The 56,969-nt window shown below is 69.4% G+C and carries 51 protein-coding genes (1 of these 51 running past the window's edge); 15 read left to right on the forward strand and 36 right to left on the reverse strand.

Annotation, left to right across the window (positions count from 1 at the left end; all coding sequences use genetic code 11):
* Positions 1-342: 342 nt before the first annotated feature.
* Positions 343-1,095, reverse strand: a complete 753-nt coding sequence (ubiG, locus tag CCR97_RS11185; protein ID WP_111357118.1) for a bifunctional 2-polyprenyl-6-hydroxyphenol methylase/3-demethylubiquinol 3-O-methyltransferase UbiG — start codon at positions 1,093-1,095, stop codon at positions 343-345.
* A gap of 268 nt (positions 1,096-1,363) precedes the next feature.
* Here ubiG and CCR97_RS11190 point away from each other — a divergent pair, with 268 nt between their 5' ends.
* The 6 genes from CCR97_RS11190 (at position 1,364) to CCR97_RS11215 (ending at position 8,479) form a co-directional block, all read left to right on the forward strand.
* Positions 1,364-2,614 (forward strand): aspartate kinase, encoded by a 1,251-nt coding sequence (locus CCR97_RS11190; protein ID WP_111357117.1) that lies wholly within the window; start codon positions 1,364-1,366, stop codon positions 2,612-2,614.
* Positions 2,615-2,880: 266 nt separating this feature from the next.
* The gene (ptsP, locus tag CCR97_RS11195; RefSeq protein ID WP_111357114.1) at positions 2,881-5,148 is read left to right on the forward strand and encodes a phosphoenolpyruvate--protein phosphotransferase; all 2,268 of its coding nucleotides are present in this window, start codon (positions 2,881-2,883) and stop codon (positions 5,146-5,148) included.
* A 10-nt stretch (positions 5,149-5,158) separates the two neighbouring features.
* Positions 5,159-6,238 (forward strand): peptide chain release factor 1, encoded by a 1,080-nt coding sequence (prfA, locus tag CCR97_RS11200; protein WP_111357112.1) that lies wholly within the window; start codon positions 5,159-5,161, stop codon positions 6,236-6,238.
* Between the two features lie 28 nt (positions 6,239-6,266).
* Positions 6,267-6,452, forward strand: a complete 186-nt coding sequence (locus CCR97_RS11205; RefSeq protein WP_146618737.1) for a hypothetical protein — start codon at positions 6,267-6,269, stop codon at positions 6,450-6,452.
* Positions 6,440-7,327 (forward strand): peptide chain release factor N(5)-glutamine methyltransferase, encoded by an 888-nt coding sequence (gene prmC, locus CCR97_RS11210; RefSeq protein WP_111357108.1) that lies wholly within the window; start codon positions 6,440-6,442, stop codon positions 7,325-7,327. Before CCR97_RS11205 ends, prmC begins: the two co-directional genes overlap by 13 nt.
* 468 nt (positions 7,328-7,795) lie before the next feature.
* Positions 7,796-8,479 (forward strand): DUF4167 domain-containing protein, encoded by a 684-nt coding sequence (locus tag CCR97_RS11215; protein ID WP_111357106.1) that lies wholly within the window; start codon positions 7,796-7,798, stop codon positions 8,477-8,479.
* 134 nt (positions 8,480-8,613) lie between these two features.
* Here the strand turns inward: CCR97_RS11215 and glgX are convergent, their stop codons facing one another.
* Positions 8,614-10,809: a glycogen debranching protein GlgX gene (gene glgX / locus CCR97_RS11220; RefSeq protein WP_111357105.1), complete on the reverse strand. Its 2,196-nt coding sequence runs from the start codon at positions 10,807-10,809 to the stop codon at positions 8,614-8,616.
* 322 nt (positions 10,810-11,131) lie between these two features.
* On the opposite strand from glgX, the gene CCR97_RS11225 reads away from it, so the two are divergent.
* Positions 11,132-13,156 (forward strand): AI-2E family transporter, encoded by a 2,025-nt coding sequence (locus CCR97_RS11225; RefSeq protein ID WP_111357103.1) that lies wholly within the window; start codon positions 11,132-11,134, stop codon positions 13,154-13,156.
* A gap of 3 nt (positions 13,157-13,159) precedes the next feature.
* Here the strand turns inward: CCR97_RS11225 and CCR97_RS11230 are convergent, their stop codons facing one another.
* The 9 genes from CCR97_RS11230 to CCR97_RS11270 all read right to left on the reverse strand — a co-directional run bounded on the left by CCR97_RS11230 (position 13,160) and on the right by CCR97_RS11270 (position 23,934).
* Entirely contained in the window at positions 13,160-14,728 is a 1,569-nt protein-coding gene (locus tag CCR97_RS11230) for a TRAP transporter large permease (RefSeq protein ID WP_111357101.1), read from the reverse strand.
* A 2-nt stretch (positions 14,729-14,730) separates the two neighbouring features.
* Positions 14,731-15,324 (reverse strand): TRAP transporter small permease subunit, encoded by a 594-nt coding sequence (locus tag CCR97_RS11235; protein WP_111357099.1) that lies wholly within the window; start codon positions 15,322-15,324, stop codon positions 14,731-14,733.
* Between the two features lie 68 nt (positions 15,325-15,392).
* Complete coding sequence (locus CCR97_RS11240; protein ID WP_201159499.1) at positions 15,393-17,399, reverse strand: amidohydrolase; 2,007 nt, start codon at positions 17,397-17,399, stop codon at positions 15,393-15,395.
* Between the two features lie 235 nt (positions 17,400-17,634).
* Positions 17,635-18,516 (reverse strand): polysaccharide deacetylase family protein, encoded by an 882-nt coding sequence (locus CCR97_RS11245; RefSeq protein ID WP_111359505.1) that lies wholly within the window; start codon positions 18,514-18,516, stop codon positions 17,635-17,637.
* Positions 18,517-18,666: 150 nt separating this feature from the next.
* Positions 18,667-19,635, reverse strand: coding sequence for an L-histidine N(alpha)-methyltransferase (egtD, locus tag CCR97_RS11250; RefSeq protein WP_111359506.1), 969 nt, complete (start codon positions 19,633-19,635; stop codon positions 18,667-18,669).
* A gap of 44 nt (positions 19,636-19,679) precedes the next feature.
* Positions 19,680-20,969 carry an ergothioneine biosynthesis protein EgtB gene (gene egtB, locus CCR97_RS11255; RefSeq protein WP_201159500.1) on the reverse strand — a complete coding sequence of 430 codons (1,290 nt, stop codon included), beginning with the start codon at positions 20,967-20,969 and terminating at the stop codon, positions 19,680-19,682.
* A gap of 215 nt (positions 20,970-21,184) precedes the next feature.
* Positions 21,185-21,949: an ABC transporter ATP-binding protein gene (locus CCR97_RS11260; protein WP_111360671.1), complete on the reverse strand. Its 765-nt coding sequence runs from the start codon at positions 21,947-21,949 to the stop codon at positions 21,185-21,187.
* Positions 21,937-22,686: an ABC transporter permease subunit gene (locus tag CCR97_RS11265; RefSeq protein ID WP_201159501.1), complete on the reverse strand. Its 750-nt coding sequence runs from the start codon at positions 22,684-22,686 to the stop codon at positions 21,937-21,939. The genes CCR97_RS11260 and CCR97_RS11265 overlap by 13 nt, the downstream gene beginning before the upstream one ends.
* Positions 22,687-22,845: 159 nt before the next feature.
* Positions 22,846-23,934, reverse strand: a complete 1,089-nt coding sequence (locus CCR97_RS11270) for an ABC transporter substrate-binding protein (RefSeq protein WP_201159502.1) — start codon at positions 23,932-23,934, stop codon at positions 22,846-22,848.
* Positions 23,935-24,229: 295 nt separating this feature from the next.
* Here CCR97_RS11270 and metZ point away from each other — a divergent pair, with 295 nt between their 5' ends.
* Positions 24,230-25,450, forward strand: a complete 1,221-nt coding sequence (gene metZ, locus CCR97_RS11275; RefSeq protein WP_111360506.1) for an O-succinylhomoserine sulfhydrylase — start codon at positions 24,230-24,232, stop codon at positions 25,448-25,450.
* Between the two features lie 254 nt (positions 25,451-25,704).
* On the opposite strand, the gene CCR97_RS11280 is transcribed toward metZ, so the two are convergent.
* The 7 genes from CCR97_RS11280 to CCR97_RS11310 form a co-directional block, all read right to left on the reverse strand.
* Entirely contained in the window at positions 25,705-26,709 is a 1,005-nt protein-coding gene (locus tag CCR97_RS11280) for a CobW family GTP-binding protein (protein ID WP_111358303.1), read from the reverse strand.
* A gap of 163 nt (positions 26,710-26,872) precedes the next feature.
* Positions 26,873-29,155 (reverse strand): xanthine dehydrogenase family protein molybdopterin-binding subunit, encoded by a 2,283-nt coding sequence (locus CCR97_RS11285; RefSeq protein ID WP_111358302.1) that lies wholly within the window; start codon positions 29,153-29,155, stop codon positions 26,873-26,875.
* Between the two features lie 128 nt (positions 29,156-29,283).
* Positions 29,284-30,297, reverse strand: a complete 1,014-nt coding sequence (locus CCR97_RS11290) for an ABC transporter substrate-binding protein (RefSeq protein WP_111358300.1) — start codon at positions 30,295-30,297, stop codon at positions 29,284-29,286.
* 155 nt (positions 30,298-30,452) lie between these two features.
* On the reverse strand, positions 30,453-30,968 hold the full coding sequence (locus CCR97_RS11295; protein ID WP_111358304.1) for a (2Fe-2S)-binding protein: 516 nt from the start codon (positions 30,966-30,968) through the stop codon (positions 30,453-30,455).
* The gene (locus CCR97_RS11300) at positions 30,968-31,843 is read right to left on the reverse strand and encodes an FAD binding domain-containing protein (protein ID WP_111358299.1); all 876 of its coding nucleotides are present in this window, start codon (positions 31,841-31,843) and stop codon (positions 30,968-30,970) included. Before CCR97_RS11300 ends, CCR97_RS11295 begins: the two co-directional genes overlap by 1 nt.
* 67 nt (positions 31,844-31,910) lie before the next feature.
* The gene (locus CCR97_RS11305; RefSeq protein WP_111358298.1) at positions 31,911-32,846 is read right to left on the reverse strand and encodes an amidohydrolase family protein; all 936 of its coding nucleotides are present in this window, start codon (positions 32,844-32,846) and stop codon (positions 31,911-31,913) included.
* Positions 32,847-32,866: 20 nt separating this feature from the next.
* Complete coding sequence (locus CCR97_RS11310; protein WP_111358297.1) at positions 32,867-33,790, reverse strand: amidohydrolase family protein; 924 nt, start codon at positions 33,788-33,790, stop codon at positions 32,867-32,869.
* Positions 33,791-34,844: 1,054 nt separating this feature from the next.
* On the opposite strand from CCR97_RS11310, the gene CCR97_RS11315 reads away from it, so the two are divergent.
* Positions 34,845-35,129: a hypothetical protein gene (locus tag CCR97_RS11315; protein WP_111358296.1), complete on the forward strand. Its 285-nt coding sequence runs from the start codon at positions 34,845-34,847 to the stop codon at positions 35,127-35,129.
* Positions 35,130-35,301: 172 nt separating this feature from the next.
* Here the strand turns inward: CCR97_RS11315 and CCR97_RS11320 are convergent, their stop codons facing one another.
* Positions 35,302-36,972: an NAD-dependent malic enzyme gene (locus CCR97_RS11320; protein ID WP_111357600.1), complete on the reverse strand. Its 1,671-nt coding sequence runs from the start codon at positions 36,970-36,972 to the stop codon at positions 35,302-35,304.
* 372 nt (positions 36,973-37,344) lie between these two features.
* Here CCR97_RS11320 and CCR97_RS11325 point away from each other — a divergent pair, with 372 nt between their 5' ends.
* Positions 37,345-37,518: a hypothetical protein gene (locus tag CCR97_RS11325; protein WP_170145859.1), complete on the forward strand. Its 174-nt coding sequence runs from the start codon at positions 37,345-37,347 to the stop codon at positions 37,516-37,518.
* Here CCR97_RS11325 and CCR97_RS11330 read toward each other — a convergent pair whose 3' ends face one another.
* Positions 37,519-38,868, reverse strand: a complete 1,350-nt coding sequence (locus tag CCR97_RS11330) for a UbiD family decarboxylase (protein WP_170145860.1) — start codon at positions 38,866-38,868, stop codon at positions 37,519-37,521.
* A gap of 334 nt (positions 38,869-39,202) precedes the next feature.
* Here CCR97_RS11330 and CCR97_RS11335 point away from each other — a divergent pair, with 334 nt between their 5' ends.
* The 4 genes from CCR97_RS11335 to CCR97_RS11350 all read left to right on the forward strand — a co-directional run bounded on the left by CCR97_RS11335 (position 39,203) and on the right by CCR97_RS11350 (position 41,303).
* Positions 39,203-39,406, forward strand: coding sequence for an LIM domain-containing protein (locus CCR97_RS11335; protein WP_111357602.1), 204 nt, complete (start codon positions 39,203-39,205; stop codon positions 39,404-39,406).
* A 286-nt stretch (positions 39,407-39,692) separates the two neighbouring features.
* Positions 39,693-39,941 (forward strand): hypothetical protein, encoded by a 249-nt coding sequence (locus CCR97_RS11340; RefSeq protein WP_244670390.1) that lies wholly within the window; start codon positions 39,693-39,695, stop codon positions 39,939-39,941.
* 79 nt (positions 39,942-40,020) lie between these two features.
* Positions 40,021-40,500 (forward strand): low molecular weight protein-tyrosine-phosphatase, encoded by a 480-nt coding sequence (locus CCR97_RS11345; protein WP_111357603.1) that lies wholly within the window; start codon positions 40,021-40,023, stop codon positions 40,498-40,500.
* Positions 40,497-41,303: a fructosamine kinase family protein gene (locus CCR97_RS11350; protein ID WP_111357604.1), complete on the forward strand. Its 807-nt coding sequence runs from the start codon at positions 40,497-40,499 to the stop codon at positions 41,301-41,303. Before CCR97_RS11345 ends, CCR97_RS11350 begins: the two co-directional genes overlap by 4 nt.
* A gap of 18 nt (positions 41,304-41,321) precedes the next feature.
* Here CCR97_RS11350 and CCR97_RS11355 read toward each other — a convergent pair whose 3' ends face one another.
* From CCR97_RS11355 to mdcB, 16 genes are all read right to left on the reverse strand, one after another.
* Positions 41,322-42,650, reverse strand: coding sequence for an adenosylmethionine--8-amino-7-oxononanoate transaminase (locus CCR97_RS11355; RefSeq protein WP_111357605.1), 1,329 nt, complete (start codon positions 42,648-42,650; stop codon positions 41,322-41,324).
* 14 nt (positions 42,651-42,664) lie between these two features.
* On the reverse strand, positions 42,665-43,648 hold the full coding sequence (locus CCR97_RS11360; RefSeq protein WP_111357606.1) for an AEC family transporter: 984 nt from the start codon (positions 43,646-43,648) through the stop codon (positions 42,665-42,667).
* A 42-nt stretch (positions 43,649-43,690) separates the two neighbouring features.
* A complete protein-coding gene (locus CCR97_RS11365) occupies positions 43,691-44,689 on the reverse strand; it encodes a Bug family tripartite tricarboxylate transporter substrate binding protein (RefSeq protein ID WP_201159503.1) in 999 nt (332 codons plus the stop codon).
* A 31-nt stretch (positions 44,690-44,720) separates the two neighbouring features.
* On the reverse strand, positions 44,721-45,821 hold the full coding sequence (gene bioB / locus CCR97_RS11370) for a biotin synthase BioB (protein WP_111357607.1): 1,101 nt from the start codon (positions 45,819-45,821) through the stop codon (positions 44,721-44,723).
* A gap of 139 nt (positions 45,822-45,960) precedes the next feature.
* Complete coding sequence (gene madM / locus CCR97_RS11375) at positions 45,961-46,734, reverse strand: malonate transporter subunit MadM (protein ID WP_111357608.1); 774 nt, start codon at positions 46,732-46,734, stop codon at positions 45,961-45,963.
* A gap of 10 nt (positions 46,735-46,744) precedes the next feature.
* Positions 46,745-47,158, reverse strand: a complete 414-nt coding sequence (gene madL, locus CCR97_RS11380) for a malonate transporter subunit MadL (RefSeq protein WP_111357609.1) — start codon at positions 47,156-47,158, stop codon at positions 46,745-46,747.
* Positions 47,159-47,221: 63 nt separating this feature from the next.
* The gene (locus CCR97_RS11385; RefSeq protein ID WP_111357610.1) at positions 47,222-47,431 is read right to left on the reverse strand and encodes a biotin/lipoyl-containing protein; all 210 of its coding nucleotides are present in this window, start codon (positions 47,429-47,431) and stop codon (positions 47,222-47,224) included.
* 3 nt (positions 47,432-47,434) lie between these two features.
* Positions 47,435-48,181, reverse strand: coding sequence for a malonate decarboxylase holo-[acyl-carrier-protein] synthase (gene mdcG, locus CCR97_RS11390; protein ID WP_111357611.1), 747 nt, complete (start codon positions 48,179-48,181; stop codon positions 47,435-47,437).
* Between the two features lie 7 nt (positions 48,182-48,188).
* On the reverse strand, positions 48,189-49,286 hold the full coding sequence (locus CCR97_RS11395) for an acyl carrier protein (protein WP_201159504.1): 1,098 nt from the start codon (positions 49,284-49,286) through the stop codon (positions 48,189-48,191).
* A gap of 25 nt (positions 49,287-49,311) precedes the next feature.
* Positions 49,312-50,193, reverse strand: a complete 882-nt coding sequence (gene mdcE, locus CCR97_RS11400) for a biotin-independent malonate decarboxylase subunit gamma (protein ID WP_111358242.1) — start codon at positions 50,191-50,193, stop codon at positions 49,312-49,314.
* Between the two features lie 34 nt (positions 50,194-50,227).
* Positions 50,228-51,184, reverse strand: a complete 957-nt coding sequence (locus CCR97_RS11405; RefSeq protein ID WP_111358243.1) for a biotin-independent malonate decarboxylase subunit beta — start codon at positions 51,182-51,184, stop codon at positions 50,228-50,230.
* Positions 51,185-51,202: 18 nt separating this feature from the next.
* Complete coding sequence (gene mdcC / locus CCR97_RS11410) at positions 51,203-51,517, reverse strand: malonate decarboxylase acyl carrier protein (protein ID WP_111358244.1); 315 nt, start codon at positions 51,515-51,517, stop codon at positions 51,203-51,205.
* 16 nt (positions 51,518-51,533) lie between these two features.
* Positions 51,534-53,198: a malonate decarboxylase subunit alpha gene (gene mdcA / locus CCR97_RS11415; RefSeq protein ID WP_111358245.1), complete on the reverse strand. Its 1,665-nt coding sequence runs from the start codon at positions 53,196-53,198 to the stop codon at positions 51,534-51,536.
* A 23-nt stretch (positions 53,199-53,221) separates the two neighbouring features.
* On the reverse strand, positions 53,222-54,055 hold the full coding sequence (locus CCR97_RS11420) for a biotin--[acetyl-CoA-carboxylase] ligase (RefSeq protein ID WP_111358246.1): 834 nt from the start codon (positions 54,053-54,055) through the stop codon (positions 53,222-53,224).
* Between the two features lie 28 nt (positions 54,056-54,083).
* Positions 54,084-55,298 carry a Na+-transporting malonate decarboxylase, carboxybiotin decarboxylase subunit gene (gene madB, locus CCR97_RS11425; RefSeq protein WP_111358247.1) on the reverse strand — a complete coding sequence of 405 codons (1,215 nt, stop codon included), beginning with the start codon at positions 55,296-55,298 and terminating at the stop codon, positions 54,084-54,086.
* 168 nt (positions 55,299-55,466) lie between these two features.
* Complete coding sequence (mdcB, locus tag CCR97_RS11430) at positions 55,467-56,438, reverse strand: triphosphoribosyl-dephospho-CoA synthase MdcB (protein WP_111358248.1); 972 nt, start codon at positions 56,436-56,438, stop codon at positions 55,467-55,469.
* A 504-nt stretch (positions 56,439-56,942) separates the two neighbouring features.
* On the opposite strand from mdcB, the gene CCR97_RS11435 reads away from it, so the two are divergent.
* Positions 56,943-56,969: the 5' portion of a HutP family protein gene (locus CCR97_RS11435; RefSeq protein ID WP_111358249.1), read on the forward strand. Its footprint extends 390 nt past the window's final position; only the first 27 of its 417 coding nucleotides appear in the window; its start codon is at positions 56,943-56,945; the stop codon falls past the right edge of the window.

The following is a 56,969-nucleotide window of genomic DNA, read 5'->3' on the forward strand; positions in this document are numbered from 1 at the left end:
GTCACAGCCCCGACCCCGAACCCCGGCAAGACAACGCCACCCGATGAACCGACCGGGTGCCAAAGCCCACACCAAAGTGAGGAACTCAGGGGATGCGCCATCGCGCCGAGGCGGCGGCGGCCCGTGATGACGCTTATATGCCCGCCCTCGGATCAGGAGTCAACACCCTCGGGGCGAATTCGTTCGTTTTTGTCCAAGCCGTTGACAATACGAAGTCTTTCGTCCGGATCGCGGTCGGATCCGGGCCCGGGCCGGGAGCTCGGGCGATTTTTTTTGGCTAGACCGGCCTCTGGCCCGGCCGAGCCGGCCGGCGCCTCCGGCGGGCCTTGAAGGGCCCGCGGATCAGGCCGGTTTCTCGGCCGAAATCATGTAGTTGACGTCCATGTCCCGGGTCAGCTGCCAGCGATCGGCGAGAACGTTGTACATCACCCCGCTCTCGCCGGAGACCGACAGGCCGGCGGCCTGCATGGCAGCCTCCAGCTCCTGCGGGGTGACGAACTTGTCCCACTGGTGGGTGCCGACCGGCAGCCACCGCAGCACGTATTCGGCCCCGACGATCGCCAGCGCCCAGCTCTTCAGGGTGCGATTGAGGGTCGCCGCGACCATCAGGCCGCCGGGCTTCACCATGCCGGCGCAGACCGAGACGAACAACGGCACGTCGGTGACGTGCTCGACGACCTCCATGGCCAGCACGATGTCGAAGGTCTCGCCGGCGGCGGCGAGCGATTCGGCCGTGGTGTTGCGATAGTCGATCGAAAGCCCGCTCTGCGCCGCGTGCAGCTTCGCCACCTCGATGTTGGTGGTTGCCGGGTCGGCCCCGACGACCGAAGCGCCGAGCCGGGCGAGCGGCTCGGAGAGAATCCCGCCGCCGCAGCCGATGTCGAGGATGCGCAGGTCGGCGAGGCAGTCGATCCGGAGCGGATCGCGGCCGAATCGCGCGCAGGCCGCCTCCTTCACCCAGCCGACCCGGACCGGATTGAACTTGTGCAGCGTGGCCATCTTGCCGCGCGGGTCCCACCAGGTGCGGGCGATCGCCTCGAATCGGGCGACCTCGGCCGCGTCGACCGTGGTGGATCTGTCCAGATCGATGCTCATTCGGAATTCCGTCTGCCTGTGTTCGGTCCGCCCATGGTCGTGGCGACCGGGGCGGGGGTGACGGCGCCTGCTCGGGCGGCGCCTGTTCGAAAAAAATCCGGCTCGACGCAGCCCATTCGCCGGGGGGCTGCCCTGCGGTCGCCCCGTTGCCATCGCGGGGCACCGCCGTTATGTATACGCGCCTTTTTCGCGCCGGGATCAGGGCGATGCAAGCCTCGCGCAGCGAGCCACCCGGCGCCGTGCGATTTCGAAGGACGACCCACCCGTCATGGCGCGCCTCGTGATGAAGTTCGGCGGCAGCTCCGTCGCCGATATCGACCGCATCCAGAATGTCGCCCGGCACGTCAAGCGCGAGGTCGACGCCGGCCACGAGGTCGCCGTCGTGGTCTCCGCCATGGCCGGGGCGACCAACCAGCTCGTCAAGTTCTGCCGCGACATCGCGGTGCTGCACGACCAGGCCGAATACGACGCCGTGGTCGCCTCGGGCGAGCAGGTGACCTCGGGGCTCCTCGCCATCGCCCTGCAGACGCTCGGGATTCCGGCGCGCTCCTGGCAGGGCTGGCAAATTCCGCTGGAGACCTCGGACCAGCACGGCTCGGCCCGCATCGCCGCCATCGACGGCGCCCCGCTGATCGCCGGCTTCGCCAAGGGCCAGGTCGCCGTGATCGCCGGCTTCCAGGGCATCCATCGCGAGACCGGCCGGATCACCACGCTCGGGCGCGGCGGCTCCGACACCTCGGCCGTGGCGCTCGCCGCCGCCGTCAAGGCCGACCGGTGCGACATCTACACCGACGTCGACGGCGTCTACACGACCGACCCGCGGGTGGTGCCCAAGGCCCGCCGCCTCGACAAGATCGCCTTCGAGGAGATGCTGGAGATGGCCTCGCTCGGGGCCAAGGTCATGCAGGTGCGCTCGATCGAGCTCGGCATGACCCACAATGTCCGCATCTTCGTGCGGTCGAGCTTCGACAAGCCGGAGGACATCGATCCGCACCGGCCCCCTCCCGGAACCCTGATTTGCGACGAGTCCGAGATCATGGAACACGAGGTCGTCACCGGCATCGCCTTCTCCAGGGACGAGGCGCAGATTTCGGTGCGCAGCGTCGAGGACAAGCCCGGCGTCGCCGCCGCCATCTTCGGCCCGCTGTCCGATGCCAACATCAACGTCGACATGATCGTCCAGAACGTGTCGGCCGACGGCAAGACCACGGACCTCACCTTCACGGTCACGGCCGCCGACTTCGAGCGGGCCAAGGACACGATCGAGAAGGCGCGCGCCGCCATCGGCTTCGCCCGGCTCGACACGGCGACCGACGTGTCGAAGGTTTCGGTCATCGGCATCGGCATGCGCAGCCATGCCGGCGTCGCCGCCTCGGCGTTCCGGGCGCTCGCCGACCGCGGCGTGAACATCCGGGCCATCACCACGTCCGAGATCAAGTTCTCGCTGCTGATCGACTCGGCCTTCACCGAGCTCGCGGTGCGCACCCTCCACACGCTCTACGGCCTCGACAAGGCCTGAGCCCGCGGCGCCGGCCCGGCCGGAGCCCGCCGGCCAGGCCCGGCGGGCCGGGACACCGCTCGGAAATCCCGTCCCGGCAAGGCGTTGCACAACGGGCGCGCGGCCCGGGGCCGACACGCGCTTTCGCTTGCAGCGGCCGCGGCGCATTCGCTATGACCGTTGCCGGAATCGACCTTCCGGCCCGCCCCGGCGCGATTCCCGACCCGGACCCGGACGTTCCTCGTCCGGCCGGCCCTTGTGACGCGACCCTTTAAGGACCTCACGCGATGCGCGGTGCGCTGGGCGGTCCACGCGTGCTGTTACGGCGCCTCCGCGAGGTCATGGCGGAGCCGGTCAGCGCGCAGGAACGCCTCGACAAGATCGTCGTGCTGATCGCCGCGAACATGGTCGCGGAGGTGTGCTCCGTCTATGTCCTGCGCGTCGACGGCACGCTCGAGCTGTACGCCACCGAGGGCCTGAACCGGCAGGCCGTCCACCTCACCGTGATGCGCTCGGACGAAGGCCTGGTCGGCCTGGTCGCCACCGAGGCGAGCCCGATCAATCTCAACGACGCGCAGGCCCACCCGGCCTTCTCGTACCGGCCGGAGACCGGCGAGGAGATCTACCGCTCGTTCCTGGGCGTGCCGATTCTCCGCGCCGGCAACACGCTGGGCGTCCTGGTCGTCCAGAACCGTGCGCGCAGAACCTATTCCGAGGAAGAGGTCGAGGCGCTCCAGACCACCGCCATGGTGCTGGCCGAGATGATCGCCTCGGGCGAGCTCACCTCGCTGGCCCAGCCCGGCGCCGAGCCGGCGGTGCGCCGTCCCGTCCACGTGTCGGGCGCGGCCCTGACCGACGCGATCGCGCTCGGCCATGTGGTGCTGCACGAGCCGCGCGTCGTCATCACCAACTTCATCGCCGACGACGTCCAGAAGGAGCTGCGCCGGCTCGGCGTCGCCATCGAGACGCTGCGGGCCGAGCTCGACCTGATGCTGGAGAGCGGCGAGGTGGCGGAGGGCGGCGAGCACCGCGACGTGCTCGAGGCCTATCGCATGTTCGCCCACGACCGCGGCTGGGTGCACAAGCTGGAGGAGGCGGTGCTCACCGGCCTCACCGCCGAGGCTGCGGTCGAGCGCGTGCAGTCCGACACCCGCGCCCGCATGCTGCGCCAGACCGACCCGTATCTGCGCGAGCGGCTGCACGATTTCGACGACCTCGCGCACCGGCTCCAGCGCCAGCTGCTCGGCTACGACCACGCGCCGACCCGCGACCGGCTGCCCGAGCACGCCATCATCGTGGCGCGCTCGATGGGTCCGGCGGCGCTGCTCGACTACGACCGCAACCGCCTGCGCGGCCTCGTGCTGGAGGAAGGCGGCCCGAACTCGCACGTGGCGATCGTCGCCCGCGCGCTCGGGATCGCCGCGGTCGGCGAGGTGCCGAACGCGACCGGTCTCGCCGATCCGGGCGACGCCGTCATCGTCGATGGCGTCACCGGCGACGTCCACATCCGCCCGACCCCCGACATGGAGGCGGCCTATGTGGAGCGGGTGCGGCTGCGCGCCCGCCGCCAGCTCCAGTATCTCAGCCTGCGCGACAAGCCGGCCGTCACCAAGGACGGCCAGCCGGTCACGCTGATGATCAATGCCGGCCTGCCGATCGACCTGCCGCATCTCGCCGAGACGGGCGCGGTCGGCATCGGCCTGTTCCGCACCGAGCTGCAGTTCATGGTGGCGGCGCAGTTCCCGCGCACCAGCGAGCAGCTCGCCCTCTATCGCAACGTGCTCGACGCCGCCGGCGGCAAGCCGGTGGTGTTCCGCACGCTCGACATCGGCGGCGACAAGGTGCTGCCCTACATGCGCAACTACGAGGAGGAGAACCCGGCGCTGGGCTGGCGGGCGATCCGCCTCGGCCTCGATCGCCCCGGCCTCCTGCGCAGCCAGGTCCGCGCCATGCTGCGCGCCGCCTCGGGCCGCGAGCTGCGCATCATGTTCCCGATGATCGCCGCCGTGCACGAGTTCGACGAGGCGAAGGGCCTGGTCGAGCGCGAGCTGACCCATCTGCGCCGGCACGGCCACCGCCTGCCCGAGCGCGTCGAGGTCGGCACAATGCTGGAGGTGCCGGCGCTGCTCTTCCAGCTCGACGAGCTCCTGGAGCGCGTCGACTTCCTGTCGGTCGGCTCCAACGATCTCCTGCAGTTCCTGTTCGCGGCCGATCGCGGCAATGCCCGCGTCGCCAACCGCTTCGATCCGTTGTCCGTGCCGGTGCTGCGCGTCCTCAAGCTGATCGTCGACCGTGCCAATGCGCACGGCAAGTCGGTCACGCTGTGCGGCGAGCTCGCCTCCAAGCCGATCGGCGCGCTCGCGCTCATCGCCATCGGCTTTCGCGCCTTCTCGCTGCTGCCCTCCGCGGTCGGTCCCGTGAAGGCGATGCTGCTCGATCTCGACGCCGGCAAGGTCGAGCGCCTGGTCGCCGCGCTGATGGCGCTGCCGCTCGGCAGCGCCTCGGTGCGCGCCAAGCTCACCGCCTTCGCCGAGGCCGAAGGCCTGTCCCTCTGAGGCTTTCCCCATGCTGCCGCAAGCGAAGCTCGATGCCCTGGTGACGCGCCACGCCGCGCTCCAGGCGGAGCTCGCCGGCAAGCTCGCGCCCGACGCCTTCGCCAAGCTGTCGCGCGAGCTGTCCGAGCTCGATCCGATCGTCGAGGCGATCACCCGCTACAAGGAGCTGCTGCGCGAGATCGACGACGTCGTCGCGATCGCCGACGATCCCGGCAGCGACGCCGAGATGCGCAGCATCGCGGCCGACGAGAAGGCATCGCTCGACGCCGCGAAGCAGCAGCTCGAGGACGACATCCGCCTGGCGCTCATCCCCAAGGACGTGATGGACGAGCGCAACGTCATCCTCGAGATCCGCGCCGGCACGGGCGGTGACGAGGCGGCGCTGTTCGCCGGCGACCTGTTCCGCATGTACGAGCGCTACGCCGCGCTGCGCGGCTGGAAGACCGAGATCCTGTCGGCGAGCGACGGCACCATGGGCGGCTACAAGGAGATCGTCGCCGAGATCCGCGGCGCCGGCGCCTTCGCGCGGCTGAAGTTCGAATCGGGCGTCCACCGGGTGCAGCGCGTGCCCGACACCGAGGCGTCCGGCCGCATCCACACCTCGGCCGCCACCGTCGCGGTGCTGCCCGAGGTCGAGGACGTCGACATCGCCATCGACGACAAGGACCTCGAGATCGACACCATGCGATCGAGCGGCGCCGGCGGCCAGCACGTCAACAAGACCGAATCGGCGATCCGGGTGAAGCACGTGCCGAGCGGCATCGTCGTGTTCGTCCAGGAGGAGCGCTCGCAGCACCGCAACCGCGCCAAGGCGATGGCGATGCTGCGCGCGCGGCTCTACGACCAGGAGCAGCAGAAGCGCGACGCGGCGCGCGCCGCCGAGCGGCGCGGCCAGGTCGGCTCCGGCGACCGCTCCGAGCGCATCCGCACCTACAATTTCCCGCAAGGCCGCGTCACCGACCATCGCATCAACCTGACTCTCTACAAGCTGCCCCAGGTGATGGAAGGCGAGGCGCTCGGCGAGATCGTCGACGCGCTCGTGACCGAGCACAATGCGGCGCTGCTCGCCGCCGAGGCCGGCGCGGCGTGACGCTCCGGCGAACGACAGGGAGACGGTCGTGACTCTGCACAAGCCGCGCTTTCCGCTCCGCTGGCGGCACCGGCTCATGCGGATGATGAAGCCGCGGACCCTGCAGGGCCTGTCGATCCAGCTCGTGCTGGCGACCGGCCTCCTCATCGCGGCGCTCTCCTGGTCCGGATATCTCGAACGACTCTACGCGCTGCTCGCCGGATGGCTCGGGTGATCGTCGCCGCCGGCTGCACGGTCGCGGCGGCGCGCCGGGCCGTGGCGGCGGCGCTGCGGGCCGGATCGCTCGACACGCCGGACCTCGATGCGCGGCTGCTCGTCGGCCATGCGCTCGGCCTCGATCACGCCGGCCTCGCGCGTGTCGCCGACCGCATCCTGACCGACGCAGAGGCCGATCACGTGAATGTGCTCGCGGCGCGCCGGGTCGCCCGCGAGCCGGTGGCGCGGATCCTCGGCCGGACGGAGTTCTGGAGCCTGCCGCTCGTCGTGACGCCCGACGTGCTCGATCCGCGTCCCGATACCGAGACGGTGGTGACGGCGGCGCTCGCCGCAATCGACGCACGCGGCGACCGGCGGGCGGTGCACCGCATCGCCGATCTCGGCACCGGCTCCGGCGCGTTGTTGCTCGCGCTGCTGCGCGAGCTTCCCGGCGCGTTCGGCATCGGCACCGATACCAGCGTCGCGGCACTGACGGTCGCGCGCGAGAATGCCGGCCGGCTCGGGCTGTCGGAGCGCGCGCGCTTCGTCGGCTGCGACTACGGCAGCGCGCTCGCCGGCGGGCTCGATCTCGTCGTCTCCAATCCGCCCTACATCCGAACCGCCGACATCGCCGCGCTCGATCCGGAGGTGCGCGACTTCGATCCGCGCGCCGCGCTCGACGGCGGCGAGGACGGGCTCGCGGCATACCGGACGATCGCGGGCGACGCCATACGCCTGCTCGCCCCCGGCGGCACGCTCGTGGTGGAGGTCGGGCATGATCAGGCGGTAGCCGTCGCGGCCCTGTTCGACACCGCGGGCCTAGTCCGGAGCGGTGGTCCATATCAGGACTTTTCCGGACACTTTCGTGCCGTCATGGCACATCGGCAAACCTGATATACAAATTTGAAAGTCTTTCCCAAACGCCGACAAAAAAGAGCTTGATTCCGCAGCGAGAACGACTAGGTTCCGCTTACGGAATCGACCTGGGTCGGTTTGAGCTGCTGCATAGGACGCCCGGAGCATAGGCTCGGCGAGGCACGCAGCAGACGCAGTCACCAAAATCCGTCTGAACAGGGTTGGTGCTGCGCCACTCGGGATCGAACACTTCAGCGGCTTGGACGCGGGCTTCGATCGCACTACGGGAGCCCCGCGAGCATCGTGAGAGGTTGGCAGCGCCGCAGACGTGCTGCGGTCACAAGCTGAGCCATCGGAAGGACTTGCGGCGTGACCCCCGTCGGCACGCCGAAAGCATCGGCTGCGCGCGGTTGCAGTCCGGTGAAGATCGGCCGTGGGCCGATGCATGCAACCATTGATCTAACCGGCGGTGGACCCGCCGCAATCAGAGGTGGCCATAAGCCGATCATGAGAAACGGTCAGAACAAGCGCATGCGGGGCCGCAACCGCAAGAGCCACAATCCCCTCACCCGGGTCTACGAGTCCAACGGCCCGGACGTGAAGATCCGCGGCACCGCTTCGCACATCGCCGAGAAGTACATGCAGCTCGCGCGCGACGCGCAGTCCTCCGGCGATCCGGTTTCGGCCGAGAACTATTTCCAGCATGCCGAGCATTATTTCCGTCTGATCGCGACGGCGAACGAGCAGTTCCGCCCCGAGCGGCCGTTCTTCCGCGGCGAGGGCGCCGCCGACTCGCGCGACGACATGTACGACGACGAGGGCGACGACCAGTCGGGCCTGCCGGGCACCGGCGAGCAGCCGACCTTCGGCACCCGCGATCCGCAGCCTTATCTGCCGCGCGACGCGCAGTTCTTCACGCCGCGCGAGCAGCCCTATTCGCGGCAGCCGCAGCCGGCGACCGCCGACGAGGGCATCGATCGTCTGCCGTCCTTCGTGACCGGCGCGCCGGCGCCCCAGCAGCAGGCGGCGCAGGGCTTCGCCCAGAACGGCTTCGAGGGTCAGCCGGGCGGCCAGGGTGGCGCCGACCGCTTCCCGCTGCATCGCCGGCGCCGGCGCCATCGTGGCGCGCGCGGCGAGGGCGCGGCGGGCAGCGAGTCGAGCGACGAGGGCTCCGCGCCGTCGCAGGAGTGAGCCGCACGCTCCATCGGGCGCGCCGCGCGGGTTTTCCGACGAGAACGCCGTCACCCTCGGGTGACGGCGTTTTTTCATGAGGCCTCTCGTCGAAGGGACGGGCACGCGCGGAGCACCGCCGCGGCGCCCTGCCCTCAGCGTCGCCGGGCCGGCAGCAGGCGGAGCAGCAGCAGCGAGCGCGCCGTCACCTCGTATTCATGGCCGAAGTCGAAGCGCTCGAGATCGTCCTCCTCCGGCTCGATCGTCTCGACATTGGTGTCGATCAGGCGCAGCCAGCCGCGCCCGCCGGCGACCTCCGGCAGCGTGAACTTAACCGGGATCTCGGCGGCGTTGACGATCAGCAGCATGGTCGCGTCGTGACCGAGCCGGCGGATGCCGGTCTCCTGGGCGCGCCCGTCGAAGATCACGCCCATGCACTTGGCGTAAGGGTCGTCCCACTGCTCGGATCCCATCTCGGTGCCGGCCGGCGTGAGCCAGGTCACGTCGCGGAGGCCGAGTTCCTCGTTCCACTCGCCGGTGAGGAAGCGATTGCGGCGCAGGATCGCGTAGTCCCTCCGGATCGCGATGACGCGCGCCGCGAACGCGTAGAGCGCCTCACCCTCCGGCGTGAGATTCCAGTCGATCCAGCTGATCTCGTTGTCCTGGCAGTAGGCGTTGTTGTTGCCGTGCTGGGTGCGGCCGAACTCGTCGCCGGCCGTGATCATCGGGGTGCCCTGGCTGAGCAGCAGGGTCGCCAGCAGATTGCGCTTCTGCCGCTCGCGCAGCGCCTTGATGTCGGGATCGTCGGTCGGCCCTTCGACGCCGTGGTTCCACGTGTAGTTGGCGTTGTGGCCGTCGCGATTGTCCTCGCCGTTCGCCTCGTTGTGCTTGTCGTTGTAGCTGACCACGTCGTTCAGCGTGAATCCGTCGTGCGCCGTGATGAAGTTGACGCTCGCCCACGGCTTGCGGCCGCGCCGGTTGAACAGATCGGCCGAGCCGGTGAGCCGGCCGGCGAACTCGCCGATCTGGCCCTCGTCGCCCTTCCAGAACTTGCGCATCGTGTCGCGATAGCGGTCGTTCCACTCCGCCCAGCCGGGCGGAAAGCGGCCGACCTGATAGCCGCCGGGTCCGCAGTCCCACGGCTCGGTGATCAGCTTGACCGAGGAGAGCACCGGATCCTGCCGGCACGAATCGAGGAAGCCGCCGCCCTCGTCGAAGCCGTAGGGCTCGCGCGCCAGGATGGTGCCGAGGTCGAAGCGGAAGCCGTCGACCCGCATCTCCTCGACCCAGTAGCGCAGCGAGTCGGTGACCATCTGCAGCACGCGCTGGTGCGAGAGGTTCAGCGTGTTCCCGGTGCCGGTGTCGTTGATGTAGTAGCGCGGCTGGTCGGGCAGCAGGCGATAATAGGCGGCGTTGTCGATGCCCTTGAACGACAGCGTCGGGCCGCGCTCGTTGCCTTCCGCCGTGTGATTGTAGACCACGTCCAGGATCACCTCGATGCCGGCGTCGTTGAGCCGTGCCACCATCTCCTTGAACTCGGAGAAGGCGAAGTCCGGCACGGCGGCGTAGCGGCGTGCCGGCGCGAAGAACGCGATGGTGTTGTAACCCCAGTAGTTCACCAGGCCCTTTTCAGTCAGATAGGTGTCGTCGACGAAGGTATGGATCGGCAGGAGCTCGACGGCGGTGACGCCGAGATCGCGCAGATGCCGGATCACGCTCGGCTGGCACAGACCCCGGAAGGTGCCGCGCAGCGGCTCCGGCACCTCGGGATGCAGCTTGGTAAAGCCCTTGACGTGCATCTCGTAGACGATGGTGCGGTCCCACGGCACCTTGGGCGAGCGCACGTCGCCCCAGGTGAAGGCGGGATCGACGACGCGACCTTTCAGATTGTTCGGGGCGCTGTCGCGCTCGTCGAACGTGGTGTCGTCGCCGCTCTCGAGCTGATAGCCGAACAGCTCGGGGCCCCACTTGATCTGGCCGAACACCGCCTTGGCGTAGGGGTCGAGCACCAGCTTGTTGGGATTGAAGCGATGCCCGTTCTGCGGCTCGTAGGGGCCGTGCACGCGGTAGCCGTAAATGGTGCCGGGCCGCGCGTCGGGCAGGAAGCCGTGCCACACCTCGTCGGTGAACTCCGGCAGCTCGATCCGCTCGAGCTCCGTCTCGCCGGCGTCGTCGAACAGGCAGAGCTCGACCTTGGTGGCGTGCGCCGAGAACAGCGCGAAGTTGACGCCGAGCCCGGTCCAGGTGGCGCCGAGCGGATGCGGCGAGCCTTCGCGAATGCGCGTCGCGCCGGCGCTGGAGCGCGGCTTCACGGGCGTCGCCGCGGTCGGCGGGGTGACGTGCTGGGTCATCGCTTTCGGTCTCCACCGGAGGATCGAGGGCGTCCGGCGGCTCGGCGACGCACCGCCCTCCGCGGCCCCGATCGGGGCGCGAGAGCGCTTCGCGTCTGAACGCCGGGAAGTTCGGACGACGGCCACGGAGGAGCATGATGATGCTCCCCGGCCGGCGACTCTCAACCGGCCCGCTCCCGGAAAGTTCCATCCGGCGATCTCGCGGCGCAGCGACCTCCCCTTGCGCACGACCGCACGGCACGGCGGCACCGTTTCGGCCTCGGTGCGTTGTCTTGCGCGACGCCCTCCGGTCCTCCGGCCGCGGGCCACCCAGGAGCGAGACATGGCCGACCGTGTGGCCGACAACGGGCGCGGCGCTGCGCAGATCCCCTCGGCCGACAGCCCGACGCTGGCGGAGCTTCTGACCCTCGCGGTCGGCGTCGTGGTGGTCGCCGCGCTCTATCTCGGCCGCGACGTGCTGGTGCCGATCACGCTCGCGGTGCTGCTCACTTTCGTGCTGGCGCCGCTGGTGCGGGCGCTGCGCTGGCTGCGCCTCGGGCGGGTGCCGGCCGTCATCGTCGCCGTCATCGTCGCGCTCGCCGTGCTGTCGGCGATCGGCGCCGTGATCGCCAGCCAGATCGCGAGCTTCGCCCAGGATCTGCCGCGCTACGAGACGACGATCCGGGACAAGGTCGAGGTGGTGCGCGAGCAGACGCTCGGGCGCGTGACGCGGCTGATCGCGCAGCTCGAGCACATGCGCCCCGACGCGGCCGGCGAGCCCGCCGGCGCGCCCACGCCCGCGCCGCAGGAGCAGAGCGGCCAGAAGCCCGCACAGAACGGCGGTCAGAACGGCGGGGAGTCGGCCCGGCAATCGCCGCTGGCCCTCGCGCAGCAGTGGGTGTCGCCGGTGCTCAGCCCGCTCGCGACGCTCGGCATCGTGCTCGTCTTCGCCACCTTCATCCTGCTGCAGAAGGAGGATCTGCGCGATCGCTTCATCCGGCTGTTCGGCTCGCGCGATCTCCACCGGACCACGGTGGCGCTCAACGATGCGGGACGGCGGCTCAGCAAGTTCTTTCTCACACAGCTCGCGCTCAACACCGGCTTCGGCGTGCTGGTGACGATCGGGCTCTGGTTCATCGGCCTGCCGAGCCCGGTCCTGTGGGGCATCGTCGCCGCCCTGTGCCGCTTCGTCCCCTATGTCGGCGCCTGGATCTCGACCCTGCTGCCGCTCGCGGTCGCGGCCGCGGTCGATCCCGGCTGGACCATGTTCTTCTGGGTGCTGGCGCTGTTCCTCGCCACCGAGCCGTTGCTGGGCCAGGTCGTCGAGCCGGTCGCCTACGGCCACTCGACCGGCCTGTCGCCCGTGTCGGTGCTGATCGCGACCGTGTTCTGGACCTGGCTGTGGGGTCCGATCGGCCTCGTGCTGGCGACGCCGCTGACGCTCTGCCTCGTCGTGCTCGGCCGTCACGTCGAGCGGCTCGAGTTTCTCGAGGTGCTGCTCGGCGACCGGCCGGCCCTCACCGCGACCGAGACGTTCTACCAGCGCATGCTCGCCGCCGATCCCGACGAGGTTCAGGATCAGGCCGAGATCCTGCTGAAGACACGATCGCTGTCCGCCTATTACGACGAGGTGGCGTTGCGCGGCCTCGCGCTCGCCGCCGAGGATTCGTCACGCGGCGTGCTCGGACCGGCACGCATCCGCGCCATCGCCGACGCCGTGACCGAGCTGGTCGAGGAGCTCGACGACTATCAGGATCGCGCACCGGCCCCCGCCGTCGAGGGCGCGAGCCCGGTCCCCGTCGAGCCGGAGGGCGAGGACGACGCGCCGCCCGGTCGGTTCGCCCCGCCCCCGGAAGAACGCACCGGCGCCTGGGCCTGCCCGTCGCCCGTATTGTGCATCGCCGGCGCGACGCCGCTCGACGAGGCGGCGACCGCCATGCTGATGCAGCTCCTCGGCAAGCACGGGCTCGGCGCGCGCCCGCTGGCGAGCGACCGCCTGTCACGCACCCACGTCGCCGCCCTGAACCCGGACGGGATCGCGTTCGTCTGCATCTCGCTCGTCGACTCGACCGGCCATCTCGCCCGGACCCGCTATCTGATCCGGCGGCTGCGGCGACAGCTCCCCGGCGTGCCGATCCTGGTCGGCCTGTGGCCGGAGCGCGACGATTCCGCCGAAGGCGAGAGCATCCGCGCCACCATGGGCGCCGATTTCTACGCCGACTCGCTCACCGACGCCGTGAACGCGTGTGTCGACGCCGCAGCGGCGTCCGCGTCGACGCGGTCCGACGAGGCCGCAGACCGTCCACAGCCCGATGCGGAACGGCCCGTCACGCCGGCCTTGTCGATGGCGCCGGCCGCACCGGCGTGAAGCTCAGCCGGGATAGAGGATCCCGGGCAGCCAGGTCGCGAGGCCGGGCACGAGCCACAGGCCGACGAGCGCGAGGAGCTGGATCAGCACGAACGGGATCGCGCCGACATAGATGTGGGCCGTGGTGATCTCCTTCGGCGCGACGCCGCGCAAGAAGAACAAGGTGGGGCCGAGCGGCGGGTGGATGTAGGAGGTCTGCAGGTTCAGCGCGATCATCACGGCGAGCCACACCGGGTCGACGCCGGGCAGCTGCAGCAGCGCCGGGGCGACGATCGGCACGACGACAAAGATGATCTCGAAGGCGTCCATCACGAAGCCGAGCAGGAAGATCGCCAGCATCACGGTGAGCAGCGCTCCGGCCGTACCGCCCGGCAGGTCGGCGAGCGCGCGGTGGACGAGATCGTCGCCGCCGAGCCCGCGGAAGACCAGGCTGAACAGCGTCGCGCCGATCAGGATGAGAAAGATCATGCTGGTCACCTCGGCCGTGCGGGCCAGCACCGGCACGAGATAGTTTTCACGATGGACCCGCAGCACGGGCTGCAGCAGCAAGGCTGCCGCGACGACGAGCAGCGCAGCCGGCACGAGAGCCACGGGGTCGCCGGCGAGTAGCCCGCGCGGATCGAAGCCGCTCTCCGAGACGAACCGCAACGCGGCAATCACGACCGCGATCAGGACGAGCCACGGCACCCAGGCGCGCGGATCGGGCCGCGCCGCGAGCAGCATCGCGCCGAAGGCACCGACCGCGGCCGCCTCGGTCGGCGTCGCGAGACCGCCGAGGATCGAGCCCAGCACGGCGACGATCAGCAGGATCGGCGCGACCAGCACGGCGAGCGTCCGGCGCGCCAGCGCGAGGCCGCGCGGCGCATCGGGATCGGGCGGGATGGCCGGCGAGGATTTCGGCGCGACGATCGCGACGCCGATCAGGAAGACGAGATAGAGCGCGACGAGCCCGAAGGCGGGCACGATGGCGCCGGCGAACAGATCCGCGACCGTGACGGACTGCGGCGCGAAGTTGCCCTGCGCGAGCTGGGCCGCCTGATAGGCGTTGCTCATCTGGTCGCCGAGCAGCACCAGCACGGTCGCGGGCGGGAAGATCTGGGCGAGCGTCGCGGTCGCCGCCACGGTGCCGGCCGCGAGGCGCTTGTCGTAGCCGTGCCGCAGCATGGTCGGCAACACGATCAGGCCCATCGTCACCGTGGTGGCGCCGACGATGCCCTTGGCGGCGGCGAGCAGCACGCCGACGATCACGACCGCGACGGCGAGCCCACCGCGCACGGCGCCGAACAGCCGGCCCATCGCTTCGAGGAGATCTTCGGCGACGCGCGAGCGCTCCAGCATCACGCCCATGAAGACGAACAGCGGGATGGCCAGCAGCACCTCGTTGGTCATCACGCCGAAGATGCGCTGGGGCAGCGCGCCGAGCAGGCTCGGCGCCATCACGCCGAGAGCATCGCCGATGGCGACGAAGATCAGCGCGACGCCGGCGAGCGTCAGCGCCACCGGGAAGCCGATCATCAGCAACGCGACGGCGGTGACGACCATGGCGATCGCGACGAGGCTCTGGAGGTCCATGGTCACGCATCCACCGCCGCGACGGTGTCGCCGCGCAGCACCGCGAGCGCGCGGCAGAGCTGGGCGACGCCCTGACAGAACATCAGCACGGCGAAGAGCGGGATCAGCGTCTTGAGCAGAAACACCAGCGGCAGGCCGCTCGCCTCGCGCGAGCGTTCCATTAACGCCCAGGAGCGCGCCGCATAAGGCACTGACAGCCACAACAGCACGATCGCGAACGGCATCAGGAATACGAGCGTGCCGAGCGCGTCGACCCAGGCTTTCGGCCGCGGCGCCATGGTCGCGTAGAAGATGTCGACCCGGACATGACCGCCGCGGGCGAGCGTGAAGGCGGCGGCCAGCAGGAACAGTCCGGCGTGGGCGTAGACGGCCGTCTCCTGCAGCCACAGCGAGCCGAGGCCGAGGGCGTAGCGCAGCAGCACGACGGCGAGCTGGACGAGCACGACGACGAGCGCGCCCCAGGCGGCGAGCCGGAACACGCCGCCGGTGACCCGGTCGATCACGTCGGCGACCGCGATCAGGCGGCCGCCCGCCGGCGCGCCGCGCGGCGCGGGCGGCGGAAACAGAACGGGTGAAACGAAACCGGGGCCGGACATGGCGCCTTATACGCCGGTCCGGCCCCGGGACAGAAGGGCCGCGCCGCGTGGCGCGGCCCTGCGTCGCGTCAGAGCAGCCCGCAGCCGCAGCCGAGCGTCCAGCTGCGGCCGTCCTCGCCGACCACGGTCGGCATCGCGTCGGCGATCATGGCGGCGGCGAGTGCGCGGCCGTCGTCGGGTCCCGACCCGAGCCCCGCGAAGCGCGGCCCGAAGTCCACCGACGCCTGCCTGCCGTAGCCCGCATAGTGCTTGATCGGCAGCCAGTCGGGGGCGACCGCGAGCGCCGTCGGCGCGAGGCTCGCGAACGCGCCTTCGCCGTGGACGATCTTGCCACCCACCATGGTCATGGCCGCGCTCATCTGCGAGATGCGGCTCTCCGGCACCGCGAAGTAGTCCTCGTTGAGCACCGCGATATCGGCCCACTTGCCTACCGAGATCGTGCCCTTCTTGTCCTCCTCGCGGGTGATCCAGGCGCCGTTCGCCGTGTAGGCCTTCAGCGCCTCCTCGCGGCTGAGCAGATTGCGGTCCGAGGCGTGGCGCAGCCCGCCGACCGTCTTGCCGGTGACCAGCCACTCGATGCCGACCCACGGGTTGTGGCTCGCGGCGCGGTTGCCGTCGGTGCCGAGGGCGTAGGGGATGCCCATCTCGCGGATGCGGGCGAAGGCCGGCGCGTCGGCGGCGGCGTCCATGCCCCACTTCTCGACATAGGCCTCGCCGTCCAGCGACATGCGATTCTGGATGCCGAGGCTGCCGCCGAGCGCCTGCAGGCGCTCGAGCGAGCGCGCCGAGATGCCCTCGCAGTGCTCGAGGCCCCAGCGCAGCTTGTCGACCGGCACCTCCTTGTGGACCTTCTCGACCACGCCGAGGATGCGCTGCGCCGTGAAGTCGAACGAGGCGTGCATGCGGAACGGCCAGCCGTTCTGCGCCACGAAGGTGAGAACCTCGGCGAGCTTCTCCTCCATGATCGGCGGCTGGCGGATCGGATCCTTGGCGAAGTTGGTGTTGTCGCCGGCCGCCCACACCGTGTACTCGCCGGCGCCGGAGAGCCGGAAGTAGTCGTCGCCCTCGTAGAGCTTGGCGGTGGCGAGCCAGCCTTTGTAGTCCTCGATCTCGCGGCCCGGGCGCTGCGCCATCAGCGTGTAGCCGATGCGCACCGTGAGCGCCTTGTCGGCGGCGAGCTTGGCGATCGCCTGATAGTGCTCGGGATAGTTCTGACCGCCGCCGCCGGCGTCGATCAGGCTGGTCATGCCGAGCCGGTTCAGCTCACGCATCATGTGGCGCGTCGAGGTGACCTGATCCTCGGGCGACAGTTTCGGGATCTTGCCGAACACCGACAAGAGGCTGACGAGGCTCGTCGTGGCGATCACGAGCCCGGTCGGCATGCCGCTGCCGTCGCGGGCGATCACGCCGCCGAACGGATCGGGCGTGTCGCGATTCCAGCCGAGCGCCCGCAGGCCCGCCTTGTTGACGAAGCCGCGGTCGTAGAGATGCATCACGTAGCACGGCACGTCGCCGGTCGCCGCGTTGATCTCGGCCAGCGTCGGCAGCCGCTTCTCCTTGAACTGGTGCGGCGTCCAGCCGCCCATCACCTGCACCCAGTGCGGCGCCGGCGTGCGGGCCGCCTGCTCCTTCAGCATCTGCAGGGCGAGCGCCAGCGAGGGCACGCCGTCCCAGCGGACCTCCTGCGAGTAGGTGAGCCCGCCGCGGATGAAGTGCGTGTGGGCGTCGTTGAGGCCCGGGATCACGGTGCGGCCGCCGGCGTCGACGATCTTCGTCGCGGGCCCGCGGAACTGCTCGAGGTCACGCCGCGGCCCGACCCCGACGATCTTGTCGCCGGCGACCGCGATCGCTTCCGCACGCGGCGTCTTCGGGTCGAGCGTCACGACCTTGGCGTTCTCGATGATGATGTCGGCCTTGCCGCCCTGCCCGCCGCTCTGCGCGACGGCGGCGACCGGCTCGATCACCTTGGCGGCCGCATAGAGGCCGCCCATCGCGGCCGCGCCGCCCATGAAATGGCGTCGCGACAGCGAGGCCGCCGAGAATCCAAACGGTTTTGTTCCGCAGAACAGGCACATGTTTCCTCTCCGATCAGTCTTCGTTGCACGGACGCGAATGCGGGGCGCGTCCGAATACGTTTGTTGGCGCGGAGAGTGCGTGAGCGCGGCGGCGCGGTCAACAGCGAGAATGCCGCGACGTGACAGATCACGTCACGGCGGGAACGACAGGTCTGGATCGTGAAATAACGAAAGGCCCGCCGCGCGGACGCGACGGGCCGGAAAGGCACGCGAGGGACTGCGGGTGAAACGCCGCTCAGCCGGCGGTCTTCAGCACGTGGTCGGCGATCTCCTCGCGCGTCGCGACATAGACGTCGTCGCGCTCCATCACGGTCTTGACGATCGCCTCGTAGGCCCAGGCGCCCGACGGGCGGCCGAAGACGTGACAATGTGCCGTCACGTCGATCACCAACGCCTGATCCTCGCTCGCGAGAACATTCGCGAGCAGGTCGTCGAACATTGTAACAAAATCGCGCGGCGACCGGCCGAATCGCATGGCGTGCGGGAGGTCGTTGATCTCCATGGTGAGCGGGATCGCGACGATGCGGCCGTTTTCGCAGGTTTGAATATAAGGCCGCTCGTCGTCGAAGACGTCGCCCTGCCACAGATAGCCGGCCTCGATCAGCAGGCGCGAGCCGTCGCGCGACGGCGTGCCGCGCGGGCTGATCCAGCCGACCGGGCGCTTGCCGGAAACGCTCTCGATCGCCTGGGTGGTCTTGTCGATGTCGGCCTTCGCCTGCTCGACCGTGAGGGTCGCCGGGATCACGTCCTGGGCCCAGGCATGGGCGACGATCTCGTGACCCTCGTCGACCATGCGCTTCAGCACGGCGGGCGTCCGCTCGGCGAGCACGCCGGACGTCATCACGCTGGCGCGGGCCTTGTGGCGGCCGAGGTTGCGCAGCAGCCGGTCGATGCCGCGGGCGACGCCGTAATGTCCCCAGGAGAGCGCATTGGTGTCGAAGGCGCCGGCCGGCAGCGGATTGCCCATCGGGCCGACGCCGGGCGCCTTGCCGTCCGACCACGCCTCGTAGGCGAGGTTGAGGATGACGGCGACGTGCCGGCCGCCCGGCCAGCGGAACGCAGTGTCGAGACGGGTGACGCGCGTGTCGCGCGCGACGAAGTCGAGCTCGGCGGACATGGGATCTCTTCGATGACGGGGAACGGGGGCGGCGGAACCAGGATGGCCGCGGGACTATAATGGCGCCCCGCCGCCCGTCCACCCCGCCCGCTGCATTGCTTCCGCGCCGTCCGGCCGCGCCGGTTCGTCATCCGAAACGGGCGAGCGCAGCTAGTCCCGCACCAGCGCGTGCACGGCGAACCAGCGCTGCGGGTCCGTCCAGGTCGTGGCGACGCGCCAACCGGCGCCGGTCGCCAGCGTGCGGAACAGTTCGGGCGTGTACTTGTAGCTGTTCTCGGTGTGGATCGTCTCGCCGCGGCGGAAATCGAAGCAGCGGCCGTCGACCCGCACGCGCTGACGCGTCTTGCTGGCGAGGTGCATCTCGATCCGGTGCTGCTCGCGATTGTAGACGGCGCGATGCCAGAACGCCGAGAGATCGAAATTGGCACCCAGCTCGCGATTGATCCGCCGCAGCAAATTGAGGTTGAACTCGGCCGTGACGCCGGCCGCGTCGTTGTAGGCGGCGACGAGCACGTCCGGATCCTTCACGAGATCGACGCCGAGGATCAGCCGCGCCCCCGCGCCGAGCAGCGCGCCGGCGTGGCGCAGGAAGGCGGTCGCCTCGTGCGGCTCGAAGTTGCCGATGGTCGAGCCGGGAAAGAAGCCGACCTTGGGCAACGCCGCCACCTCGTCCGGCAGCGCGAAGGGCGCCGTGAAGTCGGCGACCACGGGCAGCACCTGCAGACCCGGCATCTCGCGCGAAAGGCGCGCCGCCTGGCCGCGCAGGAACGCCTCGGAGATGTCGACCGGCACGAAGGCGCGCACCGGGGCGGCGTCGAGCAGGATGCGCACCTTGGTCAGGGCGCCGGCGCCGAACTCGACCAGCGCCGCGTCCTGCGGGATGAAGGCCGCGATGTCGGCCGCCCGCGCGGTCAGGATGCCCATCTCGGTGCGGGTCGGATAATACTCGGGCGTGCGGGTGATCGCCTCGAAGAGCTGCGAGCCGCGCTCGTCGTAGAAGTATTTCGGCGGAATGGTCTTCGGATCGGCCGAGAGGCCCGCGACAACGTCGGCCAGGAAGGCGCGGTGCGCTGCATCGTCGACGGGAAGCGTACGCGGCAGGCGAACATGGGCGGTCATCGGGGGTCCTCGATGGAGCCGGAGCGAGCGTCAGCGACGGCCGCTCAGGCCGGGAAGCTCGCCAGCCGCACGCCGGTGAACTGCCAGCGCGCCGACGGCGGGAAGAAGTTGCGATAGGTGGCGCGGGCGTGGCCCGGCGGCGTGGCGAGCGAGGAGCCGCGCAGCACCATCTGGTTCACCATGAACTTGCCGTTGTACTCGCCGAGCGCGCCGTCCGCGGCCCGGTAGGCCGGATAGGGCGCGTAGGCGCTGCGGGTCCACTGCCAGACAACGCCGAACGCATCGGCGAGTTCGCCCGATCGCGCCGCGACCTCCCACTCGAACTCGCTCGGCAGGTGGCGTCCGGACCAGCGCGCGAAGGCCTCGGCCTCGTAGTAGCTGACGTGACAGACGGGGGCGGCGCGATCGACAGGGACGAGGCCGCCGAGCGTCATCACGTGCCAGCCTCCGTCCTGCTCGCGCCAATGGCCCGGCGCGCGCCAGCCCTCGGCCTGCACGGCGGCGAAGCCGTCGGAGAGCCACAGGGCGGCGTTGTCGTAGCCACCGTCGCGCATGAAGGCGAGCCAGTCGTCGTTGGTAACGAGCCCGCGCGCGATCGCGACGGGGCCGACCAGCACGCGATGCGCCGGGCTCTCGTTGTCGTAGGCGAAGCCCCCGCCCTGGTGGCCGACCGTGTGGATCCCTTCCGGGATCATCACCGTGCCGGGCGCGCGCGCGGCGGCGCACCAGCGCCAGTCCGGATCGTAGGCCGGCAGGCAGGGGTTCTCGGAAAAGGCGTGCAGGATGTCGGTGAGCAGGAGCTCCTGGTGCTGCTGCTCATGGTTGAGGCCGATCTCGACGATGGTCGCGATCTCGCGCGGCAGCGCCGCCTCGTCGGCGAGGAGCGCGTCGACGGCGGCGTCCACATGCACCCGGTAGGCCCCGACGGTCGCGACGTCCGGCCTCGTCACCATGCCGCGGCGGGGACGCGCATGGCGCGGACCGGCAGCGACGTAATAGGAGTTGAACAGGAACGGGAAGCGGTCGTCGAAACGCCGGTAGCCGGGCGCATGCGGCTCCAGCAGGAACTGCTCGAAGAACCAGGTCGTGTGCGCGCGATGCCACTTGGTCGGGCTCGCGTCCGGCATCGACTGGATCACCTGGTCCTCGGCCGACAGCGGCGCCGCGAGCCGCTCGGTGTGCGACCGCACGGCCCGGTAGGCGGCGCGCAGGCCGGCCGGACGCGGCCCGGCCGCCGCCGGCTCGTCGCGGGCCGTCGCGTCCGAGCGCAGGTCGAGGTCCGGGCGAGGTCGGGTCGAGGCGCCGCGTCGCGGCGTGACGGCCGTCGTGCTCATGCTCGTGTCCGATCGCGATGGGCGGGTCGTTGCGCGGCCGGGAGGCTGCAGAGCGAGCCCGATCCCGGCCGTTCACCGAAAACCCGCGCGGCACGCACGGGTTCCCGCCCGGCGCCAGCCCGACGCCGGGTTCCCCTCCATCTAGGCTTGCGGCGCGCGTCCGTCACCGCACGCTGCGATCACCAGCGGACACGAGGCGGTGATCGAGCTGCCTTCTAGATGCCGGCGCCGCCGGCGACGTCCGCCTCCAGGTCGGCCCGCACGGCGCGGGCGATGTGCTGCAGGCCGTGGTCGGTCCGCAGCCGCGGGTGCGGCGCCGCGATCATATGGGTCGCGGCGATGCGGCCCGGCGTGCCGGCCAGTACCACGACCCGGTCGGCCAGATACGTCGCCTCCTCGATGTCGTGGGTGACGAACAGGATGGTCTTGCCGGTTTTCGCGCGGATGCGGATCAGCTCGTCCTGCAGGCTTTCGCGGGTGATCGCGTCGAGCGCCGAGAACGGCTCGTCCATCAGCAGCACCGCGGGATCGACCGCGAGCGCCCGGGCGAGCGAGATGCGCTGGCGTTGCCCGCCGGAGAGCTGATGAGGCCAGCGCGCGGCCAGGTCGGACAGGCCGACGACGTCGAGCGCGGCCTCGGCGCGCGCCCTTCGGTCGGCGCGCGGAACATCGCGATGCTCGAGACCGAAGGCGACATTGTCGATGACGCGCCGCCACGGCATCAGCCGCGCGTCCTGGAAGACCAGTGCGACGGGCCGTCGTCCAGGACCGGCACCGGCGACCGTCACGGCGCCAGCCGACGGTTTCGCCAGATCGGCGATGACGCGCAGCAGAGTCGACTTGCCGACCCCCGAAGGACCGACAATGGCCAGAAACTCGCCGCGGCGGACGTCGAGATCGACGTCGTGCAGAACTTCCGTCTCGGCACCGTCGCGTGCAAAAGTGAGCGACAGGCCGCGCAGCGAAATCACGCTCTCCATCGCAGCAACCATCCCTGAAGCGCCACGAAGGCCGAGTCGACCAGGCCGTAGAGGCCCGCCATGGTGAGCATGTAGACGACGACGATGTCGGTCGCGAGCAGGCTCGACGCCTGCATCATCCGCTGGCCGAGGCCGAACACGCCGAAGATCTCGGCCGCCACCACGGCCATCCAGGCCTGGCCGAGCGCGGTGCGGATGCCGACCAGGATGCCGGGCGTCGCGGCCGGCAGCAGCACCTTGACGAGACGCTGCAGGCCCGAGCGGAACCCGAAGGCGTCGGCGAGCTCGATCAGATCACGATCGACGGCCCGCACGGCGCCGTGCGCGGCGAAATAGACGATCCAGAATACCCCGACCGCGATGATGAACACGGCGGCCTGCGGCGCGACGCCGAACCAGATGATGGCGAACGGCACCCAGGCGAGGCCGGGCACCGGCCGCAGCACGCGCACGATCCAGGCCGAGAAGCTCTCGGCGCCGCGATACATGCCGGTGAGCACGCCGAACGCGACGCCGAGCGCCGCGCCGACCGCGAGGCCGACCGCGTAATGGCCGAGGCTCGACGCAATGGCCGAGAGCCAGACGCCCGACGACACCTCGCGCATGAACGCGGCCGGGATGACGCTCGGCGGCGGCAGGAAGGCCGGGTTGACGATCCCGAGCCGCGGCACGGCCTCCCACACCGCCAGGAAGACGGCGAGACCGAGCGGAGGGAGGAGATACTTTGAGAGAGGCACAGGAGCGAGTCTTCGACACAAGACGACGACCGTCACCCTGAGGTGGCCGCGAAGCGGCCCTCGAAGGGCGACGGCCCGGGCCGCATCCTTCGAGGCTCGCCCTGCGGGCGAGCACCTCAGGATGACGGCGCTGGGGCAGTGCGCCGGGGCGCCGTCCCCCTACTGGCTTGCCGCCGCCTTAAGAAAGTATTTCGGCTCGAACAGGCCGTCGAGCGGCAGCTCCTTGTCGAGCGAGCCGAGCGTCACCTGATAACGTTGCATGGCTGCAGTCGGCCCGACGATGCTGCGCGGGTCGGCGACGAACTTCGAGGCCGGCGAGGCGAGCGCCTTGCGGATGGTCGCGACGTCGGTGATGCCTTTGCCGAGCGCCGCCTCGATGTGCGGCGCGACGCGGTCCGGCTCCTGCTGGATCAGCCGGGTCGCCCGGACGATCGCGTCGACCAGCGCCTGCGACTGCGCCGCATGCTTCTCCAGGAACGCCGACGTCACCGCCACCACGGTGCCGGGCTGGCCCGGGAACATCTCGCCGCCGAGCGCGACCAGCTTGATGCTCGGATCGCGGCCCTGGACGATGGTGACGGCGGGCTCGCGCACGGTCGCGCCCTCGACGGCGCCGACCAGCACGGCCTGCTGGGTCGCGTCGATGCCCATCGGCACGACCGTCACGTCCGCCTTGTCGACCTTGCCGACCTCCCACAGCCAGTGCTGCAGTGTCGTGTTTGGCACCGAGCCGGCCGGCTGGGTGGCGAGCCGCGCCGGCGCGCCGGCCGCCGCGCGATAGCGCTTGAACGCCTCGGCCGGCGCGACGCCGGGCGCGAAATGCCGCGCCAGCTTGCCGGTCGCGACGAAGGTCATCTCCTCGACGGCGGTCGCCGTGACGACCCGCACGTCGACGCCGCGGGCCCGCGCCACCGCGAGCGGCGCGACGCCGGCGATGTAGAAGTCGATCGTGCCGGAGGCGAGCGCCTGGATCATGTTGGGGCCCGACTCGAAGGTCGTGAAGCTCGCGTCGAGCCCGGCCTGCTTCAGCCAGCCCTCCTTGTCGGCGACGAAGATCGGCGCCGCGCCGAGGATCGGGATGACGCCGATGCGCAGCTTGACCGGCGCCACCTGGGCGAAAGCCGGACCGGGCAGACCGAGGTGCGCCGCCGCGGCCGCGGCGGACAGTCCGGCCAGCACGACGCGACGAGACAGGGCGCCGCGGCGAGACACGGCGCCGGACGGGAGGGCGAAGGAGGCTGACGACATGGCGGACTCCGCGAAAGGCAGGGCGATTTCCGCCTGGAGAAAGAATGTTTTTCTCTGCAGCGCAATATGACGAGCTCACTTTGCAACGCGGTTCCTCGCGTGAGCTTCCAGGAAGAATATTCTTGTTCGACGTTCGCGTCGCCGGAGAATGCCGCCGAGGCGCCGGCCGGCCGTTCCCCTGGTCGTGCCGGGCCGCTTGTGCTCTATGACCGTGAACCGGCCGTCGCGCCCCGCCGGGGCGGCCTCCTTCCTCCGGACCGTCCCGCCACGGTCCCGGCCAGACGAAATCCACGCAATGCTCGATACCAAATCCCAGCCGCCCGGCCCGCCCGCGGCGGACGCCCATCTCCATCCCGAGACCCGCCTGGTGCACGGCGGCACGCTGCGCTCGCAGTTCGGCGAGACGTCGGAGGCGTTGTTCCTCACGCAGGGCTTCGTCTACGACCGCGCCGAGACCTGCGAGGCGCGCTTCAAGAACGAAGATCCGGGCTACCAGTACACGCGCTACAGCAACCCCACGACGACCATGTTCGAGGACCGGCTGGCGGCGCTGGAAGGCGCGGAGGCGTGCCGCGCCGTCGCGACCGGCATGGCGGCCGTCAACGGCGCCATCATGGGCCTCGTGAAGGCCGGCGACCACGTCGTGGCGCCGCGCGCCATGTTCGGCTCGTGCCGGTGGATCATCGAGGAGATGCTGCCGCGCTTCGGCGTGACCTCGACGCTGGTGGACGGCACCGATCTCGACCAGTGGCGGAAGGCCGCCGCGACGCCGAGCACGACCGTGTTCTTCCTCGAGACGCCGTGCAACCCGACCCTCGAGGTGCTCGACATCGCGGCGATCGCCGCGATCGCGCACGAGGTCGGCGCGCTCCTGATCGTCGACAACGTGTTCGCGACGCCGCTCTATCAGCGCCCGCTGGCGCTCGGCGCCGACGTCGTCGTCTACTCGGCGACCAAGCACATCGACGGCCAGGGCCGCTGCATGGGCGGCGCGATCCTCGCGTCCAAGGCGCTGATCGAGGAGCGCATCCAGCTCTATCTGCGGATGACCGGCCCGGCGATCTCGCCGTTCAACGCCTGGGTGCTGCTGAAGAGCTTGGAGCTGATGCCGGTGCGGCTCGCCCGCGAGACCGAGACTGCGGCCAAGCTCGCCGACGCGATGCTGTCGATCCCCGGCATCACCAAGGTGATCTTCCCGGGCCGCAAGGACCATCCGCAGGCCGAGGTGATCGCCCGACAGATGAGCGGCGCCTCGACCCTGATCGCCTTCGACGTGACGGGCGGCAAGGACGGCGCGTTCCGGTTCCAGAACGCGCTGAAGCTCGTCTCGATCTCCAACAATCTCGGCGACGTGAAGAGCCTGATCACGCACCCGGCGACGACGACGCATTCGCGCTTCAAGCCGGAGGAGCGCGCCGCGCTCGGCATCGCCGACGGCACGCTGCGCCTCTCGGTCGGCCTCGAGCACATCGACGACCTGGTGGCCGATCTGAAGCAGGCCGCCGCGGTGCTGTGATCAGATAGCCCTCGTCATGGCCGGGCTCGTCCCGGCCATCCACGGGTCCCTTGCCGCAGCGCCGGCGCACCCTCGCCCCGCGCAGCGGGGAGAGGGTGGCTCGCCGCGACGCGGCGAGACGGGTGAGGGGCAGCGGCGGTTCCGTCCCCCGCAGAGTCTCGACGACGCGGAGACGCCCCCTCACCCGGACTTCGCGCCTTCGGCGCGAACCCCGACCTCTCCCCGCACGCGGGGAGAGGTGAAAGAGAAGCCCCCTACCCCACCAGGCATCCGCGCAGGCCGGCCGTGACGGCGGCGCGGTCGAGCTTCTTGCCGATCAGCACGATGCGCGAGGAGCGCGGCTGCTTGCCCCACGGGTCGGCGGAGCGAATCTCCATCAGGCGATGGACGCCCTGGATGACGTGACGCCGGGTGTCGCCCTCCATCGCAACGATGCCCTTGAGCCGGAACACGTCGTCGCCGTGCTCGGCCAGGAACGCCCGCAGCCACGCCTCGAGCTTCTCGCGATCGAACGAGCCCGGGTCGACGAACGACATCGTCTCGATCCCGGGGTCGTGCTCGTGATGATGATGATGGACGTCGAGGAACTGCTCGTCGGCGGCGAGCGTCTTCGACAGGTCGAAGGCGCCGATGCCGAGAATCTTCTCCAACTCGACCTTGGCGTAGCTCGACCGGATGATCTCGGCCGTCGCATTGAGGCCGCGCATGCGGCCCTCGATGAAGGCGAGCGCCGGCTCGTCGACGAGATCGACCTTGTTGACGATCAGCCGGTCGGCCGCGACGATCTGATCGACCGCCTGGTTGTCGACGCCGTGCAGGTCGGGATCGTCGAGATGCTGCCCGATATGCTTGGCGTCGACCAGCGTGACGATGCCGTCGAGGCTCACCTGCCTCGCCACCTCGGCATCGACGAAGAACGCCGCCGCGACCGGGGTCGGATCGGCGATGCCGGTCGTCTCCACCAGGATGTGGTCGAACTTTTCGCGCCGTGCCATCAGCTTCTGCAGCACCTCGATGAGGTCCTGACGGACGCTCGCCGTGCAGCAGATGCAGCCGTTGGTCATCTCGTAGATCTCCTCCTCCGAGGTGAGGACGAGACCGGAGTCGATGTTCACCTCGCCGAACTCGTTCTCGATCACGGCGATGCGGTGGCCGTGGCGCTCGGTGAGGATGTAGTTCAGCAGCGTCGTCTTGCCGGCGCCGAGGAAGCCCGTGAGGATGGTGACGGGAACGGGAGTCTGGTTGCTGGTGTCGGTCATTGTCTCACCCGGCGGGCTGGAAGGCGATCACGTCTGATTCAGACCCTCATCCTGAGGTGCTCGACCGCAGGTCGAGCCTCGAAGGATGCGGCCCCGGTTCCACGGGCCGTCGCCCTTCGAGGCCGCGCTACGCGCGGCACCTCAGGGTGACGGAGAGAGGGCGTCACGCCGCCTGCGCGCCTTCGCGCTCGGCGAGCGCAGAGAGAATCTGCTCCGGCGGGATCGGATAGTGGCGGAAGCGCACCCCGATCGCATCGTAGATCGCATTCGCGATGGCGGGGCCGATGGCGATGATCGGATCCTCGCCGACGCCCTTGGCGCCGAACGGCCCACCGTCGGACGGCGCCGTCTCCAGAATGATGGTCCGGATCGGCGGCATGTCCATGGCGAGCGGCATCTTGTAGTCGACGAAGCTCGCATTCAGCGGCCGCCCGTCGCGATGGTCGACGACGAAGTCTTCGGAAAGCGTGTGGCCGATGCCCTGCTGGATGCCGCCCTCGATCTGGCCGGCGGCCGCGATCGGATGGATGATCTTTCCGATCTCGTGCACGGGCACGACCTGCAGGACGGTCACCTGGCCGGTCTCGGTGTCGACCTCGACCTCGACGAAATGCGCCGCGAAGGAATACGACTTGGTGGGGTGATAGCTGCCCTCGCCGAGCAGCTGCGGCGCCGGGATGCCCTTCTCGGCCGCGATCGCGTCGCGCACCGTCATCGACAGGCCGGGCACGCCCTTCACGCTGATGACGCTGTCCTTCATCTCGAGGTCGGCAGCCGAGACTTCGAGCTTGTCTGCAGCGCGGGCCAGAACCTTGGCCTTCACCTCCGCGGCCGCCATCTGGCAGGCGCGGCCGGCCATGAAGGTGGTGTGGCTGGCGAAGGCGCCGATGTCCCACGGCACGACGTCGGTGTCGCCGTGCACCACGGCGACGTCCTCGAACTTGACGCCGAGCTCCTCGGCCGTGATCTGGGCGAGCGCCGTGTGGGCCCCGGTGCCGAGCCCGGTGGTGCCGGTCATCAGCGTCACCGAGCCGTCCTCGTTCATGCGGACGACCGCGTTGCCCTGCTCCTTGATGCCCGGATAGGCCGACGAGCCGTGCATCTCGCAGCCCATGCCCCAGCCGCGCCGCAGCCGGGCCGCCTTCGGCGACGGCCGCTTCTCCGATCGCGAGGCCCAGCCGGTCTCCTCCATGCCGCGGCGGATGCAATCCTCCAGGCCGTGGCCGGTGAGCGGATGATTGGAGGGCGCGACGTCGCCCTCGCGCACCGCATTCTTCAGCTTCAGCTCCGCCGGATCCAGGCCGAGCTTTTCGGCGGCCTCGTCCATCAGAATGTCGAGGGCGTAATAGGTCTGCACCACGCCGTAGCCCCGGAAGGCCCCGGCGATCGGCGTGTTGGTGTAGACGCAGCGGCCTTCCAGCCGCACGTTCTCGCAGCGATAGAGCGAGGTGAGCGCCGCGGTGCCGACCGCCGTGACGCCCGGCCCGTGCGAGCCGTAGGCGCCGCTGTTGAACACCACTTTGGCCTCGCGCGCCGTGATGGTGCCGTCGCGCTTGAAGCCCTGGCGGATCCAGACCGTTCCGGGATGGCGCGTGCGGCCGCCCAGGAAGGTTTCCTTCCGGGTGAACTCCATCCGCACGGGGCGGCGCGTCCGTTGCGCCAGCAGCGCGCACAGGAACTCGTGCTGGAAAAGATCCTGCTTGGCGCCGAAGCCGCCGCCCATGTGATCGACCAGCACCCGCACCTTGTTGAGCGGCAGGTCCAGGACCTCGGCGAGCGTGCCGCGCACCATGAAGGGGCTCTGGGTCGAGGTCCAGACGGTGAGCTTGCCGAGCGGATCCCACTGGCAGACGCAGACATTCGGCTCCATGTAGGCCGGCGTCGGCCGGCCCATGCCGTACTCGCCCTCGACGATCAGATCGGCCTCGGCGAAGCCCTTCTCCACGTCGCCGCGGGTGACGACGAAGGGCGGCAGGACCAGGTTTCCGCCGGGGCCGACCTCGTGAATGGCGGGCGCGTCGGGCTTCAACGCGTCTTCCACGGTGAAAACTGCGGGCAACGGCTCGTACGTGACCTCGATCAGCTCGCAGGCGAGCTCCGCGATCTCCTCGGACGTGGCGGCGACCGCGGCGACGCCTTCGCCGTAGTAACGGACCTTGGTGTCGAGGATGTACTGGTCCTGCGTCACCGAGGCGGAGCGCGGATGCGGCGAGCCGTAGTGCAGCACGCGCGGCACGTCGACGTGGGTGAGGATCGCCTTCACGCCGGGTAGCGCCAGCGCCTTGCTGGTGTCGATCGACTTTATGCGGGCGTGCGCGACGGTGGCGCGCTTCGTCTTGCCGTGCAGCAGGCCGGGCAGCACCACGTCGCCGGCATAGACGGCGCCGCCCGTCACCTTGCCGAGCGTGTCGGTGCGCTTGACGCTCTTGCCGATCACTGAAGTCATGGTCGCCTCGATCTCCAGCGTGTCATGGCCGGGCTTGTCCCGGCCATCCACGTCTTGCCGAGCCTCGAACACGTGGATGCCCGGGACGAGCCCGGGCATGACGCGTCAGAGGATGCGGCCGCCGTTGCTCACAGCTTCCGGTCCGCCGCCGGCGGCAGGTACTTGTTGGTGAACACGTCGATCGCGAACGGCTTGTTCTTGTACTCGTAGGTGACGCCGATCTGGTCGACCGACTTGGCGAGGCGGGCCGGGTCGACGTCGCCGACACCGTTCTGCTTCACCCACGGGGTGACGACGTGCTCCCGCAGCACCAGCTCGAGCCGCTCGCGCTCGGTCTTCTCGTCGCCGGTCTCGTAGCGCTTCATCACCGCCTTCACGGCGGTCGCCGGGTCCTTGACGGTATCCTGCAGGCCCTTGATGGTGGCCCGGATGAAGCCCTTCACGGCCTCCGGATTGTTCTTCAGGAAATCCGGATTGACGATGATGCCGTTGCCGTAGAGCGACAGGCCGTAGTCCGACATCACCAGCATCTGAATCTGGTCGGCCGGGATGCCCTTCTGCAGCAGGTTGAAGTGCATCGAGAAGGTGAAGCCGGTGATGGCGTCGACCTTGCCGTCGGCGAGCATCGGCTCGCGCACCGGGAAGCCGACATTCTCGATCTTCACCTTCGACTCGTCGATGCCGTTGGCCTGGACGAAGGCCTTCCACTGGGCGAACGCGCCGTCGGCGGCGGGGGCGCCGAGAATGCGGCCTTCGAGATCCTTCGGCTTGGTGATGCCCGCCTTCTTCAGCGTCCCGATCGCGAAGGGCGGGCGATCGTACAGCATCATCACGACCTTGATATCCTTCTCGGGATTCTGGTCGCGGAAGCGGACGACGGAGTTGAGGTCGAAGAAACCGAGCTGATGGGTGCCGACCGCGACGCGCGGAATGCCCGACACCGAGCCGGCACCGGTGTCGATCGACACGTTGAGGCCCTCGGCCTTGTAGTAGCCCTTGTCGATGGCGACGAAATACGGCGCCGTCGGTCCCTCGAACTTCCAGTCGAGGGCGAACTTGATATCGGTGTCGGCCAGCGCCGGCACCGCCGCGACAGCGGCGACCAGCGAGGCAATGGTTCCGGCAAGAACTGATCTGATCATGTCTGACGCTCCCGGGGACCCCGACGGGGATCCACTGCCGTCTTTGCAGGCAAACCACATGCCATTGCATAGGCCGTGGTTCGCCGTGATATCCGGACTTCGGCGCCGCGGCGTGCCGCGCCCCGCAGCAACGCCGTCGACGGCCTGCATGTTATTCAGGCGCCGTCCGGGCCGGCCGCGGCCATCTGCCGCGCCGTCACCTGAATGGCCTCGACGATCTTGGTGTAGCCGGTGCAGCGGCAGATGTTCCCGGCCAGGCCGAAGCGGATCTCTTCCTCGGTCGGGTTCGGGTTCTTGTCGAGCAGCGCCTTGGCCATCACGATGATGCCGGGCGTGCAGAAGCCGCATTGCGAGGCGCCGAGCGCCATGAAGTTCTCCTGCAGCGGGTGCAGGCGGTCCGGATCCGGGGCGATCCCCTCGATCGTCGTGACGCTGCACCCGTCGGCCTCGACGGCCAGCACGAGACAGGAATTCACCGGCACGTCGTCGAGCAGCACCGTGCAGGCGCCGCAGTCGCCGACGTCGCAGCCCTTCTTGGTGCCGGTGAGGCCGGCCTCGTTGCGCAGCACGTCGAGCAGCGTGCGCGACGGCGCGACCGCGAGATCGCGCGCCTCGCCGTTGATCGTGACCGTGATCGGAATGCTCGCACCGGCCGCGTTCGTCGTGGTCATCACCGGGTCTCCCCGCAGGCCCGCGCCCATGCCGTCGCCACGGCGCGGCGCGTCAGCACCTCGACCATGGCACGGCGATAGTCGGCGCTCGCCCGCACATTGCTGATCGGCCGCGAGTCGTCTCGCGCCATGCGGCCTGCCGACGCCACAGTCGGCTCGTCGGGAACGGCGCCCTCCAGCGCGGCCTCGGCGGCGCGCGCCCGGATCGGAGTCGGCGCCACGGCGCCGAGCACGATCCGCAGGTCGCGGCAGACGTCGCCGTCGCGGCGCAGCGACACCGCGACCCCGACGGTCGCGAGCTCCATGGCGCGGCGGCGGCCGTGCTTGATGTAGTCGGCGCCGCTCGCCGCTGCCGGCGGCGGCAGCACGATGGCGGTGACGATCTCGCTCGGGCCGAGCGCGGTCTTGCCCGGGCCGGTGAAGAAGTCTTCGAGCGGCAGGCGGCGCGGCCCGCCCGGACCCACCATCTCGATCGTCGCGCCATAGGCGACGAGCGGCGGCAGCGTGTCGGCCGACGGCGACGCGCGGCAGACATTGCCGACGACGGTCGCCCGGTTCCTGATCTGGATCGATCCGATCTCTCGCGCGGCCTGCGCGAGCGCTGGATAGAGGCGCTGAACTTCGAGCGAGGTCTCGATGGCGCGGACCGTCACGAGCGCGCCGATGCGAAGCCCCCGGGTCGCGTCGCAGACGAGATCGCCGAGACCCGGCACCCTCTTGATGTCGACGACGACGGCCGGCCGGCGGATGCTCTCCTTGATCTCGACCAGGAGATCGGTGCCGCCCGCCATCAGGTCGGCCGTGCGGCCGTGCTGCGACAGGAGCGCGATCGTCTCGTCGAGACTCTTCGGTTGGTGATAGGCAAACGGATGCATGGACGCGGCGCCGGACAGAGGAACGGCGGGCGAGGATGCTCCCCGCCCGCCGTGATGAACGAAGTGATCAGGCCGGAACCGTCGGACGCGGCTCGACCATGGCGTAGGTGTCCTTGAGACGGGCCAGGGCCTCCTCCTGCGTCCGCGGCGGCGGCGTCGTCGGGATGCCGCAGATGCGGGCGATGTTGTTGCCCATGTAGTCCTCGAGGCCGTCCTCGTCGAGATTGATCCCGTGGGGCGGCGGCGAGCACAGCACCTCGAGCTCGCGCAGCCACATGCCGGGCTCGTTCGGCGGCGAGTCGGTGCCGAACACGATCTTGTGGCGCGGCAGCTCGCGGGCGAACTCGACGATGCGCGACTGGAAGCACCAGCCCGACTCGCAGACGACGTTCGGCGTGTCCATCGCCATCCAGAACGCCTCGAACGAGTAGTTGCCGCCGGTCTGGATGCCGAAGTGGCCGATGATGAAGTTCACCATCGGGAACTCGCGGATCACCGGATAGAACATGGTCGGGATCGTGTAGGGGCCGTCGCCCGTATGGATCAGCACGACGACACCGAGCTCAGCACACTTCTTCATCGCCGGGCGCAGCCAGTCGAGCGCGCGGTCGGGCCGGTAGCCGTGCATGTTGGCGTGCAGCTTCAGCATCTTGAAGCCGTACTCCTTCACGTGGAACTCGAGCTCGGCGGCACCGTTCTCGGGGCCCCAGCGCGGGTTGAACGTGAAGTTGCCGATGAAGCGGTCCGGGTACTTCTGGCACAGCTCCGCGATGTAGCTCATGTAGTCGCGGATGCCCTCGCGACCCATGCGGTTGCCGTCGCGATAGCCGGTGTTGCCGGGCGGCGGCTGGATGAAGCCCATGTCGATCCGGCGCGGCTTGCCGTTGATCATGTAGGGGCCGTCCATCATCTTCAGCAGGCGTTCGCCCGTGAAGGGCGTGCCGGTGTGGCGCCACGCCTCGTCGACCAGATTGGTGGGGTGCAGATGGGTGTCGATGATCATCGGGCTCTCTCCGAAATGCGTCAGGCCGCTTCGCGCTGCTTGCAGGCGGCGAGGTAGGCCTCGGCCTCCTCGCGGCTCTTCGGCGGGGCGGTCGGCTCGAGCCCGATCATCCGGGCGACGTTGTTGCCGAAGTAGTCCTCGAGCGTATCCTCGTCGAGGTTGAGGCCCTGCGGCGGCTCGGTGCACAGCACCTCGAGGTGGCGCAGCCACATGCCGGGCTCGTTCGGCGGCGTGTCGGTGCCGAACAGGATCTTGTTCTTGGGCAGATCCTTGGAGAACTCGACGATGCGCGACTGCAGGCACCAGCCGGACTCGCAGAAGACGTTCGGGTTGTCCATGGCGAGCTGGAACGGCTCGAAGCAGTAGACGCCGCCGGTCTGCACGCCGAAATGCGCCATGATGAAGTTCACGGTCTTGTACTTGTACATGATCGGCGTCCACTCGTTGGGGATCGAGTAGGGGCCGTCACCGGTGTGGAGCTTCACCAGCACGCCGAGCTCGGCGCACTTCTCCATCGCGGGCTGGAGCCAGTCCATGGCGCGGTCGGGCCGATAGCAGTGCATGTTCGCCTGGAACTGCACCATCTTGAAGCCGTGCTGCTTGACGTAACGCTCGATCGCTTCGACGCCGTTCTTCACGCCGTAACGCGGATTGTAGACGAAGCATCCGATGAACCGGTCCGGATACTTGCGCACCAGCTCGAGCGTGTAGGCCATGTACTCGTCGATGCCGTCGCGGCCGGCCTTCTCGAGCACGCCGTCGGTGTAGAGCGTGTTGCCCTGGGGCGGCTGGATAAAGGCCTTGTCGACGCGTCGCGGCTTGCCGTTCACCCAGTAGGGGCCGTCCATCATCTTCAGCAGGCGCTCGCCCGTGAACGGCTCGCCGTCGTGCCGCCAGGCGAGGTCGACGATATTCGTCGGGTAGCAGCTGATATCGATGATCATCAGATCACTCCTTGCGGATCGCAGGGGTCGCAGGCGGGACGGGACGCGGGCCGTGTCGAGACTGCGCCGCAGCCGGCCGTGCGAAGGCACGGCGGGCGCGGACGACCTGCACGACAATCACGTACGCGAAGATCACGCACGCGAAGATCACGAAACCGGGTGGACGGCACGGTGAGCGTCCGGTCGAGACGAGTTGCGACGAGATCGAAATTCGGCAGTGCCAACAAGCAGTGCGAACTTCACGTGTCTGTCAGCAATCTCCGACCGAACCGGCACTCGCACGCGGGTGGTGCAAGTGTTATAATGTTCGGCTGACCGCTTCTACCGACGTTCGCGTTGCATAGACGAACGCCCCGAAGCGGTCAAGAACAGGCGCCGGCCGAGGCCGCGTTCCGATTCGCTGCGGCGTGGCGCCCGCGAAATGATGAACATCTCGTTACGCGACGCGCGATCGTCTTCCTGCTACGACAGTGATCGATCTGATCGACAGACGCAGGACGGTCTCGCCCGCGATATCAGATTATGCGTCGCGCAGACCGTGACAATCATGTGTTGATCGACCTCGGTGGTCTCCCGGATACCGAGAGATACGTGTTTCCTGTATCTCGACACTCGCAGATGCTGTCGTGTCTGCGGATTTTTTGTGCAGATCAGACGTGACCATGCGCTGCGGCAGAGCCGCGACGCATGTGCGGTCGAAAGGACCGCGGGACGATCGGTGCCGAGGGCGAGCGCGGTCCGGATGCGGATCGCCCGAGCCGCAGTCGAGCAGGACACGGCCGTCGTATCGGTTGCTGCACTGCGAGACGAGACGGCGCGGACCGACGGACCAGCAGGGCAAGAAGCCGGACCCCTGCGACGGTGGTGCGCGACGTGACGGACCGCGAGAGCGCCGTCGCCTCACGACATCGCCGCTCCGTGCCGCGTGCCGGAGTTGGTTCGGCGCGGCGCGCACCTATCGTGTCAGGGAGCGGGTGCCGCACTGCGGCGATCCGACCGGTCGGGCAGGGTCGCCGAGACCACGACCGCACCGCATGCCGATGGAGCAGAACACGTGGAACATCTTCGTCCGAACTATCTGCGCGACGTCGCCTACATCTCCCGCGACTGGATCGAGCGGCACGGCCTGCATCCGGCCGTCGGCGTCGCCATCGAGGTCGCGGCCGAGATCGAGCTGCCCGAGGATCGCTCGCCGAGCCAGATCGTCGAAGGGCCGACGCCCGAGGAGCAGGTGATCATCGAGCGCCTGGTGCGCGCCTATATCGCGAGCGGCGTCTTCCCGCCGTCCGAGGAGAACACCTACGGCTTCGCGAACTGGGAGTTCACCATCGAGCGGTGAGGACGGGCGGCGGCATCCGCCGCACCGTCGTCGGAAGCGAAGCAGACCCGAAGCGAAGCAGATCGCGGGGTCGGGCGCGCCGGCAGAAGCCGGCGCACCCGCGATCGTGTCGTCGTGACCGTGATCACGGGCGCTTCCGCGCGAGCGCGCCCGTGTGGACTGTGCCCGGCGATCAGCCGGCGCGCCGATACGACTCGTAGCGCGGCTCCCACATCTGCTCGCGCACCGCCTCCTCGGCCCGGGCCGGGTCGAAGCCGGGCGCCAGCCCCTCCTCGTAGGCCTGCAGCGCGACCGCGACGCCGACCTTCGCCGACACCTCGCGCAGCGCGCTCACCGGCGGCAGCAGCGTGCCGTTCGGATCGCTGCGGGCCGGCGACATGTCGGCGAGCGCCCGCGCGGCGGCCAGGAACATCGTGTCGGTGACGCGGCGGGCCCGCGCCGTCACGATGCCGAGCCCCATGCCCGGGAAGATGTAGGAGTTGTTGACCTGGTCGATGTGGACGGCGCGGCCGTTCACCGGCACGGGCGCGAACGGGCTTCCGGTGCCGATCACGGCGCGACCCTCGGTCCAAGCCATCACGTCGGCCGGTACCGCCTCGCTCTGCGAGGTCGGGTTGGAGAGCGGGAACACCACGGGCCGCGCGACGTGCTTGGCCATCTCGCGCACCACCGTCTCGCTGAACAGACCGGTCTGCCCGCTGGTGCCGATCAGCATGGTCGGCTTCACGTGGCGGACCACCTCCTCGAGGCTGATCGCCTCGCGGCTCTCCACGGTCCAGCCCATGACGTGCTCGCGCGTGTGGGCGAACGGGACCTGATAAGGCTGCAGCCGGTTGCTGCCCTCGAGCAGCAGGCCGCGGCTGCCGAGCAGATAGAAGCGCCGGCACGCCTCCTCCTCCGACAGGCCATCCTGTACCATCGCCTTGACCAGCAGCGCGGCGATGCCGGAGCCGGCGCCGCCCGAGCCCGCCATCACGATGCGCTGCTCCTTGAGGGTCTGGCCGGCGGCCCGCACGGCCGATAAGAGCGCGCCGCAGACCACCGCCGCGGTGCCCTGGATGTCGTCGTTGAACGTGCACAGCCGGTCGCGATAGCGCTCGAGCAGGCGCGCCGCGTTGGGGCCGGCGAAGTCCTCGAACTGCAGCAGCACGTGCGGCCAGCGTTTTGCCACCGCGTCGACGAAGGCCTCGACGAAGTCGTCGTAGTCGGGGCCGCGCAGGCGCTCGTGGCGCCAGCCGATGTAGAGCGGATCCTCGCGGCGGGCTTGGTTGTCGGTGCCGACGTCGAGCATGATCGGCAGCGTGCGCGACGGATCGATGCCGCCCGCCGCCGTGTAGAGCGACAGCTTGCCGATCGGGATGCCCATGCCGCCGGCGCCCTGATCGCCGAGGCCGAGGATGCGCTCGCCGTCCGTCACCACGATGACCTGGACGTTGTCGAAGCGGCGCTGGCCGAGGATCTTGGCGATCTGATCCTTGTAGGGCGGGCTGAGGAAGAGGCCGCGCGGCCGCCGGAACACCTGGCTGAACTTCTGACAGCCGAGCCCGACGGTCGGCGTGTAGACGATCGGCAGCATCTCCTCGAGATGCCGGGTCAGCAGCGCGTAGTGCAGCGTCTCGTTGATGTCCTGCAGTCCGCGCAGGAAGACGTAGCGGGCGAGGTCGTCGGGCAGCTCGCGGAACGCCGTGATGCGGCGTTGGACCTGCTGGTCGAGGCTCGCGACATGCGGCGGCAGGAGGCCGTGCAGCTCGAACACGTCGCGCTCGTGCTCGGTGAACGCCGTCCCCTTGTTGAGGATCGGGTTCGTCAACAATTCGTATCCGGATCGGTCGACCATGCGCATGATGCCTCCTGCCCGCTCGCGTCTCGCCTTCGTGGGGGTGCGTCACGGCCGACGCAGGCTTGCCCGACCGTGAGCCGGCGCGGCGAACCTCGCGACGTGTCGCGATCGAACCGGCACCGAACAGCCGCCGCGAATCCCGCGTGGAACCGCGCCGACGCGCGTGTACGTCGCGCCGCCGCGGCGCCGTGTCAACTCTCCCGGTCTGGTCGCCGATATGAGTTTCGGGCAGAGGAACGCCTCGGCAAGGCCATGATCACGGTCCTGATCAGGACGTCTTCGGCCTCCGAGACGACGTGACCTCGTCGTGACGACGTCGCACAAGCGCCCGCGAATCCGAGCGATCCGCGATTCGCCCGGCGCGTCGGCGCACGCATGATCGCCGCGCCTTGGGTCACGGAACGCGTCGGCGTGGAGGCCGCGCGAAACGCCTGCATAGCGGCCATCACGTGTGCGGCGCCGGCGGCGATCCGCATCGACATCCGAAAATCCGTCCGGCTCCGCGGGCGATTTGCCGGATTCCCGGACGTGATCAGTGCGGCGACGTGATCAGCGCGCCTTCGAGATCACGTCACGGGCCCAGTCGAGCGCGTGCTGCGGCAGGCTGGTGCGCTCGCCCTCGAAGTTCATCGGCCGGGTCGCGTCGAGCGCGAGCTTCGCCGACATGCCCTCGACCGACGACGGGTCGAGGCGATTGCAGAATACCTTCGGCACCATGAACATGTCGGTGTCGGCCTGGAACCGGGTGGCGAGCGCCCACATCACCTCGGTCTCGTCGAAGACGTCGATGTCGTCGTCCACGGCGACCGCGAATTTGATGTAGCTGTCGAGCCCCATCAGCAACATCAGGGCCTGCCGCGCCTGGCCTTCCGCCGTCTTCTTGAACGACATGAAGGCGTGGAAATGCGTGCCGGACTTCGGGTAGTTCAGCGCCTTCAGGGTCGGCACCATCTCCTTGAGGCGATGGAACACGTGCGCCTCGCGGGTGCAGCGGCTGAGCAGCAGATGCTCGGCCGAGTAGCCCGGGATGATGTCGAGGAAGATCGGCTTCGCCCGGCGGGTGATCGCCTTGACCTGGAACACGTTACGGGTCGACCGATAGGTCGAGTAGCCGGTGTACTCGCCGTACGGCCCCTCGTCCTCGTGGACGCCGGCGAGGATCTCGCCTTCGATCACGTACTCGGCGTTCGCCGGCACCTCGACGTCGATGGTCTTGCACTTCACCAGCTCGACCGGCTGCTTCATCAGCGCGCCGGCGACCGCGAACTCGTCGACCTCCATGGCCACCTTGGCGCCGGCCGCGATGTAGATGGCCGGATGGCTGCCGATCACGACCGCGACCTCGAGATTCTTGCCGCGCGCCTCGCAGCGCTGCAGATGATCCCAGATGTGGCCGCGGGAATGCAGGCTGACGCCGAACTTCTGCGGTCCCTTGAGCTGCATGCGCTGGAAGCTGAGATTGCGCACGCCGGTGTCGGGATCCTTGCAGACCAGGATGCCAGACCCGATGTAGCGCCCCGCGTCCGCCTGGAAGTGGCGCGAGATCGGCAGCGTGCCGGCATCCGCCTCGTTGCCGAGCGCGACGACGTCCTGCACGGGCGCCGGCCCGGACGTGACGACCGCCGGCACCAGGCCCGCCATCGCCTCGGTCCAGGCCTGGGCGAAACCGGTCGGCCCCACGCCGGCCATGCGGGCGATGCGGGCGCGGTCGGCGAACAGGTTCGACACCACCGGCCCCGAAAACCCGTCCGGCTTCTCGATGATCACGACCGGGGCGCGCTTCTGCGCCTCGAGCTCCAGCACCAGCGCGGTCGGCAGGAAATCGAGGTCGGTCGGGGTGCTGATCACGAGCTTCTCGCTGTCGGGAAGCGCGTTGAGGAAGTCGGCGAGGCTCTGCATGGCGAATTCCGCGGGTTCGGGCACGGCGCCGCCTCTCTTACATGGAGACGGGCGCGGTTGCACGCGCGCGTGAGGCCCGTCACGCGGCGAAGTCGCACCGCACATGAAATGCAAACCGGATGTTAGGCAAATCGTTGGATCCTGGGAGCGGAAGAGGCGATCGGCGCCGATCTCGGCACCGTCCGCAACCGTTCGACAAGGCGCAGGGAGGAAGACACTCGCATTCACCCGCCGACGGCTGTGCCCGCCAGAACGCATACCGGCCCGTCAGATGGCCCCGGATGCGCTTGCGTGGAACTTGCATAGCTATCGGAAAGACACCAGGAGACCCCCGATGCTGACTGCCATCATCGTGAACGACCGGGAGCCGCGCGCCGAGCTCGACTGCAGCGTGTGCGGCAAGAAGATCGGCCAGGGCTACACCCGCGATCTCGGAACCCGCATCATGTACGACTGCTTCCGCTGCTTCAGCATCGACGAGGTGGCGACCGAGGCCGTGCTGGGCACCGGCGAAGCCAAGCGCGCCGCGCGGAGCTGAGCGAAGCTGAACGTTGGGTTCGTCCGTTTTCGGACTCGCCGGGAACGGCAAAATCGTCACGGGTGGCCGGCCCCGCTCCCGGCTCGCCGCGGTCGTCGCGAGGCGGCTCGGCACAACCCGGCACAACCAGAGAGCGCGGATCTGTGGTAGTTTGATCCTCCCGCCGATGGGAGGGTGCACTTGGTCTACGCTTTCGATACGCTCGGTTACGCCACCCGGCTGAGGGAAGCCGGGGGTGCCGCAGACACGAGCCGAGGCCCATGCCATGGCGGCGCGGGACTTCATCATGGCCGAGCTGGTCACCAAGGCGGATCTCGCGGCGACGGGCGAACTGCTTCGATCCGAAGCCGACGTCCTGCACAAGGAATCCCAGGTTTTGCGTGGCGAGCTGAAGACCGTCCAAGTCCTGCTCGGAAGTCGAATCGACTTGCTCGAATCCCGCATCGACAAGCTCGGGCTGCAGCTCACCGTCCGGCTCGGCGCCATGCTGGCGGCCGCGGTGGCGATCCTGGCGGCCCTTCAGAAGCTCGGCTGATCACAGGTCGGACGCCGGGGTTGCCGGCCGCGCCCACCGCGGCATAGTGGCGCGTCGAAACTCATCGAAGGCAATCCTTGTGTCGTCGACCCCGCAAAAGCCCGCCGTCCTGTTCGTCTGCCTCGGCAACATCTGTCGCTCGCCGCTGGCGGAAGGCGCGTTCCGGGCCGAGGCAGCGCGTCTCGGGCTCGACGTCGCGGTCGATTCGGCCGGCACCGGCAGCTGGCATGTCGGCGAGCCGCCCGACCGGCGCGCCCAGGCGGTCGCGCGTCGCTACGGGGTCGACATCGGCCAATGCCGCGCCCGGCAGGTCACCCGCGACGACTTTTCCCGGTTCACCCATGTGGTCGCGCTGGACGAATCCGTGCTGGTGACACTCCAGCGCATTCGCCCGCGCGACGCGGCGGCCGAGGTGGCGCTGCTGCTGGACTATGTCGGAGACCGCGCCGGCCAGGGCGTCGCCGATCCCTATTACGGCGGCGACGACGGCTTCGAGATCACCTGGGCCGACGTGACGAGCGGCGCCGCGGCGCTGGCCCGGCGGATCGCCGGCGGATGAGCGCGCTCGCGTTCACCGGCGCGGCCCTGCTCGGCGGCCGCCTCGTCGTGGCGCATTCGCTCGGCGGCGGCGACCTGTCCGAGATCGTCCGCATCACGCTCGAGGACGGGCGCACGGCCATCGTCAAGAGCGGCCCGGCGCCGCCGACCGAGGCGGCCATGCTGCGCGCGATCGCCGCGGCCGGCGCGACGGCCCCCGCCGTGTTGGCGGTGAGCGACGCCGCGCTGGTGATCGAGGTCCTGCCCGCCGCCGGCAGCGTCGACGCCGCGTGGGGCGATCTCGGCCGCGTCCTCGCCCGTCTGCACGCGACGACCGCCAGGCACTACGGCTGGCCGGTGGATTACGCCTTCGGCCCGGTCGCCATCGTCAGCGCCTTCGCCGACGACTGGCCGACCTTCTGGGGCGAGCGGCGGCTCCTGGTGAACGTGCCACACATCCCCGGCGCCCTCGCCCGCCGCATCGAGACGCTCGCCGTGGATCTGAGAAACCGTCTGCCGGCACGGCCGCCGGCGGCCCTGCTGCACGGGGATCTGTGGACCGGCAACGTGCTGGTCGACGGGGATCGCATCACCGGGCTGATCGACCCGGCCTGCTACCACGGCCACGGCGAGGTCGACATCGCGATGCTGAGCCTGTTCGGCCGGCCGAGCCCCGCCTTCTTCGACGCCTATGGGCCCCTCGCGCCGGGTCACGCCGAGCGGCTGGCGATCTACAGCCTGTGGCCGGCGCTCGTGCATCTGCGCCTGTTCGGCGCCGGCTACCGATCGATGGTCGAGCGCTTCCTCGACGCCGCGGGCGCGTGAGCGGGCCGCCGACAGGCGTCAGCGCGAGCTCAGCACCCGAAAGATCGCGCCGGTGAGACGCGCCAGATCGGCCTCGCCGATCGTGAAGGCCGGCGTGAGATAGACGATCCTGCCGAACGGCCGCACATAGACGCCGGCCTCGACGAAGTGCGCCTTGAGGGCCGGAATGTCGATCGCGTCGAGCTCGACCGCTCCGATGGCGCCGCGCACCCGCACGTCGACGACGCCGGGCAGATCACGGCACGGCGCGAGCTGCTCGGTCAGCTGCGCCTCGATCGCCGCCACCTGGGCGAGCCGCGGCTCGCGCGCGAACAGATCGAGCGAGGCGTTCGCGGCCGCGCAGGCGAGGGGGTTGCCCATGAAGGTCGGCCCGTGCATCAGCGCGTGCATCGGATCATCCGACCAGAACGCCTCGAACACGCGCTTGGACGCGACCGTCGCGGCGAGCGGCATCGTACCGCCGGTGAGTGCCTTCGACAGCGTGAGGATGTCGGGCACCACACCGGCCTGCTCGCAGGCGAACATCGTCCCGGTGCGGCCGAAGCCCGTGAACACCTCGTCGAAGATCAGGAGCGTGCCGTGCTTGTCGGCGAGCGCCCGCAGGCGCTGCAGCACCGCGGCGTCGTGAAACAGCATGCCGCCGGCGCCCTGCACCAGCGGCTCGACGAGGATGCCGGCGATCTCGTCGGCGCGCTCGGCGAGGAGGCGGTCGAGCGCCGCCACCGTCTCCTCGTCGCGCGGCAGGTCGGCGATGATCTGCTCGGGCAGCAGCCCGTGGAACAGCCGGTGCATGCCCTCGTTGGGATCGCACACCGCCATGGTGCCGGTGGTGTCGCCGTGATAGCCGCCCCGGAACGCGACGAACCGCTTACGGCCGCACACGCCGGTGTTGATCCAGTACTGCACCGCCATCTTCATCGCGACCTCGACGGCGACCGAGCCGGAGTCGGTGAAGAAGACGCGGTCGAGGTCGCCGGGCAGCAGCGCGGCGAGTCGGGTCGCGAGCAGCGCGGCCGGCTCGTGCAGCAGGCCGCCCAGCATCACGTGCGGCATGGTGGCGAGCTGGCGCGCCACGGCCGAGGTGATGTGCGGATGATTGTAGCCGTGACAGGCCGTCCACCACGAGGCGACGCCGTCGACCAGCTCGCGTCCGTCGGCCAGCACGATGCGGCTGCCGCGGGTCGCCGCGACCGGCAGCGGCGCCGGTGCGGTCTTCATCTGCGCGTAAGGCAGCCAGACATGGGCGAGGCCGTCCGCGTGCCAATCCGGCGCGCTCTGCTCGCGCTCGGTCACGGCGGCGAGACCGGTCCAGTGCGGCCGGCGGAGCGTGGCGGTTCGTCGTGACATGGTCGTCCTCCGCGTCACAGGACGCCGAACTGCAGGAGCAGGAAATAGGCGGGAATCGTGAACAGGCCCATCACCGTGGTGAGCCCGGTCATCACCGCGATGTAGCCGGCGTCGGCGTTGTAGGCGCGCGCCGCGATCGACACCTGCGTCATCACCGGCATGGCGGCCTCGATGACGTAGACCTTGCGCATCAGGTCCGGCACCTCGATCAGCGACGTGACCAGGAGCACGACGGCCGGCGCGATGAGGAACCGCGCCGCGACCAGGATCCACATGTCGCGACTCATCCGCACCGACCTGAGATTCGACACGTAGATGGCGATGCCGAGGAACAGCATGGCGAGCGGCGTCGTCATGCCGCCGAGGTAGCCGAGCGTACTGGACAGGAAGGTCGGCAGCTTGATGCCGCCGAGGATCAGCACGACTGCGAGCACCGAGCCGATCAGCGGCGGCGTCACGACATTGCGCAGCGTCGAGAGGCCGAAGGCGGGACGCGGCACCACGACCGTCGATCCCTCACGCTGCGCGGCGAAGCGCGGCCCGTCGAGGCTCAGCCCGTAGACGCCGATCGTCCAGAACAGCAGCGTCTGCACGAGATAGTAGATCACGGCGTAGGGCAGCGCCGCCTCGCCGAACAGCGCGACGTTCACCGGGAAGCCGATGAAGCCGCTGTTGGAGACGAAGAACATCGCCTGGAAGGCGCCGCGGCGCTGCGCCGGCACGCGCGCCAGGAACGACACGGCAACGCCGATCGCCCAGACGGTCAGCATCACGACGAGCGGCACCGCCGCGGCCGTGCCGGCCTGCACGAGGTCCTGTCGCGTGTAGGACTTCGTCATGCTCACGATCATGTAACAGGGGATCGCGATGGTCATCGCGAGCCGCGAGAACAGCCGTCCTGTCGCCTCGTCGAACCAGCCGCGATGCGTGAGCCAGGTGCCGAGCGCGATCATCAGCATGCAGCTGAACACGCCGCTCAGGGATTCGAAGATGTCCATGATCGATGGTCGGCCGGGGGTGGCCGGGTGCAAGCGGGTGGTTCAGCCCGCCAGCCCGGCGATCCGGACCGTCTCCTTCCAGATCGGCCGCTCGCGGGCGGCCCGGGAGGCTACCTGCTCGGGCGTCGACGAGAGCGCGCGGGCGCCGACGACGGCGAAGCGCCGCCGCACCGTCTCGTCGGCCGCGATGTCGCGCATCGCGTCGGCGAGGCGGTCGACGACCACGCGCGGCGTGCCGGCCGGAACCGCGAAAGCCGCCCACGAGGTCATGTCGAAGTCCGGCATGCCGGCCTCGGCCATGGTGGGAACGGCGGGCAAGGCCGGCCAGCGCTGCGTGCCGGTGAGGGCGAGCGGGCGGATCTGTCCGCTCTCGATATACGCCATGTAGGACGTGAGATTGTCGATGGCGAAGGCGACGTCGCCGGACAGCATGGCGGGAATCGTCTGGGCGGCACCGCGGAACGGCACATGCGTGGCGTCGATCCCGGTGCGGGCCGCGAACAGGGTGGGGAACAGATGCGTCGAGGTGCCCACCCCGGAGCTACCGAAGGCGAGCTTTCCCTTCTGCTTCGCCCAGGACACGAACTCGGCGACCGTCGTCGCCGGCACGCGCGCCGGGATGACCAGCGCATTGGGCAGCTCGTAGATCAGCGAGACCGGTGCGAAATCGCGGTCCGGATCGGCGGCCGCCGGGCCGTCGATGAACGGGTTGATGGCGAAGTGGCCGACCGTCGCGGCGGCGATCGTGTAGCCGTCCGGCCGGCTCGCCACCATGGCGGCGACGCCGATATTGCCGGCGGCACCCGGCCGGTTCTCGATCACGAAGGTCTGGCCGAACCGCGCCTCCAGCCGCTCCGCGACGATGCGGGTCAGGAGATCGACCGAGCCGCCCGCCGGATAGGGCACGATCACGTGGACCGGCCGGTCCGGCCATACGGTCGGACCGCTCGCCCGCACCGTCGCGGCGACGATACCGGCGGCGGCGGCGGCCAGGCCGCCGGCCATCACGGTGCGCCGCGTCAGCAGCGTTCTCGCGTCCATCTCGTGCTCTCCCGCAGCCGGTCCGCTCGCCTCAGCCGTGGCAGGCCCGCCCGGTCAGCATCGGCTCGTCTCCGCACCCGCAGGCCCCGGCCTCCACCTCGGACGCCTCGGCATCCGCCGACAGGCCGCCCATCGGGCTCATGCCGAGCTTGCTCAGCAGCGCGAGGTCGTGATCGGGGCCGGGGTTCGGCGTGGTCAGGAGCTTCGGGCCGTAGAAGATCGAGTTGGCGCCAGCGAGGAAGCAAAGCGCTTGGATCTCCTCGCTCATCTTCTCGCGGCCGGCCGAGAGGCGCACGAACGACTTTGGCATCACGATGCGGGCGACCGCGATGGTGCGGACGAACTCGAAGGCGTCGAAGTCCTTCTCGTCCTCCAGCGGCGTGCCCTTCACCTTCACCAGCATGTTGATCGGCACCGACTGCGGGTGCTCCGGCATGGTGGCGAGCGAGTGGATCATGCCGACCCGGTCCTCGCGCGCCTCGCCCATGCCGACGATACCGCCGGAGCAGACGTTGATGCCGGCCTCGCGCACCGCTGCGAGCGTGTCGAGGCGATCCTGGAACGTGCGGGTGGTGATGATGTTGCCGTAGAATTCCGGCGAGGTGTCGATGTTGTGGTTGTAGTAGTCGAGGCCCGACTCCTTGAGCCGGAGCGCCTGCTCGGGAGACAGCATGCCGAGCGTCATGCAGGTCTCCATGCCGAGCTCCTTGACGCCCTCGACCATGGCACAGACCACGTCGAGATCGCGGTCCTTGGGGCTGCGCCAGGCGGCGCCCATGCAGAACCGCGTCGAGCCGGCCGCCTTGGCGCGGCGCGCCTCGGTCAGCACCTTCTCGACCTCCATCAGCTTCTCGGCCGGGAGCTTGTCCTTGTGGCGGGCGCTCTGCGGACAGTAGCCGCAGTCCTCCGGGCAACCGCCGGTCTTGATCGACAGCAGCGACGAGACCTGGATCTCGTGCGGGTCGAAATTCTGCCGGTGGACCCGCTGCGCCTCGAACATCAGGCTGGGGAACGGCAGGTCGAAGAGTGCGCGAATCTCGGCCCGCGTCCAGTCGTTGCGAACGATGCCGCCGGCGCCGGGCGCGACGCTCGTGGCGAGATCGGTGGGGATGATGACAGTACGATCGTCCATGGGTCGAGACCTGAGTTTGTCGTGTCGACGGCCGGGATACGGGGGTCGATCCCCCGGCCGCCGACGGGTTTTTACGGATTTTCGATCCGCTACGCTATCCGAACGTGCCGGCGGGCGTCGGCACAGCTGCTTGGGCGGATCACCCGAAGATCATCCGCATGATGATATAGCAGACCGACGGGCAGACCAGACAGCCGAAACCCGTATAGAAGGTGGCCGTCAGGGCGCCGTAGGGCACGAGGCGGGCGTCAGTGGCGGCCAGGCCGGCGGCGGTGCCGCTGGTGGTGCCCATCAGCCCGCCGTAGACCATGGCGGCCGCCGGATTCGTCAGGCCGAACGGCTTGGCGAGCAGGGGCGTCAGGATCATCACGGCGATCGACTTCACCACACCGGCCGCGATCGACAGGGCGATGATGTCGGAGCTCGCCCCGATCGCCGTGCCGGTGACCGGGCCGACGATGAAGGTGACGGCGCCGGCCCCGATGGTGGTGAGGTCGACGGTACCGCGGTAGCCGAACGCATAAGCGATGGCGACGCCGACCACGAAGGCCACGAAGGTGCCGATGACGAGCGACAGCACGCCGGCGAGGCCGGCCTTCTTCAGCTCCTCCAGCCGCACGCCGTAGGCGGTCGAGATGATGCAGAAATCGCGCAGCATGGCGCCGCCCATCAAGGCGAAGCCGGCGAACAGCGGAACGTCGGCGATGCCGCGCTTGCCGTTGGTCAGCATGCCGCCCACGAAGGCGAGGATCAGGCCGATGACGATGGCGACGGCGGAGCCGTGCACCCGCCCGCGGGTGATCTTGTCGGAGAAGGCGTAGCACAGCCAGGTGAGCGCGCCGACGAACACGAAGGCGAAGATGAGCCCACGCGGCTTCGTCAGCTCCATCAGGAAGACGTTGATCTGGTCCATTGTCGCTTCCTCAGGCCTTCTTCGCCTGCGCGCCGGCCGGAACGTCTTCGTCGCCGAACGTCGAGGTCGCAGCCCCGGCCCAGGCCGACAGGATGCGGATGAACGGGAAGAGAACGACCACCGACACGATGCCGGCGAGCAGCGCTACCACGCCGCCGTTGAGCGCGGCGACGACATTCTGGGTCGCCGCCATCGCGATCACGACCGGAATGTACATGGCGTTCCAGAACAGGATGCCCTGCTCCGACGCCTTGGGCATCATGCCCTTCTGCTTCAGCCAGTTGGTCAGGAACACCAGGATCAGCATCGCGAAGCCGACGCCGCCGATGTCACCGTCGATCCCGAGCAGCTTGCCGAGGACGAGGCCGATCGCCGTGCCCACGAACATGCAGATGCCGAGAATCATTACCCCGTAGATGACCATTGTTACCCCCAGTGGCCGTTTCGAGGATCGTGGCCCGGAGCACGGCTCCGGGCCGATCGCTTGTTATTCGATCACCATGATCAGCGCGCCGGGCTTCAGCCGGTCGCCGACCGCGACGCCGATCGACTTGACGGTGCCGTCGACCGGCGACACCAGCGGCGTCTTCATCTTCATCGCCTCGAGCACGGCGACCTCGGTGCCCTTGGCGACCGTGTCGCCCACGGCGACCTTCACGGCATCCACCTTCGACGGCATCTTGGCTTTCAGATCCATGTGTCAGACTCCTGGTTGAAGTTCGAGTGCGGGGTTCGGAGCGCGGGACGTCGCCGGACACGGTCCGGAGCCGAGCGCCCGCAGCGCTTCGTCACGGTCGAGGAGACGCACATCGGCCAGGCCGCGGCCCAGCACGGTGCGCGTTCCCGAAAGCAGCTCGGCGAGCTTGACGCCGTAGCCGTTGGCGAGATCGACCTCGGCGTCGAGCCGCAGCGCATGCCGCTGTGCGATCGCGGCCGCGGCCGCCGCGAAGCCGGCGAGCGCCGCGTCGTCGGGCGCCCGGACGACGAGGTCGAGATCGGAGCCCGTCTCGAGATAGGCGAGGCGGGTGGCGAGCTGGAGCGCGGTCGAGCCGAACACGCCGAGCGCGATGCCGTGATAACCAGCGGCGTCGAGAAGCGCGTCGAGCGCCGGACCGACCGGCAAGGTGCGGGGCCGCGGTGCCGCCAGTACCTCGTAGGGCGTCCACGTCGTCGCGACGGCGGCGAGTGGCGCCGTGATCCGGGCGCGAACGCGCGATCCGTCGTGACGGAACGGGAAGGCGACGCCGAGCTGGACGTGGCCGGCCGGCACGTCGCCCTCGGCCCGGCAGGCGATGCCGGGAATGTCGTTGTCGGCGAAGGCGGCGGCCGCCCAGGTCGGCAGCGGGGCGCGGCGGAACTGCGACAGCACGCCGGCCGCGACCGCCTCGGCGAGATCCTCGCGCGCCTCGGCCGCGAGAAAGACCAGGGTGTGGCGGGGAAAGGTCATGGCCCCGTCACCGCGTCTTGCGCCAGACCGGATCGGTCTTGGCGGTCGCCTGGAGATCGATCTGGGCCTGCACCAAGTCGTCGAACAGTTTTGTCGCGACCGGCCCGACGATGCGGATGGGTGCGGCGGACGTGCCGTCCGCCGCGGGCAGGCTCGGCACCAGCTCGAGCGCGGTCGCGGCGGCACCGGTGACGAGACCGGGCGGCACCTTCACGACCCGGCCCTTGATCCGCAGGATGGTGCGGGCGGTGCGCTCCACCGTCTCGGCGGCGTGCGGCGTCGCGCGCACCAGCACCTCGTATTCGGGATGCGTGCGGCGCCGGCGATACGTGATGATGCGGCCCTTCGGATTGCAGACGTGGCCGCTCTCCGCATAGGGAAAGCTGTCCGCCGTCGGCAGGCCGCCGACGATCAGCTCGCGGAACCCCTCGCCGGCCGGCGAGGCGACGAGGCCGATGTCGTCGCGCAGCGGCACGCCGTCGAGCGTCAGCCAGCCGTACTCCTGACAGCCGTAGAGATCGTGGACCTTGTAGCCGCGCCGCTCGGCGACCGGCAGCAGATCGAGGTTGAGGGGCGTGCCCGCGACCATGATGACGAGGTGCTCGGGAAGCCGGTCCGCGAGGCCGAGCCTGGAGGCCTCTTCCAGGCTGGCGCGGACGAACGACGACTCCCCGAGCACCAGGGCCGGCTGTTGCCGGCAGAGCGCGACGATGAACGCCTCGCGGCTGGAACGCTCCAGGAAGAACCAGTCGATCCCGGCGCGCTGCAGCCCCTCCCGCGAGAACACGTTCACGAGCGGCGGATAGGTGACCAGCATCCGCTGCCCCGCCGTCGCGCCGACCGTCTCGAGGACGCGGCGCGCGACGGCGCACCGCTCCTCGATCTCGCTGAACGTCACGCCGACGATGTTCTGGAACGCCGACGATCCGGTCGTGAAGGTCAGGTAGGCAAGGTTGAGAGGAGTGTGGACCTCCTCGATCACATGGGCCGCCGTCGGCCCCGCGATGCCCTTGTCGGCGAGCGTCCGGCGCGGCATCTCGCCGAGCGACGGCACCGTCGCGAAGGCGTTCGCCATCTCTTCCAGATCGTCGAAGGGATCGGACATCACGGGGTCCTCCGGGACCTACGGATCAGGCGGTCTGCGGCCGATACTTATCGGCGACGGCCGCGAACTCCGCCGCCATCTTGGCGACGACCTGCGGACGGGTGACGCGGCCGCCGCGGGCGGTGCCGAGCGCGGCGCGGCCCTGCGGACCGGTCGCCTCGCCCTTCGCCTTGGCGGCGCGCAGCTCGGCAACCTGCTTGACGACCACGCCGCGGAGGTCCGGAATCTCCGGAACCAGCGCCTCGACGCCACCGAGCTTGAAGAAGAACTGCGGGCCGGCCGCGAACACCGGGTTGCTCTTGGAGAGATCCTCGAGAATCTCGATGTCCTTCTTGATGATGCGCGAGACGCTGGTGAGCGGCATCACGTGGATCATGGTGCCGAACTTGGCGTCGAGCGCGACGATGCGGTCGGCCTGCAGGCCGTGGCACAGGAAGGCGCCCGAGATGGCGCGGCCGATGACGGCGGCGACGATCGGATGGCCGGCGAGGCGGGCCTCGGCGAGCGCCAGCTGATAGGCGCCCGTCGACTTGTTCATGCCGAAGATCTCTTCGACCTTGCCGGGGCCGTTCCCGGGCGTGTCGACGACCAGCACCAGCGGCCGCTTCTTGTCCGCCGGCTTGTCGGCGTCGGCCGCGATGGAGGCGTAGACGGCGGATGCCATCTTGTACCCCTCCTCCATGCCGATGATGCCGGCATAGACGACCGGGAACTTCTCGTTGAAGGCGTCGGCGTCGGAGGCGATGACCGTGACGGTCTCGCCGGCGAGCTTGGCCGTGCCGACCACGGCGCCGGGGCCGTAGCTCTCGTCGGTGAACTGCTTGGCGCCGACGACGTCCCGCTCGAAGGAGCCGGGATCGACGATTATCTCGAGGGCGACCAGGCCTTGCCCGATCAGGGTGTCCATGGTGATCTCCTGATTGCTGCTGCGCGGCGCGGGCTCAGACCGAGAGCCGCTGCGCCTGCTTGCGGAAGTCGTCGACGGGCGCGTCGCCGAGCCCGGCCGGATCGTTGTTGCCGGCGCGGCGCCACACGTCGTAGGCGTCCTTCGGCTGCATCTCGGCGGCGAGCGCGACCAGACGCATCTGCTTCTCGACCAACGCGGCCGAGCCGATGCGGCGGAACTGCTCGAAATCGGCGACCGGCAGCTTGCCGAGCTCGGCGAGCTGGGCCCGGAACGCGGCGATGCGGTCGTCGACCAGGAAGTTGCAGTCGCCCATGATGTACTTGTGACGGCCACCGGTGGTGCGATAGACGAGCGCGCGGTTGGACGCGTCGAACTCGTCCTTGCCCATCTCCTCCTCGATCACCTCGGGGCCGGTGAGGCCGAGGCGGCCGAACTCGCTCATCAGGATCACGTCGGTGGCGGCGGCGACGAAGCCCATGCCGCCGAAGCAGCCGATGCGCGAGCCGATCAGCGCGACCACCGGCACCTTGCCGCGGGCGCGCTGGAAGGCGTCCATCACCTCGGCGTGCGCCAGCAGGCCGGCGTTCGACTCGTGCAGCCGCACGCCGCCGGTCTCGAACGAGATCACCACCATCGGCAGCAGCTCGGGCGCGATCGACGGAGTCTTCGCCTTCAGCTCGTCGGCAAAAGCGATCGCAAGATCGATCGTCGTCACCATCTTGGCGCCGCCGACCTCGCCGACCGCGCCGCCGATGAAGCGGCCTTCCTGCGAGATCACGAAGACCGGCCGCTTGCCGATCCGGCCGACGCCGGTGACGACGCCGTCGTCGAACTCGACGGCCTCGCCCAGCGCGACCAGATGCGGGCTCGACATCCGATCGAACGGACCGGCGAGCTCGGTGAAGGTGCCCTCGTCGACGAGGCCGATGGCGCGGTCGCGCGCGCTCGACTCGAGGAAGCTCCGGGCCTGCAGTTTGCTCCAGTTCGGCATGTCAGTTCTCCTCCGGCGTCACGCCGCGGTCTCGGCGAGCGCCTGCTGCAGCCGCATGGAGACGACGGCGGGCGAGGCGTTGTTGTCGTTGATGTCGATGGCGACGTCGGCGAGCTTGGCACGATTGACGAAGGCCTGGACGACCTTGCGCCAGACGGCGTCGAAGCCGCCGACCGGCGTCGTCACCTTCACCTTGACGCCGCCTTTGAGATCGCACGGCTCGAGGATCACCTCGAGGTCGCCCGAGCCGACCACGCCGTAGTGCACGGGCGCCGCGAGCCGCACCGTGGCGGCCTCGGCCTTGCAATCGAATTCGAGAGTGTTGAGGGCCATCGTGATTCTCCGTGGCTCACCAGTTCCGGAAACGGGCCGGCGGGTTGTAGAGGCCGCCCGACCAGTCGACGAGCTCGCGCATGTTGCGGGCGGCGAGCCGGTCGCGGGTGGCGGTGTCGGGATCGATGCCGAGATCCTCGGCCGTCTTGACGATGCCCTGGTCGCGCAGGCGGCGCGTCTCTTCGGGCTTCGCCTCGAGGCCGATCTCGGTGTAGCCGGCGACCGCGCGAATCGCCGCCATGCGGGTGTCGAGATTGCCGCAGCGGTTGAGGTAGGCGATGCCTTCCTCGGTGACGATGTGTGTCACGTCGTCGCCGTAGATCATCACAGGCGGCAGATCGAGCTTGGCGTTCTCGGCGAGCTTCCAGGCGTCGAGCTTGTCGACGAAGGCCGGCGCGCGCGCCTCGCCGAACGTCTCCATGCCCTGCACGACGAGCCGCTTGCCGCGCGGCATGTCGCCGATCAGCTCGTGCATGTTGGGCACCTCGCGGCCGCACTTGATCCACGAGTCGGTCGAGTGGCGGCGGCCCTTGGCATCGCAGCCCATGTTCGGCGCACCGCCGAAGCCGGCGACGCGGTTGGCGGTCGCGGTCGAGGAGTTGCCGAAGCGGTCGATCTGCAGGGTCGAGCCGATGAACATGTCGAGCGCATAGTGGCCGGCCGTCTGGGCGAGGGCGCGGTTGGAGCGCAGCGAGCCGTCCGGGCCGGTGAAGAACACGTCCGAGCGGGCGCGGACGTACTCTTCCATGCCGAGCTCGCCGCCGAAGCAGTAGATCGTGTCGATCCATCCCGATTCGATCGCCGGGATCATGGTCGGGTGCGGGTTGAGCACCAGCTCGGTGCACGCCTTGCCCTTCAGCCCCAGCTCCTCGCCGTAGGTCGGCAGCAGGAGCTCGATCGCCGAGGTGAGGAATCCGATGCCGTGATTGATGCGCTTCACGCCGTACTCGCCGTAGATGCCCTTCAGGCACATCATGGCGAGCAGGACGTGACGCTCGGTCAGCAGGCCCGGGTCACGGGTGAACAGCGGCTCGATGAAGAACGGCTTCGGCGACTGCACGACCGCGTCGATCCAGTCGGCCGGGATGTCGACGCGCGGCAGCTTGTCGACGATCTTGTTCACCTGGGCGATGACGATGCCCTTGCGGAACTTGGTCGCCTCGACGATGACGGGCGTGTCCTCGGTGTTGAAGCCCGTGTAGAGGTTGCCCTCGCGGTCGGCCTCGTAGGCGCAGATCAGCGAGACGCGCGGCGTCAGATCGAGGCAGTAGCGGCCGAACAGCTCGAGATAGGTGTGGATCGCGCCGAGCTCGAGCTTGCCCTCGCGGATGAACTTGGCGACGCGGCCGGACTGCGGGCCGCCGAAGGCGAAGTCGAGCTTCTTGGCAATGCCCTTCTCGAACACGTCGAGATGGGCGGCGAGCGGCACCGACGACTGCACCATGTGCAGGTCGTGGATCTTCGCCGGATCGACCTTGCACAGCGCCTCGGCCAGGAAGTCGGCCTGCTTCTGGTTGTTGCCCTCGACATTGACCTTGTCGCCGGGCCGGATCACGGCCTCGAGCAGCGGGACGATGTCCTCGGGCTTCACCTGCTTGCCGGCTCCGATGAAACGGGCGGCGGCTTCCATCCGCTGCGCCGTGTCACGCGCCAGCGTGTTCCATTGACGTTCGACTTTCATGTAGAACCCCCTTGAGGACGTGGTCATCGGCTCGCCGTGGCTACCGCGATCGGCGGCCGGGCGTGGCTGATGTCTCCGGAATGGACGAGGTGCTCGTGACCGGCGGCGTCGCGCAGCACGAGGGCGCCGTCGTCGGCGAGCGCGACCGCCGTGCCGGCGAGCGGCACGGCCGAATCAGAGACGACGACGCGGCGGCCCAGCGTGCTGGTGCCGCGCCGCCAAGCATCGGCGATCGGCGCGAAGCCGCGATCCTCGAGGACCGCGACCCAGGTCGAGAACGAGTCGAGGCAGGCGTCGAGGACGGCCGCGCAGTCGAACGTCCGTCCGGTCGCCGCCGCGAGCGAGGTCGCGATCCCGCGCAGCTCGGGCGGAAACGTCTCGGCTACGATCGCGACGTTGAGGCCGAAGCCGACGACGACGAAGTCGACGTCGCCATCCGCCGTGGCCGCGGCCTCGGCGAGGATGCCGCAGACCTTGCGGTCGCCGATCAGGATGTCGTTCGGCCACTTGATCGCGGCCGGCACGCCGAGCCGCGTCACGGCCTCGTGCAGCGCGACGGCCGCCAGCAGGGTCGCCTTGGACAGATCGCGGCCGGGCGCCCGCCGCAGCAGGAGCGAGACGCAGAGGCTCTCGTCGCGACTCGAGAACCAGCTGCGCTCGCCCTTGCCGCGTCCGGCGACCTGCTCGTCGGCGACCAGAACGGTTCCGTCCACCGCGCCGGCACGCCCCAGCTCGATCAGCATCGCATTCGTCGAGTCGGCGACCGGGATGCGCAGGACGGTACGACCGATCCTGCGGTCCGGGCGATCGGCCGAGCAGAACGGCGCGACGAGCCTATCGTGAACCGGGGCGTGCACGGCGCGGATCCTCTTCTGCCTCGTGGCCTCAGTGACCGGCGACCAGGCCGATCGTCGAGGCGAACACGCCGACCGCGATCGCCGAGACGATCAGGCCGCAGATGTTGGCGCCCATCGCGACCGGCAGGATCATGGCGTAGGGATTCGCCTCGCCGACGATCTTCTGGGCGATCTTCGCCGTGGTGGGCACGCAGGACACGCCGGCGATGCCGACGACCGGGTTGAAGTTGCCGCGCGACAGCGCCCAGATCAGCCAGCCGCCGAGCAGACCACCGATGCCGGAGAACAGGAGGGCCGTCATGCCGAGGACGAGCAGCAGCAGGACGCGGACGTCGAGCAGCGTCGAGGCCTCGCACAGCACGCCGAGCACCAGGCCGAGCAGCAGGGTCGACATGTAGGTGATGGTCTTCTCCAGGAGCTCCTGGTACGGCTCGATCTCGGCCTCCTTGATGGCGACGCCGAGGAAGAAGGAGAGCGTCAGCGGCGCGGCGACCGGGAGGAGCAGGCAGAGCAGCGCAGCGGCGACGATCGTGAAGATGAACTTCGACTTCTGCGAGACCTCGGGGAACTCCATCTCCACTTCGTTGCCGCGGTACTTCGCCGGCACCAGCAGCTTGATCAGGTAAGGATAGCCCGCATAGGTCAGGGACAGATACAGATAGGCGATGATCGAGATCGGAACGAAGAGATCCTTGGCCATCACCAGCGAGGCGAACAGCACCATCGGGCCGTCGGCGCCGCCGATCGAGCCGACCGCCGCGGCCTGGCCGGGCGTCAGCCCGCAGTAGTAGCCGATCACGAGGGTCACGAAGGTGCCGAGCTCGGCGAAGATCGCGATTGTGATCGAGGCCCACGGACGGGCGAGAATGAAGGTGATGTCCGACATGGCGCCGATGCCGAAGAACAGCATGCAGGCGACCAGCGAGTTCGAGAAGGCGAAGTTGTAGACGGGCTGCAGGAAGTAGATCTGCATCGCGTCGACCAGCGCGGCCGGCTCGGCGACCAGCGGGGCCAGCATGAGGGTGCCGATCTTCTGGCCCTCGAGGAACATCACGCCGGCGTTGACGCACATCATCGCGAGGCCCATCGGCACCATGATGAGCGGCTCGAGCGTGCGCTTGAAGCCCAGATAGGCGAGCCCGAACCCGATGACGATCAGGACGACGCGCATGACGGCGACGACCGGCTCCTGCGCGAACATGGTCGCGATGCCGGGGAAGATGGAGAGAAGCTGTTGCAGCATGGATTTAGGTCCTCGTATCTCGGTCGGGCGGCCGCGCGTCGCGGGCCGCCTTGTCTCACTCGGCGCCGCTGCCGCTCATCAGCTTGTTCAGCAGGACGATCACGCCCATCACCGCGTAGGCGATCACGGCCGTGATCGCGTAGGCGGCGATCGTGTAGACGATGACGTTCATGGTCGGTCTCCGATGGAATGAGTCTGGTGGTCGCCGCCGAGGCAGAACCTCCGCGTCGCGGTTTCGGGAAACGTGCCGTGCTCGATCAGATGCGCGCCGACCGTCACGGAGAGCAGATCCGCCGCGCCGCCGGGGCTGATGCGCCGGGCGACGCAGGCCGCGTCGAGCCGCTCGATCGCGGCGACGCCGGCGGGCGTCAGGGCGCCGCCGAGATCCATCACGCGACGGGCCTCGGCACGGATGAAGTCGAGCGCCTCCGGGCCGCCGCGCCACATCACGGTAGTGTCGTCGGCGACGGCGATCAACGCGATCAGCGCATGGACGAGGGCGCGATCGAGGCCGTGTCCGACGGCGAGCGCGGTGCGCAGCGCCGGCAGGCCGCAGTCGAGGACGGTCGGGAAGCCGGCCTCGACCTCGCCCCGGATGCCGAGCGTGCCGTGACGCTGGAACAGAATCTCGCCGGCCGTGTGCGGCGTGGCGGTGCGGCCGTGCAGCTCGCGCGCGCACAAGCCTTCGGTTATGGCGCCGACCGTGCGCAGCACATCCTCGGCACGCAGCATGTCGGTGGTCCGGCTGACGCAGCCCGCCGCGGCGGCGAGCAGGCCGGCGCAGAACAGCGCGCCGCGCTGGGTGTTGACGCCGTTTGTCGCGCCGAGCAGCGCGGCGTCGTGATCACGTCCGACAGCGCGGACGGCCGGCAGCAGATCGACGAGCGCGCCGCGATGCGAGCGGCCGAGCGCCGCGCACTGGAACAGGCATGGCGCGATCGCGGCGGAGGAGAGCATGAAGGTGCGCACGTCCATGTCGGCGTGCGCGCCCATGGAGCGCGGCGTCACCAGTCCGGGTTTCGGGTGGGAGCAGACCTCGAGGAGCAGCCCGGCGAGCGCCGCCGAGCCGATCCGCCAGGCGACGGCGTCGAGCAGTGCGGGACAGACGGGCGTGTCCGGACGGACGGGAGAGCAACCCACGACGACACTCCTGTGCTCGCGGGTCCGGACGACGTCGTCGTCGGACGCACGGGGAGCACAGCGTGCGTGCCGGAAGGCACGTCACGGCTGGAGAAACACCGTCGCTAGGTTCGCGTGATCGCTCGGCGGGGATCGGATCGCCTCGGACGTCGCGTCGCCGGACCAGGGGTCGTGGGACTCGCCGCTCGGAGGATCCGCAGGGACTGTCGTGGCCGATCTCTGACGTCTCGCGTGCTCTGTGACTGCGGCCACGCATCACAGGACGGCGGCAATCTGTTCCCGCCGGCCCGGGCTGTCAATCGGCGGCCGGGCAAGCAGAATCCCGGATGGGCCGTAGGCCGCCGCACTGATTTTCAAACGAGTTTCGACGAGCCCGGCGAAAAACGCACGGCGGAAATGATCAGCAGGAATGCGACTTCTTAGGCGCGCACCGGAGAGGTATCAATCGCGCTGCGCCGTCACGGGAACGGCGTCCCCCCTCCCCCGATCCCGCAGGTGATCTCCATGGACATCGCCACCGACCGCATCGGC

Source organism: Rhodoplanes elegans (assembly GCF_016653355.1).
GTDB classification, from domain to species: Bacteria; Pseudomonadota; Alphaproteobacteria; order Rhizobiales; family Xanthobacteraceae; genus Rhodoplanes; species Rhodoplanes elegans.

Excerpts from the sequence above, each read along its gene's own strand:
- mdcA (WP_111358245.1), bottom strand. The coding sequence starts at position 53,198 with ATGAAAGTCGAACGTCAATGGAACACGCTGGCGCGTGACACGGCGCAG.
- mdcE (WP_111358242.1), bottom strand. The coding sequence starts at position 50,193 with ATGGACACCCTGATCGGGCAAGGCCTGGTCGCCCTCGAGATAATCGTC.
- metZ (WP_111360506.1), top strand. The coding sequence starts at position 24,230 with ATGCTCGATACCAAATCCCAGCCGCCCGGCCCGCCCGCGGCGGACGCC.
- CCR97_RS11310 (WP_111358297.1), bottom strand. The coding sequence starts at position 33,790 with ATGATCATCGATATCAGCTGCTACCCGACGAATATCGTCGACCTCGCC.
- CCR97_RS11190 (WP_111357117.1), top strand. The coding sequence starts at position 1,364 with ATGGCGCGCCTCGTGATGAAGTTCGGCGGCAGCTCCGTCGCCGATATC.
- CCR97_RS11385 (WP_111357610.1), bottom strand. The coding sequence starts at position 47,431 with ATGGATCTGAAAGCCAAGATGCCGTCGAAGGTGGATGCCGTGAAGGTC.
- CCR97_RS11405 (WP_111358243.1), bottom strand. The coding sequence starts at position 51,184 with ATGCCGAACTGGAGCAAACTGCAGGCCCGGAGCTTCCTCGAGTCGAGC.
- CCR97_RS11285 (WP_111358302.1), bottom strand. The coding sequence starts at position 29,155 with ATGACTTCAGTGATCGGCAAGAGCGTCAAGCGCACCGACACGCTCGGC.
- CCR97_RS11215 (WP_111357106.1), top strand. The coding sequence starts at position 7,796 with ATGAGAAACGGTCAGAACAAGCGCATGCGGGGCCGCAACCGCAAGAGC.
- egtB (WP_201159500.1), bottom strand. The coding sequence starts at position 20,969 with ATGAGCACGACGGCCGTCACGCCGCGACGCGGCGCCTCGACCCGACCT.
- CCR97_RS11360 (WP_111357606.1), bottom strand. The coding sequence starts at position 43,648 with ATGGACATCTTCGAATCCCTGAGCGGCGTGTTCAGCTGCATGCTGATG.
- egtD (WP_111359506.1), bottom strand. The coding sequence starts at position 19,635 with ATGACCGCCCATGTTCGCCTGCCGCGTACGCTTCCCGTCGACGATGCA.
- glgX (WP_111357105.1), bottom strand. The coding sequence starts at position 10,809 with ATGACCCAGCACGTCACCCCGCCGACCGCGGCGACGCCCGTGAAGCCG.
- CCR97_RS11305 (WP_111358298.1), bottom strand. The coding sequence starts at position 32,846 with ATGATCATCGACACCCATCTGCACCCCACCAATCTGGTCGACGAGGCG.
- CCR97_RS11320 (WP_111357600.1), bottom strand. The coding sequence starts at position 36,972 with ATGCGCATGGTCGACCGATCCGGATACGAATTGTTGACGAACCCGATC.
- CCR97_RS11300 (WP_111358299.1), bottom strand. The coding sequence starts at position 31,843 with ATGCATCCGTTTGCCTATCACCAACCGAAGAGTCTCGACGAGACGATC.
- CCR97_RS11330 (WP_170145860.1), bottom strand. The coding sequence starts at position 38,868 with ATGCAGAGCCTCGCCGACTTCCTCAACGCGCTTCCCGACAGCGAGAAG.
- CCR97_RS11225 (WP_111357103.1), top strand. The coding sequence starts at position 11,132 with ATGGCCGACCGTGTGGCCGACAACGGGCGCGGCGCTGCGCAGATCCCC.
- mdcC (WP_111358244.1), bottom strand. The coding sequence starts at position 51,517 with ATGGCCCTCAACACTCTCGAATTCGATTGCAAGGCCGAGGCCGCCACG.
- ubiG (WP_111357118.1), bottom strand. The coding sequence starts at position 1,095 with ATGAGCATCGATCTGGACAGATCCACCACGGTCGACGCGGCCGAGGTC.
- CCR97_RS11395 (WP_201159504.1), bottom strand. The coding sequence starts at position 49,286 with ATGTCCGATCCCTTCGACGATCTGGAAGAGATGGCGAACGCCTTCGCG.
- CCR97_RS11270 (WP_201159502.1), bottom strand. The coding sequence starts at position 23,934 with ATGTCGTCAGCCTCCTTCGCCCTCCCGTCCGGCGCCGTGTCTCGCCGC.
- CCR97_RS11350 (WP_111357604.1), top strand. The coding sequence starts at position 40,497 with ATGAGCGCGCTCGCGTTCACCGGCGCGGCCCTGCTCGGCGGCCGCCTC.
- CCR97_RS11295 (WP_111358304.1), bottom strand. The coding sequence starts at position 30,968 with ATGACCACGACGAACGCGGCCGGTGCGAGCATTCCGATCACGGTCACG.
- CCR97_RS11240 (WP_201159499.1), bottom strand. The coding sequence starts at position 17,399 with ATGTGCCTGTTCTGCGGAACAAAACCGTTTGGATTCTCGGCGGCCTCG.
- CCR97_RS11235 (WP_111357099.1), bottom strand. The coding sequence starts at position 15,324 with ATGTCCGGCCCCGGTTTCGTTTCACCCGTTCTGTTTCCGCCGCCCGCG.
- CCR97_RS11280 (WP_111358303.1), bottom strand. The coding sequence starts at position 26,709 with ATGACCGACACCAGCAACCAGACTCCCGTTCCCGTCACCATCCTCACG.
- CCR97_RS11260 (WP_111360671.1), bottom strand. The coding sequence starts at position 21,949 with ATGGAGAGCGTGATTTCGCTGCGCGGCCTGTCGCTCACTTTTGCACGC.
- CCR97_RS11355 (WP_111357605.1), bottom strand. The coding sequence starts at position 42,650 with ATGTCACGACGAACCGCCACGCTCCGCCGGCCGCACTGGACCGGTCTC.
- CCR97_RS11340 (WP_244670390.1), top strand. The coding sequence starts at position 39,693 with ATGGCCGAGCTGGTCACCAAGGCGGATCTCGCGGCGACGGGCGAACTG.
- mdcG (WP_111357611.1), bottom strand. The coding sequence starts at position 48,181 with ATGACCTTTCCCCGCCACACCCTGGTCTTTCTCGCGGCCGAGGCGCGC.
- bioB (WP_111357607.1), bottom strand. The coding sequence starts at position 45,821 with ATGGACGATCGTACTGTCATCATCCCCACCGATCTCGCCACGAGCGTC.
- ptsP (WP_111357114.1), top strand. The coding sequence starts at position 2,881 with ATGCGCGGTGCGCTGGGCGGTCCACGCGTGCTGTTACGGCGCCTCCGC.
- CCR97_RS11365 (WP_201159503.1), bottom strand. The coding sequence starts at position 44,689 with ATGGACGCGAGAACGCTGCTGACGCGGCGCACCGTGATGGCCGGCGGC.
- prfA (WP_111357112.1), top strand. The coding sequence starts at position 5,159 with ATGCTGCCGCAAGCGAAGCTCGATGCCCTGGTGACGCGCCACGCCGCG.
- CCR97_RS11325 (WP_170145859.1), top strand. The coding sequence starts at position 37,345 with ATGATCGCCGCGCCTTGGGTCACGGAACGCGTCGGCGTGGAGGCCGCG.
- madB (WP_111358247.1), bottom strand. The coding sequence starts at position 55,298 with ATGCTGCAACAGCTTCTCTCCATCTTCCCCGGCATCGCGACCATGTTC.
- CCR97_RS11290 (WP_111358300.1), bottom strand. The coding sequence starts at position 30,297 with ATGATCAGATCAGTTCTTGCCGGAACCATTGCCTCGCTGGTCGCCGCT.
- prmC (WP_111357108.1), top strand. The coding sequence starts at position 6,440 with ATGGCTCGGGTGATCGTCGCCGCCGGCTGCACGGTCGCGGCGGCGCGC.
- madL (WP_111357609.1), bottom strand. The coding sequence starts at position 47,158 with ATGGTCATCTACGGGGTAATGATTCTCGGCATCTGCATGTTCGTGGGC.
- madM (WP_111357608.1), bottom strand. The coding sequence starts at position 46,734 with ATGGACCAGATCAACGTCTTCCTGATGGAGCTGACGAAGCCGCGTGGG.
- CCR97_RS11335 (WP_111357602.1), top strand. The coding sequence starts at position 39,203 with ATGCTGACTGCCATCATCGTGAACGACCGGGAGCCGCGCGCCGAGCTC.
- CCR97_RS11245 (WP_111359505.1), bottom strand. The coding sequence starts at position 18,516 with ATGTCCGCCGAGCTCGACTTCGTCGCGCGCGACACGCGCGTCACCCGT.
- CCR97_RS11230 (WP_111357101.1), bottom strand. The coding sequence starts at position 14,728 with ATGGACCTCCAGAGCCTCGTCGCGATCGCCATGGTCGTCACCGCCGTC.